Source organism: Niallia sp. Kr1, assembly GCF_050389805.1.
GTDB lineage: Bacteria > Bacillota > Bacilli > Bacillales > Cytobacillaceae > Bacillus_BD.
Genome location: NZ_CP130945.1, coordinates 177,501 through 235,171, shown reverse-complemented (window position 1 = coordinate 235,171; position 57,671 = coordinate 177,501). Strand labels below are relative to the sequence as shown.

The 57,671-nt window shown below is 38.0% G+C and carries 54 protein-coding genes, 8 tRNA genes, 2 rRNA genes, 2 pseudogenes and 3 riboswitches (2 of these 69 cut by a window edge); of the genes and pseudogenes, 14 read left to right on the top strand and 52 right to left on the bottom strand.

All coding sequences use genetic code 11. The annotated features are described in order from the left end of the window. The 5 genes from Q5760_RS01235 to Q5760_RS01215 all read left to right on the top strand — a co-directional run. Positions 1-24: the final stretch of a TetR/AcrR family transcriptional regulator gene (locus tag Q5760_RS01235; protein WP_428910479.1), read on the top strand. Its footprint begins 810 nt before the window's first position; the window shows 24 of its 834 coding nt (coding positions 811-834); its start codon lies off the left edge, out of view; it ends in the stop codon at positions 22-24. A 133-nt stretch (positions 25-157) separates the two neighbouring features. Further along, entirely contained in the window at positions 158-706 is a 549-nt protein-coding gene (locus Q5760_RS01230; protein WP_428910478.1) for a GbsR/MarR family transcriptional regulator, read from the top strand. Between the two features lie 594 nt (positions 707-1,300). Then, complete coding sequence (locus Q5760_RS01225) at positions 1,301-2,482, top strand: quaternary amine ABC transporter ATP-binding protein (RefSeq protein ID WP_428910477.1); 1,182 nt, start codon at positions 1,301-1,303, stop codon at positions 2,480-2,482. After that, a complete protein-coding gene (locus tag Q5760_RS01220; RefSeq protein ID WP_428910476.1) occupies positions 2,475-3,332 on the top strand; it encodes an ABC transporter permease in 858 nt (285 codons plus the stop codon). The genes Q5760_RS01225 and Q5760_RS01220 overlap by 8 nt, the downstream gene beginning before the upstream one ends. A 63-nt stretch (positions 3,333-3,395) precedes the next feature. Beyond that, positions 3,396-4,283 carry a glycine betaine ABC transporter substrate-binding protein gene (locus tag Q5760_RS01215; protein WP_428910475.1) on the top strand — a complete coding sequence of 296 codons (888 nt, stop codon included), beginning with the start codon at positions 3,396-3,398 and terminating at the stop codon, positions 4,281-4,283. A gap of 80 nt (positions 4,284-4,363) precedes the next feature. Here Q5760_RS01215 and Q5760_RS01210 read toward each other — a convergent pair whose 3' ends face one another. From Q5760_RS01210 to Q5760_RS01190, 5 genes are all read right to left on the bottom strand, one after another. Continuing rightward, complete coding sequence (locus Q5760_RS01210) at positions 4,364-4,903, bottom strand: hypothetical protein (protein WP_428910474.1); 540 nt, start codon at positions 4,901-4,903, stop codon at positions 4,364-4,366. A gap of 53 nt (positions 4,904-4,956) precedes the next feature. Further along, positions 4,957-5,211 (bottom strand): hypothetical protein, encoded by a 255-nt coding sequence (locus Q5760_RS01205; protein WP_428910473.1) that lies wholly within the window; start codon positions 5,209-5,211, stop codon positions 4,957-4,959. 182 nt (positions 5,212-5,393) lie between these two features. Then, positions 5,394-6,647 carry an MFS transporter gene (locus Q5760_RS01200; RefSeq protein ID WP_428910472.1) on the bottom strand — a complete coding sequence of 418 codons (1,254 nt, stop codon included), beginning with the start codon at positions 6,645-6,647 and terminating at the stop codon, positions 5,394-5,396. Between the two features lie 153 nt (positions 6,648-6,800). Continuing rightward, a complete protein-coding gene (locus Q5760_RS01195; RefSeq protein ID WP_428910471.1) occupies positions 6,801-7,769 on the bottom strand; it encodes an NAD(P)H-dependent flavin oxidoreductase in 969 nt (322 codons plus the stop codon). Between the two features lie 222 nt (positions 7,770-7,991). Continuing rightward, positions 7,992-8,264: a hypothetical protein gene (locus Q5760_RS01190; protein WP_428910470.1), complete on the bottom strand. Its 273-nt coding sequence runs from the start codon at positions 8,262-8,264 to the stop codon at positions 7,992-7,994. Positions 8,265-8,707: 443 nt separating this feature from the next. On the opposite strand from Q5760_RS01190, the pseudogene Q5760_RS01185 reads away from it, so the two are divergent. Further along, positions 8,708-8,853 (top strand): annotated as a pseudogene (locus tag Q5760_RS01185) (helix-turn-helix transcriptional regulator). Positions 8,854-9,111: 258 nt separating this feature from the next. Here the strand turns inward: Q5760_RS01185 and thiE are convergent. The 6 genes from thiE to Q5760_RS01155 all read right to left on the bottom strand — a co-directional run bounded on the left by thiE (position 9,112) and on the right by Q5760_RS01155 (position 13,786). After that, positions 9,112-9,738, bottom strand: a complete 627-nt coding sequence (thiE, locus tag Q5760_RS01180) for a thiamine phosphate synthase (RefSeq protein ID WP_428910469.1) — start codon at positions 9,736-9,738, stop codon at positions 9,112-9,114. Beyond that, entirely contained in the window at positions 9,735-10,538 is an 804-nt protein-coding gene (thiM, locus tag Q5760_RS01175; RefSeq protein ID WP_428910468.1) for a hydroxyethylthiazole kinase, read from the bottom strand. The genes thiE and thiM overlap by 4 nt, the downstream gene beginning before the upstream one ends. Beyond that, entirely contained in the window at positions 10,535-11,350 is an 816-nt protein-coding gene (gene thiD / locus Q5760_RS01170; RefSeq protein ID WP_428910467.1) for a bifunctional hydroxymethylpyrimidine kinase/phosphomethylpyrimidine kinase, read from the bottom strand. Before thiD ends, thiM begins: the two co-directional genes overlap by 4 nt. After that, on the bottom strand, positions 11,319-11,840 hold the full coding sequence (gene thiW / locus Q5760_RS01165; RefSeq protein ID WP_428910466.1) for an energy coupling factor transporter S component ThiW: 522 nt from the start codon (positions 11,838-11,840) through the stop codon (positions 11,319-11,321). The genes thiD and thiW overlap by 32 nt, the downstream gene beginning before the upstream one ends. 16 nt (positions 11,841-11,856) lie before the next feature. Further along, entirely contained in the window at positions 11,857-12,546 is a 690-nt protein-coding gene (gene tenA, locus Q5760_RS01160; protein WP_428910465.1) for a thiaminase II, read from the bottom strand. A 73-nt stretch (positions 12,547-12,619) separates the two neighbouring features. Further along, positions 12,620-12,708, bottom strand: a riboswitch (TPP riboswitch). A gap of 226 nt (positions 12,709-12,934) precedes the next feature. Then, positions 12,935-13,041: riboswitch (TPP riboswitch) on the bottom strand. A gap of 64 nt (positions 13,042-13,105) precedes the next feature. After that, complete coding sequence (locus Q5760_RS01155; protein WP_428910464.1) at positions 13,106-13,786, bottom strand: DUF554 domain-containing protein; 681 nt, start codon at positions 13,784-13,786, stop codon at positions 13,106-13,108. Positions 13,787-14,014: 228 nt separating this feature from the next. Continuing rightward, positions 14,015-14,111: riboswitch (guanidine-I (ykkC/yxkD leader) on the top strand. A 70-nt stretch (positions 14,112-14,181) separates the two neighbouring features. Here Q5760_RS01155 and Q5760_RS01150 point away from each other — a divergent pair. Together Q5760_RS01150 and Q5760_RS01145 are read left to right on the top strand one after the other, a co-directional pair. Beyond that, the gene (locus Q5760_RS01150; protein WP_428910463.1) at positions 14,182-14,523 is read left to right on the top strand and encodes a DMT family transporter; all 342 of its coding nucleotides are present in this window, start codon (positions 14,182-14,184) and stop codon (positions 14,521-14,523) included. Continuing rightward, a complete protein-coding gene (locus Q5760_RS01145; protein WP_428910462.1) occupies positions 14,523-14,837 on the top strand; it encodes a DMT family transporter in 315 nt (104 codons plus the stop codon). Before Q5760_RS01150 ends, Q5760_RS01145 begins: the two co-directional genes overlap by 1 nt. Before the next feature lie 106 nt (positions 14,838-14,943). On the opposite strand, the pseudogene Q5760_RS01140 reads toward Q5760_RS01145, so the two are convergent. The 13 genes and pseudogenes from Q5760_RS01140 to Q5760_RS01080 all read right to left on the bottom strand — a co-directional run. Then, positions 14,944-15,134: pseudogene (locus tag Q5760_RS01140) on the bottom strand (multidrug resistance efflux transporter family protein); the annotation flags it as partial. A 157-nt stretch (positions 15,135-15,291) separates the two neighbouring features. Continuing rightward, a complete protein-coding gene (locus tag Q5760_RS01135) occupies positions 15,292-16,434 on the bottom strand; it encodes a mannitol-1-phosphate 5-dehydrogenase (RefSeq protein WP_428910461.1) in 1,143 nt (380 codons plus the stop codon). 6 nt (positions 16,435-16,440) lie between these two features. Then, the gene (locus Q5760_RS01130) at positions 16,441-18,534 is read right to left on the bottom strand and encodes a BglG family transcription antiterminator (protein ID WP_428910460.1); all 2,094 of its coding nucleotides are present in this window, start codon (positions 18,532-18,534) and stop codon (positions 16,441-16,443) included. A 106-nt stretch (positions 18,535-18,640) separates the two neighbouring features. Beyond that, positions 18,641-20,551, bottom strand: coding sequence for a PTS mannitol transporter subunit IICBA (locus Q5760_RS01125; RefSeq protein ID WP_428910459.1), 1,911 nt, complete (start codon positions 20,549-20,551; stop codon positions 18,641-18,643). Positions 20,552-20,788: 237 nt separating this feature from the next. After that, entirely contained in the window at positions 20,789-21,805 is a 1,017-nt protein-coding gene (locus Q5760_RS01120) for a pirin family protein (RefSeq protein WP_428910458.1), read from the bottom strand. 306 nt (positions 21,806-22,111) lie between these two features. Then, entirely contained in the window at positions 22,112-23,104 is a 993-nt protein-coding gene (locus tag Q5760_RS01115; protein WP_428910457.1) for an LLM class flavin-dependent oxidoreductase, read from the bottom strand. Between the two features lie 386 nt (positions 23,105-23,490). Beyond that, positions 23,491-23,682 (bottom strand): YbxH family protein, encoded by a 192-nt coding sequence (locus tag Q5760_RS01110; RefSeq protein ID WP_428910456.1) that lies wholly within the window; start codon positions 23,680-23,682, stop codon positions 23,491-23,493. Positions 23,683-23,789: 107 nt separating this feature from the next. Then, complete coding sequence (locus Q5760_RS01105; protein WP_428910455.1) at positions 23,790-24,152, bottom strand: DUF1798 family protein; 363 nt, start codon at positions 24,150-24,152, stop codon at positions 23,790-23,792. A gap of 242 nt (positions 24,153-24,394) precedes the next feature. Then, positions 24,395-25,294, bottom strand: coding sequence for a DMT family transporter (locus tag Q5760_RS01100; protein ID WP_428910454.1), 900 nt, complete (start codon positions 25,292-25,294; stop codon positions 24,395-24,397). Between the two features lie 130 nt (positions 25,295-25,424). Beyond that, on the bottom strand, positions 25,425-26,837 hold the full coding sequence (locus Q5760_RS01095) for a M20 family metallopeptidase (protein ID WP_428910453.1): 1,413 nt from the start codon (positions 26,835-26,837) through the stop codon (positions 25,425-25,427). 40 nt (positions 26,838-26,877) lie between these two features. Beyond that, on the bottom strand, positions 26,878-28,101 hold the full coding sequence (locus Q5760_RS01090) for an MFS transporter (protein ID WP_428910452.1): 1,224 nt from the start codon (positions 28,099-28,101) through the stop codon (positions 26,878-26,880). A 596-nt stretch (positions 28,102-28,697) separates the two neighbouring features. Continuing rightward, complete coding sequence (locus Q5760_RS01085) at positions 28,698-29,123, bottom strand: DoxX family protein (RefSeq protein ID WP_428910451.1); 426 nt, start codon at positions 29,121-29,123, stop codon at positions 28,698-28,700. A 380-nt stretch (positions 29,124-29,503) separates the two neighbouring features. Further along, complete coding sequence (locus Q5760_RS01080; protein ID WP_428910450.1) at positions 29,504-32,284, bottom strand: UPF0182 family protein; 2,781 nt, start codon at positions 32,282-32,284, stop codon at positions 29,504-29,506. Between the two features lie 303 nt (positions 32,285-32,587). Between Q5760_RS01080 and modA the strand changes: the two genes are divergently transcribed. Next, positions 32,588-33,409 carry a molybdate ABC transporter substrate-binding protein gene (modA, locus tag Q5760_RS01075; RefSeq protein ID WP_428910449.1) on the top strand — a complete coding sequence of 274 codons (822 nt, stop codon included), beginning with the start codon at positions 32,588-32,590 and terminating at the stop codon, positions 33,407-33,409. Then, complete coding sequence (modB, locus tag Q5760_RS01070) at positions 33,390-34,070, top strand: molybdate ABC transporter permease subunit (RefSeq protein WP_428910448.1); 681 nt, start codon at positions 33,390-33,392, stop codon at positions 34,068-34,070. Before modA ends, modB begins: the two co-directional genes overlap by 20 nt. Before the next feature lie 242 nt (positions 34,071-34,312). On the opposite strand, the gene Q5760_RS01065 is transcribed toward modB, so the two are convergent. After that, the gene (locus Q5760_RS01065) at positions 34,313-35,557 is read right to left on the bottom strand and encodes an MFS transporter (protein WP_428910447.1); all 1,245 of its coding nucleotides are present in this window, start codon (positions 35,555-35,557) and stop codon (positions 34,313-34,315) included. 390 nt (positions 35,558-35,947) lie between these two features. Then, complete coding sequence (locus tag Q5760_RS01060; RefSeq protein WP_428910446.1) at positions 35,948-36,514, bottom strand: hypothetical protein; 567 nt, start codon at positions 36,512-36,514, stop codon at positions 35,948-35,950. A gap of 520 nt (positions 36,515-37,034) precedes the next feature. Between Q5760_RS01060 and Q5760_RS01055 the strand changes: the two genes are divergently transcribed. Beyond that, complete coding sequence (locus tag Q5760_RS01055; protein WP_428910445.1) at positions 37,035-37,577, top strand: NADPH-dependent FMN reductase; 543 nt, start codon at positions 37,035-37,037, stop codon at positions 37,575-37,577. Between the two features lie 71 nt (positions 37,578-37,648). Here Q5760_RS01055 and Q5760_RS01050 read toward each other — a convergent pair whose 3' ends face one another. Beyond that, positions 37,649-38,176 (bottom strand): CueP family metal-binding protein, encoded by a 528-nt coding sequence (locus Q5760_RS01050; RefSeq protein ID WP_428910444.1) that lies wholly within the window; start codon positions 38,174-38,176, stop codon positions 37,649-37,651. Between the two features lie 254 nt (positions 38,177-38,430). Continuing rightward, positions 38,431-40,053 carry a catalase gene (locus tag Q5760_RS01045; RefSeq protein ID WP_428912468.1) on the bottom strand — a complete coding sequence of 541 codons (1,623 nt, stop codon included), beginning with the start codon at positions 40,051-40,053 and terminating at the stop codon, positions 38,431-38,433. A gap of 364 nt (positions 40,054-40,417) precedes the next feature. On the opposite strand from Q5760_RS01045, the gene Q5760_RS01040 reads away from it, so the two are divergent. Then, complete coding sequence (locus tag Q5760_RS01040; protein WP_428910443.1) at positions 40,418-40,639, top strand: heavy-metal-associated domain-containing protein; 222 nt, start codon at positions 40,418-40,420, stop codon at positions 40,637-40,639. A gap of 81 nt (positions 40,640-40,720) precedes the next feature. Here the strand turns inward: Q5760_RS01040 and Q5760_RS01035 are convergent, their stop codons facing one another. After that, the gene (locus Q5760_RS01035) at positions 40,721-41,875 is read right to left on the bottom strand and encodes an AI-2E family transporter (protein WP_428910442.1); all 1,155 of its coding nucleotides are present in this window, start codon (positions 41,873-41,875) and stop codon (positions 40,721-40,723) included. Between the two features lie 248 nt (positions 41,876-42,123). Between Q5760_RS01035 and Q5760_RS01030 the strand changes: the two genes are divergently transcribed. Continuing rightward, positions 42,124-42,372, top strand: a complete 249-nt coding sequence (locus tag Q5760_RS01030; RefSeq protein ID WP_428910441.1) for a heavy-metal-associated domain-containing protein — start codon at positions 42,124-42,126, stop codon at positions 42,370-42,372. Further along, complete coding sequence (locus Q5760_RS01025) at positions 42,369-44,270, top strand: heavy metal translocating P-type ATPase (protein WP_428910440.1); 1,902 nt, start codon at positions 42,369-42,371, stop codon at positions 44,268-44,270. The genes Q5760_RS01030 and Q5760_RS01025 overlap by 4 nt, the downstream gene beginning before the upstream one ends. Positions 44,271-44,325: 55 nt before the next feature. Here Q5760_RS01025 and Q5760_RS01020 read toward each other — a convergent pair whose 3' ends face one another. The 23 genes from Q5760_RS01020 to Q5760_RS00910 form a co-directional block, all read right to left on the bottom strand. Beyond that, positions 44,326-44,454 (bottom strand): hypothetical protein, encoded by a 129-nt coding sequence (locus tag Q5760_RS01020; protein ID WP_428910439.1) that lies wholly within the window; start codon positions 44,452-44,454, stop codon positions 44,326-44,328. A 661-nt stretch (positions 44,455-45,115) separates the two neighbouring features. After that, entirely contained in the window at positions 45,116-45,994 is an 879-nt protein-coding gene (locus Q5760_RS01015) for an IS3 family transposase (RefSeq protein WP_428909369.1), read from the bottom strand. Beyond that, positions 45,991-46,290, bottom strand: a complete 300-nt coding sequence (locus Q5760_RS01010; RefSeq protein WP_428909370.1) for a transposase — start codon at positions 46,288-46,290, stop codon at positions 45,991-45,993. Before Q5760_RS01010 ends, Q5760_RS01015 begins: the two co-directional genes overlap by 4 nt. A gap of 177 nt (positions 46,291-46,467) precedes the next feature. Further along, entirely contained in the window at positions 46,468-47,655 is a 1,188-nt protein-coding gene (locus tag Q5760_RS01005; RefSeq protein WP_428910438.1) for a chromate transporter, read from the bottom strand. Positions 47,656-47,675: 20 nt separating this feature from the next. After that, complete coding sequence (locus tag Q5760_RS01000; RefSeq protein WP_428912467.1) at positions 47,676-47,984, bottom strand: PadR family transcriptional regulator; 309 nt, start codon at positions 47,982-47,984, stop codon at positions 47,676-47,678. Between the two features lie 413 nt (positions 47,985-48,397). Beyond that, on the bottom strand, positions 48,398-48,598 hold the full coding sequence (locus tag Q5760_RS00995; protein WP_428910437.1) for a hypothetical protein: 201 nt from the start codon (positions 48,596-48,598) through the stop codon (positions 48,398-48,400). Between the two features lie 82 nt (positions 48,599-48,680). Then, positions 48,681-49,514, bottom strand: coding sequence for a DUF1835 domain-containing protein (locus tag Q5760_RS00990; RefSeq protein ID WP_428910436.1), 834 nt, complete (start codon positions 49,512-49,514; stop codon positions 48,681-48,683). Between the two features lie 148 nt (positions 49,515-49,662). Next, entirely contained in the window at positions 49,663-51,009 is a 1,347-nt protein-coding gene (gene glmM, locus Q5760_RS00985; RefSeq protein WP_428910435.1) for a phosphoglucosamine mutase, read from the bottom strand. 107 nt (positions 51,010-51,116) lie between these two features. After that, complete coding sequence (locus Q5760_RS00980; protein WP_428910434.1) at positions 51,117-52,415, bottom strand: CdaR family protein; 1,299 nt, start codon at positions 52,413-52,415, stop codon at positions 51,117-51,119. Then, positions 52,408-53,235, bottom strand: a complete 828-nt coding sequence (cdaA, locus tag Q5760_RS00975) for a diadenylate cyclase CdaA (protein WP_428910433.1) — start codon at positions 53,233-53,235, stop codon at positions 52,408-52,410. The genes Q5760_RS00980 and cdaA overlap by 8 nt, the downstream gene beginning before the upstream one ends. Positions 53,236-53,443: 208 nt before the next feature. Next, complete coding sequence (locus Q5760_RS00970; protein WP_428910432.1) at positions 53,444-54,076, bottom strand: zf-HC2 domain-containing protein; 633 nt, start codon at positions 54,074-54,076, stop codon at positions 53,444-53,446. Between the two features lie 16 nt (positions 54,077-54,092). Next, a complete protein-coding gene (sigW, locus tag Q5760_RS00965; protein ID WP_428910431.1) occupies positions 54,093-54,656 on the bottom strand; it encodes an RNA polymerase sigma factor SigW in 564 nt (187 codons plus the stop codon). A gap of 215 nt (positions 54,657-54,871) precedes the next feature. Next, positions 54,872-55,768 carry an arginase gene (gene rocF, locus Q5760_RS00960; protein WP_428910430.1) on the bottom strand — a complete coding sequence of 299 codons (897 nt, stop codon included), beginning with the start codon at positions 55,766-55,768 and terminating at the stop codon, positions 54,872-54,874. Between the two features lie 434 nt (positions 55,769-56,202). Next, positions 56,203-56,275, bottom strand: a tRNA-Lys gene (locus tag Q5760_RS00955). 125 nt (positions 56,276-56,400) lie between these two features. After that, positions 56,401-56,475, bottom strand: a tRNA-Gln gene (locus Q5760_RS00950). Positions 56,476-56,542: 67 nt separating this feature from the next. Further along, positions 56,543-56,626, bottom strand: a tRNA-Tyr gene (locus Q5760_RS00945). Between the two features lie 24 nt (positions 56,627-56,650). Further along, positions 56,651-56,723: transfer RNA gene (locus tag Q5760_RS00940), tRNA-Thr, on the bottom strand. Between the two features lie 6 nt (positions 56,724-56,729). Beyond that, positions 56,730-56,805 (bottom strand) — tRNA-Val (locus Q5760_RS00935). 71 nt (positions 56,806-56,876) lie between these two features. Further along, positions 56,877-56,951 (bottom strand) — tRNA-Glu (locus tag Q5760_RS00930). Between the two features lie 16 nt (positions 56,952-56,967). Then, positions 56,968-57,040: transfer RNA gene (locus Q5760_RS00925), tRNA-Thr, on the bottom strand. 26 nt (positions 57,041-57,066) lie between these two features. Further along, positions 57,067-57,141, bottom strand: a tRNA-Asn gene (locus Q5760_RS00920). Positions 57,142-57,148: 7 nt separating this feature from the next. Next, positions 57,149-57,264, bottom strand: a 5S ribosomal RNA gene (gene rrf / locus Q5760_RS00915). 118 nt (positions 57,265-57,382) lie between these two features. Next, positions 57,383-57,671, bottom strand: a 23S ribosomal RNA gene (locus tag Q5760_RS00910) (it continues 2,649 nt past the right edge of the window).

Here is a 57,671-nt window from a genome sequence, read left to right as displayed (position 1 = left end):
CTTTCTCATTATTATCAAATTTGATTCAAGAAGATTAGGGACTACCTAAATAAATAAAGAGAATTAATGTTTCAAATATACGTTTCAAACATGCTCGCATAATTTGACAAATGATGATAAACTATTTTCAGATTAAATGTAGATGGAGGGACATCTATTGTCTGAAGAGAAAGATTCAATCAATTGGGAAAAACATGAGGATATTGTTGAAAGATTTATACAGACCATTGCTAGAAATATGAATCTGTACGGAATAAACCCCTCAATTGGAAGGCTGTACGGGGTTCTTTATTTTTCAGATCATGCCATGACACTCGATGATATGCGTGAAGCATTATCGATGAGTAAAACGAGTATGTCCACAGGTGTTCGTGCATTGTCCGATATGAAGATGGTAGAGTCGATACACAAAAAGGGGTTGCGAAAAGACCTATATCTAACAGAAGAAGACTGGTATAAATCATTTACTTCCTTATTTGGGATTCGTTGGAGAAATCAAACTGAAACCAATATCGAGGAAGCAGATGAGGCCATTGAAAAGCTTCAACAATTATTGCAAACAACAGATGATGAATCGTTAATCAATAAAATTAATCTTGATTTGGAAAAACTTCATTATGCGAGAAACTATTACGAGTGGTTGATGAATTTTATTCGGATGATTGAATCAGGAGAAATATTTAAATTTGTACCAAAAAATGAATAGCACCTAACTAGGAATCGAAAGTTTATGGATGGAGTCATTCTATCCTAAGCCAACGATTCCTTTTTTGTTGGCTGTTAAACCCATTAGTTGTTTTCCGTTTTAGCACTTCGCTTCCGCTCAATTAATCTGAGCCACCCTGACACCTCACTTCTCCGTTGTCTTTCCTGTTTCGCATCTCCTGCAGGAGTTTTCAAGCCTTTCAATTACAATCAGTAATTTAAAATTAACGTTCCCTTAAATATACCTTTATGCTGTGTTTAAATTGCCCCTTTTTACATTTCTTTCCTAGAATAACAATTCTTTACAACAAACAATCATCATTAATTTTAGTTCTAAAATCAAAGCTAGCCCATATAAATTTGATTAGAATACCTTTCTTAAAGGATCATGGAGCATGTTGGCGTAAAACGGAGGATTTCCGATGATTATCTGTACAGAATAAACTGTACGTAATTTATAAACGGTTAGTAAAGTTTGAAAAAAAATATCGATTCATGTATATTTGTGAAGTAGTTGTTTTTTTTGGTGAGTGTCTATCAAGTATAGATAACAATATTAATATATTAATAACAATTTTATGAAGAGGTGATGAATTTGCCCATAATAGAAGTGAAGGATTTAACAAAGATATTTGGTAAAAATTCGAAACAAGCAGCTAAACTTTTAGCAGAAGGAAAATCAAAAGAAGAGATTCTAAAAGAAACAGGCTGTACCGTCGGTGTAAACCATGCTTCGTTTTCAGTGGAAGCTGGAGAAATATTTGTCATCATGGGGCTTTCAGGAAGTGGTAAATCTACATTAATCCGATTGATTAACAGATTGATAGAGCCTACATATGGAAATATTTTAATAGACGGTCAAGATTTAGCAAAACTTGATAAGGCTTCTCTTCGTCAGGTAAGAAGAGAAAAGTTAAGTATGGTATTCCAACAATTCGCCTTATTCCCACATCGTACCATTCTTCAAAATGCTGAGTATGGATTAGAAATTCAAAATGTACCAAAAGCAGAGCGAGAAAAACGGGCAACAGAAGCATTAGAATTAGTTGGATTAGGTCATTATCTTCATCAAAAACCTGGACAACTATCTGGTGGTATGCAACAACGTGTTGGACTTGCGCGTGCCCTTGCTAATGACCCAAAGGTACTTTTAATGGACGAAGCATTTTCCGCCTTGGACCCGCTGATTCGTAAAGATATGCAAGATCAACTCCTCGATTTACAATCAACTATGCAAAAGACTATCGTTTTTATCACCCATGATTTAGATGAAGCATTACGTCTTGGCGATCGAATTGCAATCATGAAGGATGGAGCCATCGTTCAAATCGGGACTCCTGAAGAAATTCTTGTAAACCCAGCCAATTCTTATGTTGAGCGCTTTGTAGAGGACGTAGACCGTTCGAAAGTCTTAACAGCTCAACATATTATGAAACGACCAGAAGCCATTATTTTCGAAAAACATGGACCAAGGGTTGCACTCGAAAGAATGCGTGAGACAGGAATTTCATCGATTTTTGTGACAGATAACCAACGAAAGTTATGTGGTTATGTTACAGCTGATGATGCCTTAAAGGCAACAGATTTAAAATCCATTATTAAAACGGATATACCAACAGTAGAGAAAGACACAACCATAAATGATATTTTATCGATCATTTATGATTCACCGATACCAGTTGCCGTTGTTGAAAATGAAAAGTTAGCTGGAATCATTGTACGGGGTACAGTCATTGGAGCCCTAGCTGGAGAGAGTGAGGTGAACCTGGATGCTTAATGGTTTATTAGATTTTATACCAGAAATAAAAATCGCCGACGCAACTGAAAAAGTAACCGATTGGTTAACAGATACGTTTTCTTTTATATTCGATCCAATCAATAAATATTTTGGGGATTTCATGGAATTTATTGCCGAAGACGTATTGATGGCAATCCCTCCTGTAATTTTTATAATCTTAGTGGCCTTATTAGCATTTTTTGTAACTGGGAAAAAGTTTGGATTAGCCGCCTTTTCAATTGTTGGACTTTGGTTGATTTATAACCAAGGGCACTGGGATGATTTGATGAATACCGTCACACTGGTGTTACTTGCTAGTATCCTCTCGATTATCGTTGGGGTACCAGTTGGGATTTTAATGTCAAAAAGCAAAACAGCCAACGCCATTTTAAAGCCGGTACTTGACTTTATGCAAACCATGCCAGCTTTTGTTTACTTAATTCCAGCCGTTGCTTTCTTTGGTATTGGGATGGTACCAGGTGTGTTTGCCTCTTTAATTTTTGCTACACCTCCAACGGTCCGCTTTACCAATTTAGGGATTCGTCAAGTACCGAAAGAATTGGTAGAAGCATCAGATGCTTTCGGAAGTACCGGGGTGCAAAAACTGTTTAAAGTTGAACTTCCAATGGCAAAATCAACCATTATGGCTGGAATTAATCAAACCGTCATGTTAGCTCTCTCTATGGTTGTTATCGCGTCGATGATCGGTGCTCCAGGTCTTGGAAGGGAAGTTCTTTCCTCTCTACAACGTGCCCAAGTTGGTACAGGTTTTGTCGCAGGTCTAGGGATTGTTATATTAGCTATTATCATTGACCGCTTAACGCAAAACCTCAATAAAAAGAAAGATTAAGTTTGTTCTCTTTTCATTTCGAAAGGTTCAAATACAAATACACAAAAAGGGAGATATCTATTTATGTTTAATTGGAAACGTCTAAGCATTGTAGCAGGATTGTCATTATCCTTGTTCGTTGCAGGATGCTCATCAGATGAAAGTAATACAGAAGAGGCTACTTCTGTTGGTAACGGTCAAGAAATTCAGTTAGCCTATGTTGAATGGGATTCAGAAGTTGCTTCAACACATGTGATCGGAAAAGTGTTAGAGGATTTAGGATATGATGTAAAATTAACCCCACTTGATAATGCTGTAATGTGGGAAGCAGTTGCAAAAGGGGAAGCAGATGCAATGGTATCAGCTTGGTTACCTTTAACACATGGTGCACAACTAAAAGAGTATGGTGACAAAATGATCGACCTAGGTCCAAACTTAGAAGGTGCAAAAATTGGACTTGTCGTACCAACTTATATGGAAGATGTGAATTCCATTGAGGATTTAGCAGACCATGCAGGAAAGACAATTACTGGAATTGAACCTGGTGCAGGTGTTGTAGCAGCATCTGAGAGATCTTTGGAGGATTATCCAAATCTTAAAGACTGGGAAGTCCAAACATCCTCAAGTGGTGCGATGGCAACGGCTTTAGGTCAAGCCTATGAAAATGAAGAAGAGATTGTTGTAACTGGTTGGACTCCACACTGGAAATTCCAAAAATATGAATTAAAGTATTTAGATGATCCAAAAGGAACATTCGGTGAAGCAGAAACGATTAATACGATGGTACGTACGGATTTAAAAGAAGACATGCCTGAAGCTTATCAGATTCTTGATAACTTCAACTGGACATCGGCAGATATGGAAGAAATCATGCTTGCTATTCAAGAAGGTGAATCTCCAGAAGATGCCGCTGCTGCATGGCTTGAAGCAAACCAAGATCGTGTAGATGAGTGGACAGAAGGAATCGAATAATATTAAAAGCAAGTAGCGTGAATTCTAATTCACACTACTTGCTTTTTTTGTCTACTAAACTGGTTTTAACCTCTACACCGTCACCTTTTAACGGTATATAATCGTTTAATATTTTCATTATCTTCTCCTTCATATCTTCCTGAAGTTACAATGAGGCTAATGGTTAAAAACCTTTTTTTAAAAACTAACTCATACCCGTTGTTGTTCACTTCTCGTGAATGCCCATAAAATTTATGGTTAACGTCAATCGGGAGAATATGGAACGACTTCAATGTTTTCCAAGCAATAAAACGACTTCCATATAATATGCCCTCATCTACGATCGCAAACATATTAAAAAGATTATGAAAATAACTTAACGGGAGAAATAGCATTAAGTAGTAAGACCAAGTAATCTCCTCAATGGTGGTTCCTAAAATAAACATCACGATTAAAAATAATAGCATCACACTATAGAAAATAATGGCCCATTTATGATTGGAGTATATTGGGGGTTGAACTGCCCTTTGGGGGTCTTTCCGAACGTTTTTTAGTTCTTCCTCAGTAATCGGAAAAAAAATGCCTCTTTTCATTTTCAGTAATAACTCAATAAATTTATATAGGTTGTATATAATAGCCATGATAAATAAAAGATTCAATATGAACTTCAAAACTCTTTACCTCACCTTCTATGTTATTTCATTATCATTATCCTGTTGTTTTCCCCATAAAAATGATATTGATTTTTCCCCTTTTTCTTTGATTCATATAAAGCTATCTCTGCTTTTGTATAGAGGATTTCTGGAATCATTTCCATGTTTGGGGGCTTGAGAAGTTTCGTTACTCGCATAAACAAAATGACTTCCTTAGCAACTATTGTATTGACTGATGAAATAGTAATCGTAAATATGATCATGGCAGATACCGGTTCTAATCTAAACCGGTCCAATTATTTACACCGCCTTATACTTTTACTCCTAACGACTGCTCGATCCTTCAGGTAAATCTATCTTTATATTGCCCTAATTATTTCCATAAAAAAATAACAATTCCCTTATGAAAATAGTATCTTAGGGAATTGTCTTTAACAAACTATAATTACTATTTTGTATATTTAAACAAACATAACATTTATACATCTGGCTGATTTCTTGCTACACCCTTCTCTTTTATATTAAGTACTCCAATTAGTCCTATTATCGAGAAAATAACTGGAATAACGAACCCATAGGAGTATCCTAGTTCTAAATGACCTTGATCCGTTTGATAATAGTCTAACATCATTCCAAATATACCTGGTAGTAGGACAGCACTCAAAAATCCACCTGTATTGGCAAATCCTGATATAACACCAGATTCGATACTAGGAAAGGTTTTCCGAACCACGGCAAAGGTTAAGGTACTTGCTCCATAACAAAATCCAATTATAAAAAAGAGAACAAATAACAGACTGAGTGGTGGATTTCCTTTCAATAAAAGGAAAGTAGTCCAACACAATGAAATGACGATATGAACCACAACATAAGGTTTTTTAATGGCCTCCAATCTACTTGAGAGTCCACTCATGAGTGGAGCCCCCAAAAGAGCCCCTATCAATCCCATCATAACGAGTTGACTTGCACCTGACCGAGTTAAACCATACACATTCATCCCATAGGGCACAGCCCATGAACCAATGAATCCAACATAGGCACCCACTAAACCAAAATGACAAAAAAATAAAGCCCATGCCTGGCGATTTGAAATCAATCTTTGTAATAAATGTCCTAATTTTTCGTGTTGTACGGTTTTATCCACGTTTACCATTTTACTTTTAGGTATTTTAACTAGTACAAAATAAAGGAGAATTCCACATAAACACAAAAGTATCCCTATTGAAAAAAAGGCTCCCCTCCAACCAAGTATGGAAATCCATTGGGAAAAAGGGACAGTAGCCATTAGAAAACCCAGACTTCCAGTCATTCCAGCCAAACCAATTAAGCGAACAAATTCTTTAGCCGTAAACCATTGCCCCAAAATTAACACCATATTCACCCAAATGGTTGCATCTCCAGTTCCTGTAAGGATTCGGCCAATGAATAGAATAGATTCATGAGTACCGAGACTATAAATAATGGTACCTAACCCTGTAAGTAAAGCTCCTATAATGAGAAAAAGATTGGGTCCATATCGATCTGCCCATATTCCCATGGGAATTTGCAAACCCGTATACACCAAAAATTGAATGCTTGCTAATAATCCAATTGTAGATGCGGATACATTAAAGTCATTCATGATCTGATCTGTAATTAAACCAGGAGCTGTTCGTTGACTTGACATCAATAGATAAGTGAAAACGACAGAAGCAAAAACAATCCATCTAAATCGGCTATTTTGTTTTTCCAAAGTTTTCGACTCCTGTTGCCTTTTACTCTTATATATATGGATTTAATACAATAGTAGAAATGGTTTTTGTTCTTTTAGCTTAAAAAACGGGAACCTTCTTATTGATAAGGTCCCCGTCCTAATTGGTTATGGTTAAAGATTTATGGTTATAATCTAATTCTTCTTGATTATGCCGCCTATTCGATCATATCCATTTTCTGTTGTTCGTATCATCTCATCAAATAACTCCTGAACAGTAGGGATATCATCAATAAGACCAATAACCTGTCCTGCCCAGGCGTAACCTTTTTCTTCATTTCCGTCATAAATATAGTTGCAGTTAGCTTTTCCGCTTATGATCTCCTCTAAATCCTTGTAGGTTGCCCCTGCCTTTTCACGTTCGATAATATTCTGTGTATATTCGCTATTTAGGACTCGACCTGGGGAGCCTAATGTTTTCTTAATAATGACCGTATCGGTTTCTTTAGCTTGAAGAAGTGCTTGTTTGTATTTCTCATGTGCATGAACACACTCTTGAGTGGCAATAAAACGAGTCCCCATTTCAATTCCTTCTGCCCCTAATGCAAAAGCAGCTAATAGTCCTCTTCCATCTCCAATTCCCCCGCTTGCCAAAACAGGAATAGATACGGAGTCGACCACACGAGGAATCAGAACAATGGTACCAATATCGTCACGACCTAAATGTCCTCCCCCTTCTTGTCCGACAGCCATTACAGCGTCTGCTCCTAATTCTTCAGCCTTTTGTGCCTGTCTTACCCCTGATACAAGAACTAAAGTTTTAATGTTTTCCCCTTTTAGTCGTTCAAGAACAGGTTGTGGGTTGCCACCCGTAATGGAGATCGCGGGTACCTTTTCTACAATTGCAACTTCCAACAAATCCAGATAGTTCCCATTATATCTTTGGATCGCAAAGTTTACCCCGAAAGGTTTATCCGTAAGTTTGCGTATTTTATGTATTTCATTTCGTAGGTTTTCAGGTGTACGAAGCGTTGCCGCTGTAATTTGTCCAAGACCTCCGGCATTTGAAACTGCTGCAGCTAGCTCGGCATAAGCTAGGTAAGCCAGCCCCCCTTGAACAATTGGGTACTCTATTCCAAAGATCTCTGTTACTCTTGTCTTCAATAAAAGAACCTCCTTTTATAGTTATTGCTACTCTATGGTTTCTTCTACGAAAAGTGATAGGAATCTGCTTTTCATTCGGACTTGCTCTCTATAATTGCGTTTGTTTTTGTCCCTTTGGTTTGTTCTATCGGGCTAGAGTATAGCCTTATCCCTCAGTCGTGTCCGTTTGAACCTCTCTGGGTCTATTTCGCATATATAAAACCCTCTAACAACTAAAGTTACCTATTTCCGAAATAATACTATTGAGTAATATGTAAATATTGCTGATATTAGACCAACCCCCAAAAGGATGCTGCCGATTATGACAAAGTTATTTGCATAAGTTTCAACAACCATATTGTATTGGCTCGTATCCACCATGCCACCCATTCGATTAGACAACCAAGAATCTGCTAAAGCCGTACCCCAAGAAATACTAACAAACATTAGTACAATTCCTGCTATTGCGATTAAACTCGAGAAGATCATGAAACCCTTGAATTGTTCTTGTGACAACCTAACTCCCCCTTTTAGTCCCTAGACATAGGAATGAATTTCGTAAAATAAGCACCTAAAATTAACAAAATCATCGTAATGCCCCAATTTACGAGTACCCTAAAATGAAACCAATAACTAATAGATTTATAATTCCAATAAAATAAAAGCAAACAGGCGTTAGTAGCGTTTTAACCCCTGTTATACCGACCTTCTTTCTCTTTTGAACCAAAACCGTTATCGAAAAAATTAAGGTAATAACAAGTATGATAGACAAAAGAATCGGATAACAACCTTAAACCTCCTCCCAGGTTCACTATTTATCTGAATTGTACCATAATTAAACCCCGTTCTATCCTTATCAAAGAGATTTTTTAGAAAAGCTCCATGTTTGACAAATAAATAAAACATTTTGACAAACATACTTATAAAGACTAATTCAATATTTACCAAGAGGTGAGGGTATAAAAACAAGGTTAAAGGAACTTTGTGCTCGTGAAGGACTCAATCAAACAGAACTTGCGAAGCAAGCCAATATTTGCGACAAACCTTAAGTCTGATTGAGCGCGAAGAATTTGTTCTATCTATATTAATAGCAGTAAGGTTTTAAAGAACCATTGAGAATTTACTATTTTTCGAGGAGGTCGAATTATGCGTAATTTATGCTATTAACGTACCCAATGTCCGCAGAAATTAGAACCGGAAGAACACTGGTGTAATGTTAGTAGGGATTAAATAAAACAGACAAAATGTAACGTATGGAAATCCATGCGTTACATTTTGTCTGTTTTATTGTGATTTCAAATATTTTTCTCCACAATATCGGAACTACCAATTAATAAAGTTATACTTCCCTTTGTATTTCTTCTTAAGATTTTTCACCACGAAGCACCTTCCGAAGAGTAGATGCTGCATCAAGAGGGCTCTTAGCTTTCATTATTTCAGAAACAATCGCTACCCCAGCTATGTCTAAATCCCTAATGGCGGTCACATTATCTAATTTAATGCCGCCAATGGCAACAACGGGAATGGAAACCGATTGAATAATTTTCTCCAAACCACCTGGAGGGAGAACCTTGGCATCATCCTTTGTTGAGGTAGGAAAAACAGAACCAACTCCAATATAATTGGCTCCCCCCTTTTCCGCCGCGATGGCCTCCTCAATAGTCCTTGCAGAGATTCCAACGAGCATGGAAGGAGGTACTATTTTTCTAACTTGTTCGAGCGGTAGATCATCCTGTCCCACATGAACCCCGTCAGCATTCACCGCTAAAGCAATATCCACTCGATCATTGATGAAAAGGGGAACCTTATAACGCTGTGTCAGTTCCTTCAGTTTTACTGCTTTTTCAAAAAACACCTTTCCCTCCGTGCTTTTTTCACGCAACTGAACAGCCGTTACACCACCTTTTATTCCCTCCTCGACAATGTACAATAGCTTGTCTAGAGGAACTGACTCCTCTGTCACTAAATAAAGTTGTAGCTTTTCTCTCATCGTAGTTTCACTCCTTGATCCCAGCGATCCCCGTCCATTAAAAAGATTTCATCCATTAGCTTCACTCGGTAGGTTCCAATCCCTTCATTTTGCTTTAGTTGCTTTTTTACTCGTTCTCCGGCAAGACTCATCGTGGACATTCCAGCAACAGCAGCGGCTAGCAAATTATTTGTAATTCCTGAAAAACAACCGATTAATGAAGCCGTCATGCAGCCTGTTCCTGAAATTTTCGTTAACCAAGTATCCCCATTATGAACGCTGATTACCTTAGTGCCGTCTGATACAAAGTCTTGTTCGCCACTAATAACTACGATTGCATGAAGCTCCTTGGCAGCTACTTTAACAAGGTCCTCTTTAGAAACAGCAATATCAGCCGAGTCCACTCCTCTAGTTCGAACCTCTCCGCCAATCAACGAAAAAACCTCTGATGCATTTCCTCTAATAATGGAAGGTTTTACTTTTTCTAAAAATTTCTGTGCCCGATCTGTTCGAAAAGATGTGGCTCCTACCCCTACTGGATCAAAGATAACAGGAATTCCTTTCTGGTTTGCCGTCTGCCCTGCAAGAATGATCGCCTCATACATATCATCATTCATTGTACCAAAATTAATGACAAGCGCCTGTGCGAGCCCGACCATATCTGCAACTTCTTCAATTGCAGAGGCCATCACAGGTCTTCCCCCGATTGCCAATGTAACATTTGCACAATCATTAATTGTCACTGCGTTTGTTAAATGGTGAACGAGTGGCTGTTTTTCCTTCACTAATGTGAATAAATCTTTTATTTGCTCCTTGATCATTGATTCATAAGCCTTCCTTCTTCTGCCAATCTATATAACTCATAAAAGTGGTTTGTTGGTCCATGACCATGCCCAAGTGGAAGACTATGTTCAATCGCCAACTTAATATATTTTTTTGCAAAATCTACAGACTCTATTAAGGAATGCCCTTTGGCTAAATTAGCCGCAATGGCCGATGATAAGGTACATCCTGTTCCATGTGTGTTTTTCGTTTGAATTCTTTCACCGTACAGCCAATGAAAGGAATCTCCATCATAAAATAAGTCATTCGGATCGCCACTTAAATGACCTCCCTTTAATAATACACTCTTTGCTCCATGTTCCACTAGGATTCTACAGGCATCCATCATGTCCTCTTCTGTTTTAATCAAACGATTGATTAATACTTCCGCTTCCGGAATATTCGGCGTAATAATGGTAGCAAGTGGAATCATATTTTCCTTTAAGGACTGAATCGCTTCTTGTTGCAGGAGATGATGCCCCCCCTTGGATACCATGACAGGGTCCAGTACGATATATTTTGGACGGTATTTGTTCAGCGACTGGGCAACTGTTTCAATCGTGACAGATGAAGATAACATCCCAATTTTGACTGCATCTACTCTTATATCATCAAAAACTGCTTCCATTTGATCTTTAATGACTTCGTTATCTATGTTTTGGATGGAGCGAACTTCCTGTGTGTTTTGAGCCGTTACAGCCGTTATGACAGACATTCCGTAAACACCATTGGCTGAAAATGCCTTTAAATCTGCTTGGATTCCCGCTCCACCACCAGAATCAGATCCTGCGATTGTCAATGCTGTTCTCATGAATCATTCCTCCAAGTGCTTTATTTCGAATCATAATCTTTAATAGTCCATATCCCATCAATGCTCCGGCAATAGAGCTAATCGCAAAAGCTGGGACAAGTCCAAACAGACTCATCTTTTGACCTAATAGGAAAACCCCAATTGGATAAGTAGCCATCGCGCCAAGAATCCCCGTACCAAATACTTCACCAAAGGCGGCGAAAGATACCTTCTGTGTCTTTTTATAAAGCAAAGCCGCAAGCAGTGCTCCAATCATACTTCCAGGAAAAGCAAATAAACTTCCCGTTCCCATCATATTTCGAAGCAAAGAAGAGATGAAAGCTTGTAAGACCGCATACCACGGTCCTAAAAGCACAGCAGATAAAACATTAGCAAAATGCTGCATCGGAAAAATTTTTGCAAAACCTACTGGAATAAAAATCATAGTGCTTGTAATCGTCGTAATTGCTGCTATCAAAGCGGTAAGTGTTAACTTATTTAATTTATTCAACTTAAAAACCCTCTCCCTACAGTGGCCAATCCTGCATATGATAGTTCATATCCCAGAAGAGGTACTCGTATTTTGATGTAATTTGAAAATGTTCTTCGAGCGTAGCAAGCTCACGTTCAGGTAGTCCATCTGCCAATTCATCCATCAATCCAATTAACCACTTTGCTCCCTCACCAAAGGTTTCAGAATCATACGTTTCAATCCATTTTGCATAAGGATTAGTTGCTAGATGGTCCCCATATTGTTTTCGTAAAAGCTTCCCAATTTCCCAATAATCCCAGGCGCACGGAAGCAAGCAAGCAACAACTTCTGCAAGACTTCCGTTTTGAGCCACATTTAACATGTATCGGGTGTAGGCAATATTCACTGGTGTGGGTCTTGTTGCTTCCAACTCCTCATTCGTAATTCCAAACTCTGCCGCAAATTGTCTATGAAGATCCATTTCAAAATGGAGGGTTTCATGAAGAATTTGTGCAAATTTACCCATCGTTTCTAAATCGCGTGCTTTGGTAACACCAGTAGCAAAAAGTTTGGCATAATCTACCAAGTACACATAATCCTGCTTGATATAATAAATAAATTTTTCACGATCCAATGTTCCTTTACCAATCTCTTGTACAAAGGGATGATTATGGTTTTTTTCCCAAATCGGCTGAACATTTTCGAATAATCTGTCAGTAAATTTTTTTGTTTTTACGTTTCCCACTCTATGGACCTCCTATATTTTTCTAATAAAAAACCGCTCTCCTGTTAAGGAAAGCGGTTGGTTCTACAAAAGTAATTTACCAAACCTACTTCCCTCCGCTAGTCCTAACTAGTTCAGGTTCAAAGGGTACCTCTCAGCAAAATCGCGCCCCTAGTAGAAATTTACATATTAAATTCGTCCGCTGAATTTACGCCCAGATTTTTACCGAGCTCGCTCAATAAAAATCGCAAGCCTCATCCGGAGGCTTAACTTCATTCAGCCTTTGACCCCTCACTGAATGAGAAAGCCCTATTGGCATTCATCCACCACGTATAAAAGCAAGAAATTCTGATAAAAGAAGTTAAATTAGAAAAGCCTCCACTTGAGTGGAGGCTTGTATAAACTTGGTTAAACAACCTTACCACTTCCCTACGCTAGTTTTACCTAGTTCAGGTTCAAAGGGTTTAGAACATTCGTTCACTCTCAGTCTTTCAAAAGACTCCCCTAGTGTACATCTTCAATTAGACTCATCCTATCATGAATTCAATTTCGAATCAACTCTCTATTCTAAATATTACTTTTATAGAAATAATGAAAGACCCATAAACCAAATTGCTGGTACAAACAATGCCGGTAACATATTTAATGATTTACTGTCTTTGATTCCTAAAATGGAAAGCCCTGAGCTTAAGATTAATATTCCTCCGACAATGGATACCTCTGTCATTAATGCAGTGGTTAAAAATGGCTCTAAGTATTGAGCAAATAGATAGATGGATGTTTGCCAAATAAACAAAACTACCGCAGCAAAAGCAATCCCAAAGCCATAGGTTGCTGCCAATGCCATCGATGTCACCAAATCAAGTGTAGCATTTGTAAATAAGTATGTATGATTATTATATAGGGCACTTTCAACAGGGCCTAAAATAGATAAAGTTCCGATACAAAAGAGCAAAATTGCTGTTGACAACCCTTTACTTAAATCAGATTTTGAAAATCGATTAACTAGCTGTTGAAACTTTGCATCTACATTAATAATTGTCCCTACTAACCCCCCAACCGCTAGACTTATGATAAATAAAACAGGATATTCACTATTCGGCATATTTTGAACAACTGCATTTACCCCCAAAGCCACTGCTGCAAACCCCATTGCTGTAAATAGAGCTGATTGATATTCCGCTTTAATCCCCTTTTTTAAAAAACTCCCTATTGCACTTCCTATGATAATCGCTATTGTATTTGTGATTGTGCCAATCATCTTATCACTCCCTTACTTTTCCTATCTATTTACTCTAATAAAACTACACAATTGCTCTTATTTTTCATAACAGTCGTTTTTAAGCCTTAGAGTAATTCTCTTTTTAAAATTTTATCATAATTTTAAAAATACCTAACAGGTTTTTTGCCCTCTCATCTTCCTATTTCTTCCATCATACTAATGTTGTAAAAATGTTCAATATGTGTATAATAAAAACAACTGTATATTTTAAAAGTTTTCTAGGGTTCCGCTAATGATTAGGTCTGGTCCGAGAGAAAACTCACAGCATCATGCTGTGTCACGGAGGGATAAAAGCCCGGGAGAAACTGATCAAAACAGTTTTTCTCAGGGCTTTTTTTGTTTTTGTTATAATAAATCACTGGAGGTGCCTTTTAATGAATCGACATTGGATTAAAGTATTTGTTGCTGCCTTTTTGGAGATTTTCTGGGTCATTGGACTATCTCATTCCTATGATTTTTGGACTTGGACGGGAACAGTTATTTGTATTATTGTAAGCAACTATTTAATGATTACAGCGGCGCAAACCCTTCCTGCTGGAACGGTTTATGCGATTTTCGTAGGTTTGGGAACAGCAGGAACGGTTCTTTCCGAAATTTTCTTCTTTGGAGAACCATTTAGATGGGAAAAAATCTTTTTAATATTGGTTTTGTTAATTGGGGTTATAGGATTGAAATTAGTAACGGATGACAAAGTTGAGGAAGGAGAGGCATCTTAATGGCATGGATTGCACTTATTTTAGCTGGCTTAATGGAAACCTTTGGTGTCGCCATGATTAACCAACTATCAAAAAAGCGAAACTGGCAAACTGTTGTACTCTTAATTTTGGGCTTCGGTGTAAGCCTTACCCTATTAAGCTATTCGATGCGATTCTTGCCAATGGGCACAGCCTACGCCATCTGGACAGGAATCGGTGTCGTCGGAGGAGCCTTAGTTGGAATGATTTTTTACGGTGAATCTAAGGATTGGAAAAGATTAGTTTTTATTGCTATGGTATTGAGTTCTGCGATTGGGTTGAAATTGATCTCTTGAGTCAGAGGGTCAGGTCCCTCGACTCACTTAACTTCCGCATTTATTTAAAATTGGGACAAGGATCACCCTCTGTCCCAAAATGAATGGTTATGCTGATACTGTTTCACCGGAAATACGTCAAGAGCGGTTTCAAGTTTCTCCTTATCAGGACAATACAGAAAAGGAATCGAACCATAAAAGTATATCGGAGTGAAGCACTCCAAATCCACTACCCCCAGATGACTCCATAGAGGAATTAAGAACAAACGTAAACGCAAAAAAGAAGGCTGAACCGATTCCGATTAATATGGGTTGCACTCGCACCATCTCGACATTTCATTTTCACAAGCTTCGAACATAATTCTAGGTAATTAGAACTTATATTCCAATTATTAAAAATACTTTTGTTTCCATGCAAAACAAAAGGGAGACAGGCACCCTCGAGTTTCTGGAATGCGCCTGTCACCCTTTCTTTCTATTTCTTGAATTCTTCATATTTTTTTATAATGGTTTGTGCGATTTCGCCGTCTGGGTCTAGTTGGCAGATTTCTTTTAGTACATGTGGTACGCCGTGATCTTGAATCATTTTTTGCAATTCTACGGATTCCGGATCTTCTTTTACATCAAATAATAGACAGGCCGCTACGGCACTAGCTAAATTTTTGTAAGAAAGCCCTAATTTATCAGCTTCTACCATTGGTTTGATCAATCGATCGTTTGGTCCAAGTTTGCGGATTGGAGAACGACCTACACGCGTAACATCGTCATGTAAATGCTTATTTTGGAAACGACCTAAGATTTTTTCAATATATTTCTGATGTTCGGATTCATCTAATTGATAACGTTTTGTTAAATAAGCTCCTGTTTCTTCAATGGTTGCTTTCACTCGATCATAGATGGTGGTATCATTGAGTGTTTGATCAATCGTTTGTTTGTCATTTAAGTAACCGAAATAAGCTGTCACCGCATGCCCTGTATTCACTGTAAATAATTTCCGTTCAATATAAGGCGCTAAATCCTCAACCTTTGTCATTCCATTAACAGCTGGAATCGCTTCGGTTGTTTCAACAATCCATTCGTAGTATGGCTCAACTAAAACATCCAGCGAATTTTTATTATCTTGAATCGGTACAATACGATCCACAGCCGAGTTGAAATAATAGACCTTGCCGTTCATTTTTTCTATCTCATTTTGGTCCATTTCCTCTTGGATATAACCCTTTAAAAGGTCAGTTGCAGAGATTTGATTTTCACAAGCAATGACATATACGTTCTCATCTGTAACCTTTAATCTTGATTTCAACCCCTTTGCAATTAACGGAGCAATCCGCGGCAATACATTGGGACCAATTGCCGTAGTAATATAGGTTGCTTCTTCAATTTCCTTAATAACTTCTTCTTCTTGCTTCATATTATTTAGTCCTGAAACATTGTTGATTTCAGTTACAATCGGTTCGTCTTCTGCTGTTCGAACGTGATAAGCCCCGTCGCGATTTAATTGATCAATAATGGCATCTGCTAAGTCCACAAAGGTAACATGATAGCCTGATTGCGAAAATAAGGCTCCAATAAAACCTCTTCCAATATTCCCTGCACCAAAGTGCACAACTTTTTTCATAGTACGTCATTCCTTTTCAAATTTATTTTGTAAAAAGCTTAAGAACGCTTCCTCTAACTTTGTACGAATCATCTTTTCATTTGCTGCGGAGAAAATCATAATGTTTTCCTTGCTTTCTACGATAATCGTACTTACCATGCTTATGATTTCCAATTGAAGCTCATTTAATAGTTCTGGCGCAAGTAATAAGAGGATATTGTGGACATCCATTTCCTCCCCATTCATCCCAAGTAAACGATAAGGGGATTCTAAATGAGCAAGCCGGAATGTCAATTCCTTCACATTACCATGACGGCAATGAAAAAGAGCCATATTGGTTCCGGGTATTCCTAATCCTCCCTTGGTCTCACGCTGCTTGAGCTGTTGGAAGACCGGATCAGCAGTCTTAACTGTCCCTTTATCTTCTTCAGCTTTAACTATTTTCCAGAGAAACTCTTCATAGGTAGGTTCATTTTTTACACGATTAACGGAAAAATTACGTAGGAGTGTCCGAATCGCATTTTGGCATATGTCGATTTCCTCCATAAAACGCTGAAGCGATAGATTCTGATTCTTTTTCTGATTGTTACTTAACAAATTAAACTCAGATTGATAGGTCGTTTGCTTTGTAATTTCTTTGATATGTGTCCCTAAATAATCTCGGATGGACTGAATATCTTTTTCATGGAGGAGTGGATTGACATACACATATTCAAACTTTTCCTGTAAAGGCAACAAAACAGTCGATAGGATGATTTGATAGTCTTTCCAATTTTTATGATAAATTTCTTTTATTGAAACAACATCCGTTGACGTAATCTCAGGGATTTCATTCTTTATTCGACTAGCCAGCATTTTAGAAGTACCAATTCCTGTCGGACAAACGATTAGAGCACGGATTTGCACTTCCTCTTTTTTCAATTCCAACGCTGAGCCGAAATGTAGGACAATATAGGCAATCTCATCATCAGAAAAAACAAGATTCTGAAAAACTTGTGCCACACTTGTTCTAACGGCCATAAACAATATCGGATACTTATCGTGTATCTCCTCTTTCAAAGGGTTAAACGATGGCGTTCCTAAATTCATGCGATAAATGGTTGGTTCCATATGCGCCATAAGACCCTGAAACAAAGAAAAGTCACCAGACAAATCAACATTGAGTTGTTTTGAAACATCCTGAATCATTTTCCTTACCGATCGACTAATCAAAACGCGATCATAGTACGTATTCTCAGGTTCAACTAGTTTTGAACCTCTTAATATCGTTGCAAGATAGGTAATCTCCACATCGTTCAACTTGATGGAATAGATACGATGTAATTCGTCCCTTATATGTATTAAAATCGAATATTCATCCCAATTTTTCATTTGGTTCTTTTCAATGGTTTGCTCTGAAAGATGAAATTCCCTTTCGGTTCGTTGCATTGACAAGCAAATATGAATGATAAATGCAATGTAATCAGCATCTGCTAGTTTTAATTGGATTTGATTGATGTAGGGATAAACCAACTTGTCGATTGCTCTTAAATAGTCTTTATTCAAGTAATATAAAATTTTGTCATCTCCAGCCTGATTATTAGCAAGGAGAAATAAATTCTCGATTAATTCATCGTTAAAATAAATCAAATAATAATTGACTAACGCTTTTCTTTTCGACTCTTCCAATCCTGTTAGTTCAACTCCAACTCCTTTTTTTCGCTCTAGAACCACTCCATATTTTTGCAGCCAGAGCGTCAATTCATCTAGGTCCGTTCCTAGTGTTGTTACCGATACCCCCAGGTCTTTGGCCAGTGGCGCCAATTTAATCGGTTGGCTAGCATCAAATAATGTAACAAATGCGAGTAATCTTCTTTCTTCCGCCGAAAGATCCACTGGACTGATATGAATTAGTTCTTGAATAAGGCGATAAATATTTTGGTTTGCCCCCCTAATCATTAATCCACTTGTATTTTCGATTAACAAATCAAATTGCTCGAGTGTTTTTTCAATGCTTTTTAAATCTCTTTGAACCGTTCTTGTGCTCACTCGTAAATATTCGGCTAGAGAAGAAACTGAGTGTCTGCCACTGTTTTTTACAATTAATTCGACGATTACCTTTTCACGCGCTGTCATAATCATGGCTATCATCTCTTTCAATCAATTTAACAGACTTTGGAAAATAGGAAGAAGAAAGATGCGTACAACATCTTTCTTCCATTAAACTAGTAAGGCACCTTACACCGTGCTATTTATTCAAAGAGGATCCGATAATGTCTAGGATTTCATCCACTGTTTTGGCTGTAGCCATTTTTTCAACATTCTCCATCTCAGAGCATGTGACAGCAATCGCAGAAAGGATTTCTAGATGTCCTCCTTCTTTACCAGCGATTCCAAAAATCAATCGTGTCTTCCCGCCATCAAAATCGACTCCATCCGGAACTTGAATAATGGCGACACCTGATTTTAGAACACTTTTCTTGGCTTCTTCGGTACCATGTGGAATCGCTACATCATTCCCCATATAAGTGGTAGTCATTTGATCTCTTTCGATCATTGCCTCAATATAAGACTCCTCTACATAGCCTCCATCGACTAAAACTCTTCCTGCAAAACGAATCGCTTCTTCTTTTGAAGAGAAGTTTTGATTTAAGAAGATATTTTCCCTTTTTAAAACATCTTGATTGTCTTGAGTTGGAGTATTTTCTTCTTTTGTTTCTTTTTCAACGACAACATCTTCTGTTTTTAATCGATGAATCAACTCATCATATTTAGGACTAGATAAGAAGTTATCAACTGAAATATGATATGCACCTGGCACTTGCTGTTTTGCCCGTGGTGTTAGTTCTTCTTGTGTAATGACAAGCTTTGCATCACTAGGAAGATTACTAATGGCCGTATTGGTTACTTTAATATTTAATCCGGCTTCTTTTACTTTCTTTCTTAAAAGGGATGCTCCCATAGCACTTGAACCCATCCCTGCGTCACAGGCAAAAATAACTAAATCGACGTTTTTAGGATCAAAGTTCTCGTTTGTCATGTTATCATTTGCTACTAATGCACCGGCAACACTGCTTTTCTTACCTTTCATTTCTTGCATCTTTTGTGAGGCTTCTTCTAAATCGCCATCTTTTGATTTACTTGTTTTTAAGATAAGTGAAGCTACAACGAATGAAACAATAGCCGCTACTAAAACTCCGGCAATATTAGCAAAGTAATTCCCAGCAGGTGTTACTAGCATGATGGCAATAAAGCTTCCAGGTGAAGCAGGTGATACCAATCCACCGCCAAGTACAGATAATGTAAATACGCCACTAATTCCACCAAGAATAACAGCAATGAATAATAATGGATTCATTAATACATACGGGAAGTAAATTTCATGAATCCCACCGAAGAAGTGAATAATCCCTGCCCCTGGTGCAGTTCTTCTTGCCGTACCTTTTCCAAAGAAGCAGTATGCAAGTAAAAGACCAATCCCAGGTCCTGGGTTTGCTTCTAGTAAAAACAGAATTGATTCGCCTGTTTGCTTAGCTTGTTCAATTCCAATAGGTGATAATACACCGTGGTTAATCGCATTATTTAAGAATAGAATTTTAGCTGGTTCGATTAAAATACTGGTTAGTGGAAGAACTCCAACATCTAACATCCATTCTACACCAGTAACAAGCCAGCCTGTAAGAACACTTACTCCAGGACCGATGAGTAAATAAGAAAGAATCGCAAGAATACCACCTAAGATCCCAGAAGAAAAGTTGTTGACTAGCATTTCAAAACCTGTTTTAATTTTTCCCTCGATTGCTTGGTCAAATTTCTTAATAACCCAACCACCGATTGGACCCATGATCATGGATCCTAGGAACATCGGAATATCCGCTCCGACAATGACCCCCATTGTCGCAATCGCACCTACGACACCTCCACGAGTATCGTAAATGAGTTTACCACCTGTATAACCAATTAGAAGTGGTAATAAATATTTAACCATTGGATCTACTAATGTAGCTAATTCTTCATTTGGAAACCATCCGGCTTCAATAAATAGAGCTGTAATTAAACCCCATGCAATAAAAGCCCCAATATTCGGCATAACCATTGAGCTTAAAAAGTTACCAAACTTTTGAACGCCAACTTTTACACCTTTTTCTTGTTGAGCCATTTTGACCCACTTCCTTTCGAAATCATAGATCTTATGCATTTATCATAAAATATGAAACGCTTACAAACAATGAATAGTAGAGCTAACTTTGTCACCTTTCATTGTGTCAAAACTTTTCTAGCTAACAAAAATGGGTCCAACATCCTTAATGTTTTCGGGTATGTAGACTTTTATTCATAATCAAAAAATGGCGACAAGAACCTTCCAATTTCTGGAGAGTGCCTGTCGCCTATTATTTTACCGTTTTTCAATTCTTCCATCTGAATGGTGTGCAAATCTACCTGAATCACGCTCATTTACATGGTCAGGTCTGCCCCATTTCCAGCCCCCGAAACGCGTTCTCTGGTATTCATCGAAAGCATCGCGAATTTCCTGTTCTGTATTCATAACAAAGGGTCCGTATTGTGCAATTGGTTCTCCGATCGGTTCTCCCTCAAGTACGAGAATATATGACTCTTTTGTTCCATTGATCATTTCGATTTCTTGATCTCCAACCAACTTCACACGGTGATGGGATTCAACAAATGTTCCATCTATTTTAATATCTTTACCCTCGTAAAAGTACATATTTCTATTCAATGTAGTGGAAACAGCGGGCAGTGTAAAAGTTGTATTCGGCTCCATTGTAATAAGATAAATTCCAACATGGTGACTATGGTCGTTTGCCCATGAGGCTTTTGTTGGTTCTAAACTATTTTTCCCCTGTAAATTGCCTGCGATTAATCTTACGGTCGTTTTCGCACCATTTGACTGAACAGATTGGATCACCGGGATGTCTTCAGCCCAAAGCATCTTATATTCTGGTTCAGAAAATTTATTTTTCGCCTCAAGATTTAACCAAATTTGGAAAAGCTCAAGCGGGTTTCCACGATCCTGATAAACAAGTGGGAACATTTCGCTATGCATGGTGCCTTTTCCTGTTGTCAGCCATTGCACATCTCCATTTCCGTAACGTCCAGCACCACCAGTCGAATCAAAGTGGTCAACAAACCCCTCTAGCACGACCGTAACAGTTTCAAATCCACGGTGAGGATGTGCTGGAAATCCTGGTACCGTTTCTCCGTGATACATCCGGAAACCATCCTTTAAGGTAAAGTCTTGTCCAAGATTTCTTCCCTCCATAGAAACATTTGGAGCCTGCTTTTCATTTCCTTGAGGATAAGCATCTTTATGATGCATGGTAATGAGAAATGGGTCCTCCGTCTGCCATTGAAAACCTAGTTGTTGTATTCCAAGAATTTTACCGCTTGCCATTTCTTTTCCTCCTTTTATAATGAATGAATTTCATTTACATTCCCGTACTGCCATTTGTCGTATATAAAGCCTTTTCTACTTGTCTCCGTATCTACTCTTCCCTTGTTCCATATCTATATGTTATCACCGCTTTTATCTCGAATTCAAGGTATATGTTTAGTACAGAGGAATCATTCCCCTAACTTAAAACAATAAATTTAATTTAAAAGATTAAACGACAAAAAATCCATTTTTAAAAAATCAAAATGGACCAAAATGGATTCATGTCTGAGATTCTGTTTTAAGAGTAACTTTTATATCTTTTAATTAAAGTAATTCTCGTGCCAACAATCGATAAACATTTAGACGTTTTTCTTGAGAGTGAGGAATACTACAAATCATGGCTTCATCAAACCCATAGTATTCTTGCTCTTCTTGTAGCCTTGTTGCGACTTCTTTAACATCTCCTACTAAATGGATTTTACGATTTTCTTGAATCATCATCCGATCCATCTCTGTTAATGGATAATCACGAGCTTCTTCAGGTGTCAAAACGACGCTGAGTTGACCTCTTCTAAACAACAATCGCCAAATATCTTGAGGTCTTGCTTCAAATTCTGCTTCTTCTTTTGTTTCAGCCGTTGTCACCATATAAGAAACGTTAATTTGTGGTTTTTCCATGAAAGCAGAAGGTTGGAAACATTGTTTATATGCATTTAGAATATCTCTTGTCATTTCCCCATTGAAAAACTGCGCAAATGAATAACCTACTCCTCTTCGCCCCGCTTGAATCGCACTGTTACCAGTTGAACCTAACATCCACGCTTGGGGTAAAACCACTCGATTCGGTGTTGCAGCTGTTTTATTGTATAAAGGATCTTCAGGGGTCTCATCATTAATCAACTGTAACGTAGTATCAAATTTTTCATACATATTGTTGTACATGGGCTGGCGTCCCTCTGATAAGGCATAAATCGCATAGTTATCTCCTCCAGGTGCACGACCAACACCAAAATCAATTCGACCTGGTGATAATGCACTTAGCGTTTTGAAAACTTCAGCTAGTTTTAATGGAGAATAATGCATCATCATCACTCCACCAGTACCAAGGCGAATATTTTTTGTCTTAGCAGCCAAATGAGCTGCCGTTACCTCGGGAGCAGAACTTGCATAATGCCTTGATCCATGGTGTTCTGCCATCCACATACGATGATATCCTAGCTCATCCCCCAAAATTGCCAATTCTTCTGCTTTTTTCAAAGCAGCTGCTGATTGGTTTCCTTTCGTAATCGGAGCCTGGTCTAATATACTTAATCTCATCCTGTCCAACATCCTTTCTATCCGTTTCACCCATATCCCGTTAGTAAACATCAATTCTTTTCGTGCCTCTTAAAGGGGTTGTTACCCGACACTAAACAAATAACGGTAGATCGTATTTTCCCCTAGTTAAAGGATTCCTTAGATTAGTATCCAATTGAATGGCTACTATCCCTCTTATTAATAATAACGGAATTTTCTTTCAGGGTACAAAAATATACTTTTAATATCCATATTCGGGGAAGTGGACTGAATGGTTTGAAGCTGTATGAACGATTTCTTTCATACAGCTGAAGTTGGAGAATAGCTTACCTTAAAGAAACTATACCAAAGATGGCGCAGTTCGGACTGGTTTCCTTTTATTGCGAACCCCCGTATCCTAAGCTAGTCTAAATTCCTCTCTCCTCACAATACTGATCGACTATTTCCTGTATTTGATTTAATTCTGGATTTTCTCCTAAAAAGGAAAAATGGACTTCCTCAAGAAATTCTCCATTTTTATAGACATGAACGGCTCCATTTTGCTCAATCACACTGAACTCCGGTTCAAAACGATATCCGTTTCGTTCAATGGCTCCCATTGACAACAACTCCTCGTATCATCGTAAAATCTGACATAAAAAAAGGACAACAACTGTCCCTTCTAGTCTTTTCCTTTATCCAATTTTGATACACAATAGAGCATTCTCTAGCAACTCTCAATTTCCATTAATACTGTCTTTAGCACATATTCTACAGAATGCAAAGTATGGATAAACCGTGTCTTGCTTGTTGTTGGAAAAAAGGCCTGAACCGTGAGTATTTCTAGCTGCTCTTTTATAGACTTTATTTGTTTTTCATTCAAATTTCTTGGGGTGCAAGATTTCATCCATTGCATTACTTCTTGCTCCCAAACGTTCAGTGTTTCCTTTACACGATTAGAAAAAGGCAAAACATCACGATAAAAGTCCCCTTCTATTCTTGCTTCTTTCGCTTCCTCAAAGTTATGTAATATTTCTTTGCAAAAGGTGAGTAATTCTTCTGTCAAATGCTTCAACTGCTCATTTTTCATTATTTCATCTCCTTTCTCGTAAGCATGCTTATATTTTCAATCATATTGTTCTTTAAAAGATTCATTTGATCATGTTAGATACCCATCCAATAAAATAATGGTTCCACCTTTTTAAATGATTATTATTCTATGGAAAATATCATGCTAAATTCTAAATATAAAAAGAACGGTAGCAAATATCTACCAGTTCTTTCGAATCTTAAAATAGTAAAGTATATCGCCAATCCAGGAAAAGGATAAGTTCAAGTCACAATCGATACAGGCTTCTTTTTTTTCCGTTTAATTAAGCCATTCACTACCAATACACCCAAAATTGAAATCATTCCACCTAGCAAGGCTAGACTACTAGGGACTTCCTGTAGCCAAAGCCATGAAACAATAATGGCTATAATGGGTTCAATATATAAAATACTAGAGATCGAACTTGCCTTTCCTAATGAAAGTGCAATCGTCCATGTAACATATCCAATTGCAGACGGAAATATTCCAAGAAAAATAACAGATAGATTCGCTTCTAGCGTTGCCTGTTGAATCGTGTCTATAATGCCAGGCATATAAAAGAAAAATGGCAAGGTCCCTGCCCAAGTTACATACGCTGTCACTTCAATCGGCGAGTAACGTTTAAATAATGGTTTTTGAAAGACAAAATAGATGGAAGTGGCAATGGCTGCCATAATTAATAAGAGGGCTCCAGTCGAAATTTCAAATGAAGAGCCTGACGAACCAACTGTAATTAAAGCAATGCCGACAAATCCAATGAATAGCCCTACCCAACCATTTCGGTCTAACCTTTCTTTTGAAAAAATAACAGCGATAATGGCTGTAAATATAGGAGATGAGCCAATTAGCAACCCAGCCGTTCCAGCTGAAATGGTTACTTCGCCGTAACCAACGCCAAGATGATAGACACTTATCCCAATCCATCCGAGAATCAATATTTTGAGAAGGTCCTGTCTTTTAGGTAGTTTAAATTTGACCCCTGGCCACATGGCATAAAGGATAAAAGCTGCTGAAGCAATGACATGCCGAAGTAGCATTAAATGACCGGGTGAATATCCTCCATGAAGACTAGCACGAATCGCCGTAAAAGCCGTTCCCCATACAATTACAGTGATAAAAGCCATTATATAAGCTCTCGACATTTAAAATCTCTCCTTTTCCACAACACCCTTAAACTACTACGAATACCTTAAAAGTTCAATAAATATCATTCAGAGATAAAAATAAGTGACAGGCATCTTCCAGAAATGGAAGATGCCTGTCACCCGTTCTTTATTGAGGTGGATTTACATCCTCTGGGATTAATGAAATATACGTTTCGCCTTCAAGGCGTTCTTGCCATTCTGCTCTTGCCTTTTCAATGATTTCTTGATTTTCCATTGCTTCAATGGCTGTGCAGGCCATCACTTTTCCCGCTTGAAGCATTCCTTTATTGGCAATCGGCATAGTGCCTTGAGAAACAACTTGCCAAGTGTGAAGTGGAGTACCAAGAGCAAAACATGCTGTAATGCATTGCATGGTTGGAACAACCCAACTTACATCCCCAACATCCGTTGAAGCAGTTAATAATACCTCATCTCCAAGAGGTGGTATGATGTCGGCTATATCTTTACTTTTCAGTTTCTTAGCTGATTCTCGATCCAAACCAGCCATTTCAGCATCAATATCTTCTTGTGAAAGCGTGGAACGAATTTCCTTCGCATACTGTAAGTCAAATTCGTCATACGCTGGAACACCAACCGCCTTTAAATTTTTATACATGGTGTCTGCTAAGATTGAATTCGGAATCAAATTCGATGCCGCCCCTTCAAACACAACCTCCATTGAAGTTTCAGTCATCAGTGCTGCACCTTGGGCAATCTTATAGACACGCTCGTATAGTTCTTTTACTTGCTGTTTCTTTGGAGCACGAATCAGATAGACTACTTCTGCATGAGGCTGTACAACGTTTGGTGAGGTACCACCGGTATCGGTAATAGCATAATGAACTCTTGCTTCCGGAATCATGTGTTCTCTTAAATAATTCACACCTACATTCATCAATTCTACTGCGTCTAAAGCACTTCGTCCTAAATGTGGAGCTTGTGCTGCATGCGCGCTCTTTCCCTTAAATTTAAAAGTGGCTGAGTAGTTCGCTAAAGTACTGATATTCCAAATACCAGGTTTTGTGAATGGATGCCAAGAAAATGCAACATCAACATCATCAAACAATCCGGCACGAGCCATAAATGCCTTTCCAGATCCACTCTCCTCAGCTGGACAACCATAATAACGGACCGTCCCCTTTAAACCCGTTTGCACCATATAATCTTTAATAGCAACTGCTGCTGCAAAAGATCCCGAACCTAAAAGGTTGTGACCGCACCCATGACCGTGACCACCTTCAATAACAGGCTTGGGTTCTGTAAGACCTCTTTGCTGACTTAATCCAGATAATGCATCAAACTCTCCTAATATCGCTACAATCGGTTTTCCATCTCCATAACTTCCGATAAATCCCGTTTGTAATCCAGCAACTTTTCTCTCCACTTGAAATCCCTCAGATTCCAAGGCGCTGCATATTAATTCGGATGATTGATGTTCTTCGAAGTAAATTTCTGGACTTTCCCAAATACAATTACTCAATTCAATGATTTTATCTTTCTTTTCCTCAATTAAGTTCGATATCACTTTATGTAATTCCATTCAACAGTCCCCCCAAAAACTTTTGATGTGTCTTTGTAAACTAGGCACTTGCTTTTTCCAGAAGGTCTTCTTTTTTATCACGAATGGTTAATATAGCTACAATACAAATAACCGAAAATACAATAAGCATCCAAAAGGCTGCATTAAAGGAACCATTAAATGCATCAACAATAAACCCAATTGCCATTGGCGTGATAAAGCCAGCCAACTGCCCTCCCGTATTGGCAATTCCCATAGCTGTTCCAGTTACCGAAGATGGTAATTGCTTAAGGATAATCGATGGCAATAATGTAACAACAAAAGCGATAAAGAGATTGACAATCGTTTGATACACAATAAACATGGTCACACTGGTTGCCGTAAACATAAGGAATAACAAAATTCCAATAAGGGCACAAGAAATGCCCCCTGCCAATCGATCTCGACCGTTTGATAGCTTGTCAATAATATAACCGCCTAAGTATATTCCTGCTAACATGGTGATTCCTGGGATTGTCTGAACCCAACCAATTGATATTAAATCTAGACCTCTATTTTGGACTAAATAAGTTGGAATCCACGTAGCAAGTCCCCAGTTAACAGCATAAATACAAAAATAGGCAACAACTAAATTCCAGACCATAGGTGTTCTAAATAATGAACCAAAAATCCCCTTTTCACCCGAAACGTTCGTTTGACCTGTTCGAACAGTTGTATTACTTTCAGGAAGTTTAATGTAGAACCAATAAAGAACGGCAATGATCGCTCCAGCGGCTCCCATGATAATAAATGTAGTACGCCAGCCTATCGTCGTTAAGAGAGCCGCAGATAAGATGGGAATAATAAGGGCAACAATTCCACTTGAAGAAAGCATAACTGACATCGCTCGACCACGTTCTTCTTTTGGAAAAGAAAGAGAGATAATTTTCGAGCTTGATGGCTGAAATCCCCCTTCTCCAATCCCGAATAAAAACCGGATCACAACCATTGAGGCAAGAGACCAAGCGGCACCGGTCAATCCTGTAAAAATCGACCAAAGAATAACGGAAGCTATGAGGACTTTCCGAGGTCCAAACCGATCAGCCAGCCACCCTCCAGGCATTTGCATAATCGCATAGCCCGCAAAAAAGCTACTCAGTAATAGACCTGTAGAGGATGGACTTAATTGCAGATCCTCCGTTATGGACAAAACAGCATAGTTCATAATATATCGATCTAAATTTCCTAAAGCCCAACCTAAAAATAGTAAAGCTAGGACCAAATTTCGATTGCGTTTTGAATTCATATGTATAAATCCTCCTGTTGCTTTTAAATTTAATGTTTAGATGTGAAACAAAACGCACACTAGAACAAGGAAAAAATCCAAACTAGCACTTGCATTTATAGACATCCTATTGCAAATCCAATCAATTTCCTAAGGTCGTCAAGCTAATTCTATCGTCTTCAAAATGATTTGGTGATATGCTTATTCTGCCAAAAGTATTTTTTTTATATTCGTTTACTACATTTTGCCCTTAGAAAGATGATTTTCCTACTAAATTAGAATAAATTTTAATGATACAATTGTAAATAAAAAAATGAGCACCGCCAAAACACTGTGCTCATTTTTTAACTAAAAACAATCGATGATTTTATATATTTATATTTACATTACAAAAATACTTAAGTGTCCAAGAGGTTTCATCCCTAAACTTGTCCCATTTGCAAGGATGGTACTTTGGGCTACTTCACGACGAAAGGCTTCTTATTCCTCTAATCGCGCCCAAACCGAAAGGATTCATTTCATTATCGATTGAAAAAACAGCTTTAAAATAGTAAAAAACCTCTCCCTTATTAATGAATACGGAGAGGTTACTATTAAAGTTGTTATTAATGAGGAGCTTATGCAGCTTTCATCACGTCATTTGAATCTTTTTGAAAAATCAGGTGACCTAGTGACCACAATTTACTTCCATTGATAGCTAGGTATACAGCCATGGCTAATAAAACGACGTCTAATTCGTATCCGGCCATTTGTCCATTTCCTAAGAAACCTAGTGGAAGCTTCACTGTTACAGTTGCCCCAATCATGATAATACCAATTAAAATAGAGACAATCTTCGTTGCAAAGCCTATGATTAATGCAATTCCACCTACTAATTCGATAATAGCCACTACATAAGCTAAAAATCCTGGTAGCCCAATACTACTAAACCATGCTACTTGATTTTCAATCCCACCCTGAAATTTAACAAATCCATGAATAAAAAAAGTGATTCCTAATACTACTCGTAAAATAAGTGCTCCAATCTCGTGTTTAATAACCATGCTTCCATCATTCTCCTTCTAAATATATATTTTGCATTTTTATAAAATCGTTTAAAGTCCCAAACAAACAATCCCTTACAACCAACTCGTTATTCGAACAAAACGTATTTATAATTTTAATTTATTTATCTTCAATTAACTGTATTTTAAGATGCATTTCCTTTAGTCATTCATTTATAACCTCTCCTTAATCGATTCTTTCACAAAATAGATTTAGTTAATATATTTTTATTTAAATTATCTCTAATTAAGGATAATTTTACTTAGTTTATCTCTTTCTGTCAATGCTTTTTTGTTTATTTTTCAAGTGAATCTTATAGCTCGCTCCCTATTTAATAATAAAAATGAGCACTGGGCTATCCAGTGCTCATCTTTAAGAATTATTGATTAGCTTGTTGTAATCGTGCTTCGATTTCAGTCATTAATTTACCTGCTTCTTCCCAGTTCCCATTTGAAAGGGCATCCTGATACGCTCCAAAAAGCTCAGAGAACTCCTGCAATAATTGGTCAGAATCAGTTGGGATTCCTGGTGTAGGCGGTCCCTCCTCCACTGTTTCTCCAGAACCCTCTGATGTACCTTCTTGTTGCGGTACTTCAGGCTGTAAGTCACCTGCATCGATATCCCCGCTGGCTAGTTCTAAGATACGATCTAATGCCTTATCAAATGTTGCCTCCATGACAATATGATCCTGATAAGCAACAACCACCTGTTTGACTTCCGGTAATGAGGTTTCATTAGCTGACTCGATATAGATTGGTTCCACATAAAGCATAGTGTCTTCAATCGGTATAGACAAGAGGTTTCCTCGAATCACTTGAGAACCACCCTGTGACCATAGATTTAACTCTTGAGAGATCACACTGTCTTGATTGATCCGGTTTTCAATTTGCTGCGGACCATAGACATTTTCTTGTTTTGGAAAACGGTAGACGAACTTTTCTCCATAATGTTCGCCGTCATTTCGTACACCAATCCAACCAATCATGTTCTGTCGATTTCTTGGTGTATATGGCATCATTAAAATGAACTCTTCCTTCTCATATTCCGGAAGTTTCATCGTTACATAGTAAGGTTCCATTTCAATATCTTCATTAAAATAATGCTCGGTTGGAAACTCCCAACGATCTTCTCGATTATAAAAAATCTCTAAGTTTGTCATATGGTACGTACCATATTTGTTTGCTTGAATCGAAAATAATCTTTCTGGGTAACGGAAATGGTTTTCCACATCTTCTGGAACTTCTGTTGTAAAAAGTTCAGGGAAGATATTTTGATACGTTTTAAGTAATGGATCATTAGGTTCAGTTATAAAGAAATCAACTTCTCCAGTGTAAGCATCAATCATAACCTTTGCTGCATTTTTAATGTAGTTATAATTGCCCTGATAATTTTCTGCATATGGGTAGCCCTGTTCTACTAAATAGGCATCAATGATCCAAGCTAGCGTCCCATCATCTCGGACAATAATATATGGATCCTCATCATACTCAAAAAATGGAGCAATTCGATTTACACGGTCCATTATATTACGTGTATCTAAAAGCTGACTTTCACTCGAAAGTTGGTCGGACACAAACATTCTGAAGGACCCTTCATTAATTGCAAATAAGAAACGGTTCCACCCACTTAATCCAATCCCCTTATCAGCTTTATAACGGTTCGTCACATTTTCTTCACCGGCTGGATAGTCAAATTCATCCACAGCTGAGTTAACAATGACATTCGGATAATCCAATTCTCCAAAATAAATCTGAGGTCGCTCTACGTTTACTTTTCCTTCTGGAGGAAGATTTTTCACAATATATTGCGGTTGCCCTTGAGAAGTAACTTCATTGACTTGGCTCATCGCAATTCCATATCCATGTGTATAACGTAATGTCCGGTTAACCCAGGTTTGGGCTTGATCTGGCAAGTCCTGTGTATTCAATTCCCGTGCGCCTAGAAATACTTGCTGGTACTCCCCATCAATTTCATATCGATCCACATCAATATCATTAAATTGATAATAGGTACGGAACGTCTGCAATTGATTGTAAATATCAAGTAATGGGCGGGCATCATTAATTCGTACGTTATTAATCGTTAGTTCATTATTTTTTAGCATTTCTGTACTTAACGAATCTTGATTCCCTGGATGCTCGGTTATATGAATATTTTCAAGTTCATAAGCTTGTCGAGTAAAATTCAAATTATGTTCTAAATACGGTTTTTCCCGTTGAAACTCATTTGGCTCTACGACATAGTTCTGGACAATCGCAGACGCTGCTTGTCCTAGTATGATAACCGCAAAATAAACGATAATCGGTTTCAACACGGACTGAATATTTCCTTTTCTCAGAGCTAAAATAATCCAAATCGCACCAATAACCGCTACTGCAGCTAGGATATAGGCAACAGGGATATTAACGATTCGATCGGTGTAGCTTAAGCCGTGTACGACACTGTCCTGAAAAATATTCACTTGATTCGTAAGAAGCGTTCGAAAAGGTGTTAGTAAATGAGAACCGGCAAGTAATACACCAATGACGGCAATCGTAAAACCAAGATGAATTTGCGCTGACCGATTCATTCGATACATGTGAAAAACAGAGTAGGCAACGCCCACAGCGACAAGGATAAAGAATCCTAATCCTAGTAAAATATTAATAATCATTTCTAAAAATGGGAGAACAAACATGTAGAAGGAAATATCTCGGTTAAAAATCGGATCACTTTCTCCAAAAGTCTCATAGTTTAAAACTTTTAAAAGTGGTTCCCAGCCCACGCCTTGGATAATCGTACTACCGATAAATCCTACAAAAACAGCAATGGCAATAATCAATAAATTTACAGCGGTTTTCTTTTCATAGAGAAATGGGGGAAGCTGATTCTGATCAAAGTGGCTAAGATAGCTCTTACGTATCCAGAATAAAGTCAGCCACGTTACTAACCCATAAATAACAAATCCAGCTGTACCAAGCATAAACTTACTTCTTAGGATAGTTGTGAATACGCTCCCAAAATCAAGTGAATCCATCCAGATATATTCTGTGATCCATTGGAATGTAGCCGCACCCATGACGAAAAGAAGTAGTAAAATTCCAATTAGAGCACCCGTCCAACCACCAAACTTTTTTACCTTTTTCATTTGCTTACGGTTTGTGTATACCTTAAAATCCATACGCCCTCCTTTATCGGTTCCTTTTGAAAATAAATTACTAGTCTTTTAGACTAATGCAGAAAGGTCCGATTTTATGTAATGTTTTCTGTTACTTATATTTTAACAATAATGCATCTATAAGTCATTCCAAGTGGTTTTAGATAAGGTTCAATATTTTCCATGATACATAGACAGTAGAGATTAATAGTTAATAGATTGCCTTAACATACCAAAAATAATAATCATATCCTAACCCCTAATCACTACAGTTATAATAAGATATAATTGGTTATAATTAACGATAGCTAAAGGTTGAGGTGAAACATGAAAAAGCAGTTTAAGTTCGTTCATATTCTCTTATTTTTCCTTTTAATCGCTGCTGCGTGTTCTAATAACCAAGGAACAACAGACCTAGATTCAAACAACAGGGAATCAGCAACTACAAATAAGGAAAAGGTTGAATTAACCATTTCAGCAGCAGCTAGTTTGAAAGAAACACTGGATGTCATTCAACAATCCTATCAAGTGGAACATCCCGAGGTCTCGTTGAAAATCAACTTTGGAGGTTCCGGATCGCTACAACACCAAATCTCTCAAGGAGCACCAGTTGATCTATTTTTCTCAGCAGCAGAGGATAAATTTGATTTATTGGTTGAGAAAGGAAATATTGCAAAAGAGGAAGCAGTCGATCTTCTTGGAAATGAACTCGTGTTAGTTGTCCCCAAAGGAGATCAATCCATTAAAGGTTTCGAGGATCTTTCAAAAGCAGAGGTTGGTAAAATTTCAATTGGAACACCAGAGACTGTTCCTGCGGGTAAATACGCAAAAGAGGCTCTTGAAAACATGGATATTTGGGGGAATGTTGAGTCAAAAGGAGTCGTCTATGCGAAAGATGTTCGTCAAGTATTGTCCTATGTAGAAACTGGAAATGTTGACGCTGGCATTGTGTACAAAACAGATGCATTGGTTTCAGATAGAGTAGACATCATAGCAACAGCTGATCCGGCATCACACACGCCTATTATTTATCCTGTTGGAATCATTAAAGACTCTAAAAATTACGAAGCGGCAAAAGAGTTTATTACCTATTTACAAAGCGAAAATGCACTGAAAGTGTTTGAAGAATATGGATTTATTATTAAGTAAGATCTTAGCCGAAGAGTTTTTAAGCCCAATTTGGATATCTATAAAAATCGCTACTCTATCCGGCGTTGTTGTTATTATAATCGGAACATTGACTGGACGACTTTTAGCAAGGACATCGTTTAAAGGAAAAGCCATTTTAGAAACGATTCTTATGCTTCCAATGGTGCTTCCTCCGACGGTAGTTGGATTCTTTCTAATTGTTATCTTCGGTAAGAATAGCATAATGGGACAGGCTATCGAATGGATATTTACACAACCCATTATCTTCACTTGGTCGGCTGCTGTCATCGCTGCAATCGTTGTCGCGTTTCCACTTATGTTTCAGTCCGCAAAATCAGGATTTCAAGGGGTAGACCGTGACATTGAAGATTCCGCAAGAGTAGATGGAGCAAGTGAGTGGAGGGTTTTCTTATTTATCTCGATACCTCTAGCCTCGAAGGCACTTATTACTGGAAGTATTTTAAGCTTGGCTCGAGCATTGGGGGAATTTGGAGCTACATTAATGTTTGCAGGGAACATTCCTGGAGAAACACAGACCATACCTATAGCGATTTATATAGCCATTGACTCTGGTAATATGACAATGGCATGGCTATGGGTGATTTCCATCGTTGTCATCTCCTTCCTGATGCTACTGGCTATACGGGTAAAACAAGAATGACATGAAACTCTATAGGAACGGGTCTAATCAAAAGAATTATATTTAATAAAACGAAACTAGGCGCTGTTCTTAAATTTAAGGGAAGTGCCTACTATTTTGAAAGAATTGTTACTTCTCTATTTTTAATAACCTTTCGCGCAACTTCGCCTTAAGATAATACGAACAATCTAGTTTTACTATTTTCCATTTTTTAGAAAAGGGGCTGAATCCAATTTGGACTCAGCCTTAGAGTTTGGACGATATTAGGATTCTTTTACTACGGGTTTTCCCGCTTCAATTAAAACTTTATTGCGCCCTAGGAAAATTGCAAGGACCGTAATAAATATCCCCGTTCCAACTAACATCCATTCTATTCTAATGAAATCTGCTATTGGACCAAAGATAAGCATACCTAGTGGCATCATCGAGGTTGAGATCATCCCCATAACGCCAAAAACTCTACCTAAATACTCTTCCTCTACTTTCTCTTGTAACAGAACGGTTGCTGGAGTATTTAAAATAGGCATAGCAACACCGAATAAGGCCATAAAAGCCAAGTAAATCCAAAAGTTTGGTACTACACCAAGTGCAAATGTACAGATTCCCATAATCACACTGGCAAACCCCAATGTTTTTATCCTATTTTGGAAACCTCCCCACGAAGCGATGATTCCTCCACCTATCATCATCCCAACAGAAAAGGCAATTTCGGTTGCAGAAAGTCTCCACACATCATCACCAAAACTACGTGTCACTTGCAGCGGAGTTAAAAAGGATGCGGGTGCCATTAATACAAAGAAGATCGCCAGGAATATGAAAAAGACCTTTAAAAACTTGTGATTATTTACATATTTTACGCCCAATTTAAAGTCATTCAAATAACTTACGGTTTGCTTTTCTCGCGCCTTCTTATGCACCGCTACTTTAACAAAGAAGAGCAATGTCACGATTCCAATAGCTGCTGTAATCACATCAATAAAAAAGATTGTTTCAATTGTCGCAAAACCTAATAAAGCCGCACTCACCATAGGTGACAAAAACATAATAATGGCTTGAATACTTCCATTTACTCCATTAACCTTTGTCAATTTATCTTGTGGAACAATTTGTGGTAAAATCGCACCGACAGCAGGCATTTGAACTCCAGTTCCGAAAGCACGAATCCCCGCCATCACAAATAATAGCCAAATGGGATCATATCCCATTAAAAAGAGAATAGCCAGAATTAGCGTAGCCGAAGCAATAAGTCCATCAGCTAAAACAATTAATATTTTCCGGTTGTAACGGTCAGCCCATACCCCTGCAACTGGTGACAATATGAAAGTTGGAATAAAGCCACAAAGGATAAACAACGTCATCATTAAACCGGATTCTGTCGTTAACGTAATATGCCACATAATCGCATATTGAACAAGGGACGATCCAAAAAGTGTAATGGTTTGACTGCTTAAAAAGAGAATAATATTCCTTAACCAATTCTCCTTGAGATTACTTTCAATTGTATTCATAAATGAACAACCCATTTCTATTCAAATTTTTCTGTTTTTCCTACACTCATGAACATCACATGGATCGAAGCCTCCTATATATAAAGACAGCAAAAAAAGAGGGAACCCTTGCCCCTCTTTTAAATAACCGTATATTATAGGTTTCCTTAAAAATAGACAGACCAATCCCGTTGCTCTGAACGTAGGCAGAGCCTTTAAACGTATTCAATTAACGGATGAAAGCTGGGAAACGTAGTCTCATTGATGCTGTCACAAGGATAACCTCCATTTCATTAATTCCATTTATTTTATCATACTTTTAACATATGTGAAGAAGGCTTTTACTTATATAGAACCATTATGGACATTATTTTAATTTAAAAAATCCGTTTTTTACCTTAAGAAATAATATCACATTTTTACCGGGATTAAACATACCGAAACCTGTTCGGTTTCATTGTGATATTTTCTAAGTTTTCCTTCATACACAAACTGACATTTAGGCATCTTCTGTAAATCATTTGGTGCGATAAGGGCTGGTGATTTTTCAATATCTAGGACATTACATTCTTTTAAAAGAGTCGCGACAAACTGGGAACAGAAGAAGGCCTTACTTCTCTGAATCGGTTTATTAAAGAGAAATCCTAATAATCCAAATAAATTATAACGATATTCTTCCCTTTGTGTTTTTAATTCTTCTATATAATCGTTCATCTTTTGCAATTGTTCTTCATTTACTTTAAGAGAATAGATCGCACAATCAGCTTGTTTAAATAGACCTTTCCTTATATCCTCTTTTACGAATCCACCGATAAATGGATTCCACTCTACTTTCCTTCCAAAGCTATATACTTCAGTTAACATGGAGTCGAAAGAAATGGACGCATGATTATAGGGTTTTTTCGTATATAGTTTTATCAGTCTGGTAAATAAAGTGCCCGTATCTGTTAAAAGAATATACACATTCCTACCGGTCATAAACATCCCCCTCTTCCTCTTTGGCTTTCTCTATGATCAATATACCTTGAAAGTTTAAAGAAAAGTTTAAGAGATTTCTTAAGAAATTCTTAATTTTTGGCTCTGTTAAGCTTGATTGCTAATGTTTGTTCCAGGCACTTTGCTTACCGAGGTAGTTTTCGTGCCTCCCACTACAATCAACATTAACCTTTTACACAGCCTCATTTTCAAAAAGTAATTGTGTTGATTTCCACCTTTATCATACAAAAGGAAAAAGATAAGATGAACCAACCAGAGCCTAGCTGCTCCTACGACTTAAGTTGTATTTTAAACTGAATAACCGAAGCCCTATCTCAGATGTCTTATTCAGAATTCTAATTATTTGATTCAAAACTATCAAACATCTATAATTTCTTTGAAGAACGAGGGAATTAAAATGGAGTATCGACACCTAATGAGAATTTTTGTAGCCCTATCTTAACTACCATTACATAATGAATGTAAAATCCTCGTCAACATATCCTATTAGGAGGTTCGCAAAATGAAAGTAGTAGCCATTGTAGGTAGTATTCGGAAGGATTCTTTTAACTTAAAACTGGCAAAGCATGTTCAAAAACGTTATGCTGATCAAATTGAACTTGAGATTTTAGACTTGTCACCTCTGCCAATGTACAACCAAGATAACGAACTAAATCCACCACAAATTGTTCAAGATTTTAAAGCGAAAGTCAAAGAAGCCCATGCGGTTCTTTGGGTAACACCAGAGTACAATGCCTCTATTCCGGGTGTGTTAGGAAATGCAATTGATTGGTTAAGCCGTGTAGACAAGGTAATGATTGGCAAACCATCCTTTATTATGGGGGCTTCAATGGGGGTTTTAGGAACTGTAAAAGCACAAATGCATTTGCGTGATATCCTATTTGCGAGTGGTTTAAATTCTCCCGTCTTAGGAGGAAATGAAGTATACGTTGGTGCAGCTCATGAAAAATTTGACGCCGACGGAAATTTAACAGACGAATCAACAGTTGCCTTTATAGATGGCGTTATTGCTAACTTCCAAGAATGGGTTAAACAATACATTTAATTGAGTAAAAGTAAAAGGATTGGCTGCACCCCAATCCTTTTACAAAAATTCTCTTAAGTTTAAGCACTCTACTATGTTAACTGCATCGTTGTAATACAAGTATCATCGTTTTCAAAAGTGGATAACTCCGCTTCTACCTTTTTACCCTCATATTCGAGTTCTACATGATACTCCTTGTCCCGCGGTAACCATAAATCAATGAAACCATTAGACTGAGTTTTTAATTGCTGGTCTACTACGACATTTCCTTCCTTGTCCTCGATATAAACCTCAAACTCTTCATTAACCAATTCACCTTGACAACCTGTCAAGTTATGAATTTGTCAAGGATGGGTTTGTTCGATATAAGGAGCAATCGATACAAAAAATTCATCTTCTGGCAAATCATAAGAAACCTGATTTCCATCACGATTTGTTGCGATGAGCTCATGTGATGTTATTGATGCAGATTGATCTTTAATGTTACGTAAGCTATAATCGCTCACTAACTCCTTAATTTCCTTTCCTTCATTTTCTTTAAATGCGTTATCTTCATTTCCATTGCAAGCAACCAATACAAAAGAGGCTACTACCACGCCGATCAAACTTTTTAATTTCACCTACGTTTTCCCTCCAATCCTTTTAACCATTCTACAAATCCATCATCTAATCTAGTAATCTATTATTAAGTAAACATTCCAAAAACATTCCTATCACGATCATAATATCGAACTCGATCAAAGTAAATAGTCTAGTAAAAATTACTATTTATCTTCAACACTCTAACAAAATCTGTAACTAAAAAATAAACTTAACACAAAACAAACAAGGTATTCCTAAAGTGATCAGCACTTCAGGAATACCATATTCTTATTTAATATGGATCAGCCTCATGGCTTTTCTTTACTGCATCCTTTGTTGCATCATTTGCAGCTAAAGAGCCTTGCCCAAACTTTGATTTACCTGACTCTCGACCTGGAACCTTATTCTCCGTTTTTAATTCTTTCATCACCTTTTCGATCCCTTCCTTCACACGGCGACCATAATCTTCATCTGCCTGTGTGAAGTGGTTAACCATGGCGTCCTGAATCCTTTTGTCACAAACAGCAAGCGCTTCGGAAAGATTTTTAATCAATTCATCCCGCTCCCAATCCTCGAAGCTACGGTATGTATGACCAGCCTGACCATAGTTATTAGGTCGATCAATGGGTGCACTCATAACTGCTCCATTATACACCGGTTGATGCGGCACACGATTTTCTTTTCCCTCTTCTTGATATCCACCTAGCATTGATGGCTCATAATTTATATGTGGATTTTCCCCAGACTCTTTTGGATCACGGAAATCCATTTGACCACGTTGCTGATTGGTACGAACGGGCGCTTTCGGAGCATTTACAGGTAATTGTAAGTAGTTTGCTCCAACTCGATAGCGCTGCGTATCAGAATACGAAAAAGTACGACCTTGCAGCATTTTATCATCAGAGAAATCCATTCCATCGACAAGAACACCCGTACCAAATGCCGCTTGTTCTATTTCTGCATGAAAATCCACTGGATTTCGATCAAGCACCATTCGACCTACCGGAAGCCACGGAAACTTATCCTCTGGCCAAAGCTTCGTATCATCAAGGGGATCAAAATCAAGCTCTGAATGGTAATCATCTTCCATGATTTGGACAAAGAGCTCCCATTCCGGATAGTCCCCTCGCTCAATCGCCTCATATAAATCTTGAGTTGCATGTCCAACATTATTTGCCTGGATCTCGTTTGCTTCTTCTTGTGTTAAGTTACGAATTCCTTGCTTTGGCTCCCAGTGATACTTAACTAACACAGCCTCACCCTTGTTATTTACCCATTTATAAGTGTATACTCCGGAACCCTGCATATGACGATATGTTGCCGGAATTCCCCATGGTGAAAAAAGGAATGTAATCATATGGGTTGCCTCTGGAGTACGGGAAACAAAGTCAAACATTCGCTGTGGATGGGATACATTCGATGCTGGATCTGGTTTAAATGCGTGAATCATGTCAGGAAATTTCATCGCATCACGGATAAAAAATATTTTTAGATTATTCCCTACTAAATCCCAGTTTCCATCTTCCGTATACATCTTTACAGCAAAACCGCGTGGATCGCGTGCAGTTTCTGGTGAATCTTTTGCCCCTGCAACGGTTGAGAAACGAACCATTAAGGGTGTTCTCTTCCCAGCACCGGAAAATACTTTTGCACGGGTATACTTTTCTACTGGCTCATTCCCCACTTTTCCATATGTTTCAAAATATCCAAATGCCCCTGATCCCCGTGCATGAACCACTCGCTCCGGGATCTCCTCACGATCAAAATGGGAAATCTTTTCAATAAAATGGTAATTTTCAAGCGTAGCTGGTCCACGATTCCCAACGGTACGGATATTTTGGTTATCCAATACTGGATGACCTTGGCGCGTTGTTAATGTTTCTCGGTTTACCTCTTGTTCATTCGACTCATTCATACCTGTATTTTCTGCCAAGTGAAGCCCTCCTTAAAATAGATACCTCTTTCTTTTCCCCTATATTGGAAAATTCATACGACATTAAGACTTCCTTCGTTTTAGTTTTGCTATATTAAAGGTTCTTGTTGATTGTAGTGGAAGACACGAAGATTCCTGCGGGAGAAGCGAACAGGCAGACACCTTTAGTCAAGAAGGATCAAGGTAGTTTGAGATCGCTCAGAGAAAGCGAAGTGCCTGAAATGAAAATCCACAAACAAGTTTGACAGAGTCTTCGAATAACACTCGAACTTGACCTACGTCAATTATTTTATATACATCCCTTGCTAAAATAAAACTATAATTAAACAAGGGAGGAAACAAAAAAATGGCAAAAGCAACTTTCCAATTAGAACCTTTAACTTGTCCATCCTGTATTAAAAAAATTGAAACCACTCTTAATAAAACAGCAGGCGTTGAAAGCGCAAAGGTATTATTTAACTCAAGCAAAGTGAAGGCAGAATTTGATGATAATCAGGTAAATGCTAATCAATTAGAAGAAAAGATTAAAAAACTAGGTTATCCTGTATTATCATCAAAAACTTCTTAAAAAAAGGATGCAGCTACTCATATAAATCCAGTAGCTGCATCCTTTTTTACCATTGGCTTAAACAAGGACATTCGATTTTCATTATTTAGGTTGTTCGATTTTCGTATCCTCATAAAGTTGACTTCGAATTTTAAAATACTCGAACAAATGAGTAGTAATAACTTTCAGGATTGCATACCCTGGGACTGCTAAAAGAATACCTACAACTCCGAATAAATTTCCTGCGATGATGATAATAAAAATAATCGTAATGGGATGAATATGTAGATTTCTTCCCATTATTTGAGGCGAGATGAGCTTCCCTTCAATTAATTGCACAATCGTCCAAACAATAATCAATTTTAGCAACATATAAGGTGATGTCACAATGGCTATAATCAATGCCGGTGTAATCGCAATTGCTGGACCAAGGTAAGGAACTATACTTGTAAAGCCGGCGATCAACGCCAGTACAGGCGCATAATCAAGACCGATAATAAGAAATCCTATTAACATGAGTAGACCAATACAAAGGCTGACAACAATTTGCCCTCTAATATAAGAACTAATTTGCTTATTCATTTCCCTTAATACCGTAAATGTATGACTACGCATAAGTGTTGGTAAAAATTTAAGAATATAATCGGGAAGTTTTTTACCGTCCTTCAACAAATAAAACAAGATAAATGGAACTGTTATGATCGCCATGATCGTCTTCGAAACAGATCCAATGATATTCCCAATACCTGTAAAAGTCGAATTTAGTATGGTAGTCGCCTGATTTGAAACTTGAATCGCTAAATCTGAAACATTGAAATTTAATGTTTGCTGTACTTCATTGAGAAACTGACTTCCAATGACTTGTTCGATCATCCTCTCAATATCAATAACCAAGTGTGGAAAGCTAACAATTAACCTCATAATTTGATCACGCAACAATGGAATCACGGAAACAATCAGAATCGTAAGAATGCCAATGATCAATAAGTAAAGAACAATAATACTGTATATTCTTTTAACACCTTTTCTTTCAAAGTAGTCAACGATAGGTACAAATAGATAATAGAAAATCGCTGATAACACAATCGGTAATACGACCGTTTGGAAAAAAACAACAATAGGGGTAAAAATAAAAGAAACCTTTTTAAAGACAAGTATATTCAAACCTATTAATAATAATATGATGAGGAAGATAACAAAACGATTGTTCAATATAAACTTCTTGAAAATATCTATTTTAGATGGATTGAAATTCAATGAAGCACCTTCTTTTTCAGTAAGCAATAATATTTATGTGAAATCATTATATCATATTAACTATTTTTACTAGAAATGGTTGCAGCTACCACTTTTTTTTGCAGGGGCTGTATCTTTTTTCTTTTCCTTGAAATTGTATTAGAAAAAAGAAGTCAAACTTGATGAGAGTCAATTTTTCAAAACGAAAAGCCCCTTATGATAAGAGTATAAAGAAGACGATAAAACAACAAAGGAAAGGAGCGAACACAATGGAAAAATCTGTTTTTCAAGTAGGACCATTTGAATGTGCTGGGTGTGCAAAAAAACTAGAAAATCAGTTAAAAGATACAGCTGGTGTGATTTCTGTTAAAGTGTTTCCGCATTTATGTAAAATTCGAACAGAATTTGATGAAAAAAAGATATCCATTAAACAATTAGAAGAATTTCTAAGAAAATGGGGCTATCCGATTCAAACTCAAGCTCATACTTTATCAAATAAAGGGAGGAAAATTTCATGATTGCACACATTCATAAACATAAAAATCAACTTACACTTACTTCTTTTCTATTAATTATTGCAGGGTTTGTTGCTGGAGGACTTGGATATGGCGATTTCAAAAATATCGCTCTGGTCATTGCCACCATTCTTGCAGGAGTACCGATTATTATTAAAGCCCTTCAATCCCTACGTATGAAAGCTTTTAGTATTGAACTATTAGTAACGATTGCCGTAATTGGAGCTCTTTATATTGGCGAGTATACCGAGTCATCGGTTGTTACATTCTTATTCCTATTTGGAGATTATTTAGAAGCACGTACATTAGCAAAAACTCGTTCATCATTAAAACAATTAGTGGATATGGCACCACAAGAAGCGACTGTTATCCGGGATGGCAACGAAATGACTATTCCAGTGGAAGACGTAGTTGAAGGGGATCGCGTCATTATCCGATCTGGTGGAAAGGTTCCAGTTGATGGAAGCATTATTTCCGGTCAGGCTTCATTAAATGAGGCGGCTGTTACAGGTGAATCTGTACCATCCATGAAAAAGGTAGAAGATAAAGTATTTAGTGGAACGATTGTTGATAATGGATTCATTGAAATAATCGCAGAAAAAGTTGGGGACGATACAACTTTTGCGAAAATCATTGAGTTGGTTGAGGAAGCACAGGAATCTAAATCAAAAACAGAGAAGTTTCTTAACAAGTTTTCCAATATCTATACTCCAGGTGTTGTGGTTCTTTCAATCCTTGTTTATCTCTTTACAAGAGATCTTCACCTTGCGATTACCTTTCTAGTTATCGCTTGCCCAGGTGCCTTGGTTATTGGTGCTCCGGTGTCAAACGTTTCTGGGATTGGGAACGGAGCCAAAAACGGTGTCCTAGTTAAAGGCGGAGAAGTGATGGATAAACTCTCCAAGGTGGATACACTTGTTTTTGATAAAACAGGAACCTTAACAAAAGGGAAACCAGAGGTAACCGATATTAAAACATTTCAAGCTATTGCTGAAAACGAATTATTAACATTAGTGGCACAAGCTGAAACCATATCAGAGCACCACTTAGGACAAACGATTGTTAAGGAAGCAAAGGCTAGAAAAATAGAGTTAACGAAGGATCCAATTGATGGCGAGGTAATCAAAGGAAACGGCATTAAGGCATTGATTGAAGGTCGTCGTTTAGTGATTGGTAACCGCAAGTTAATGAAGAGTGAAAATATTGTACTATCGGAAGAAGTTGCAAACTATGCAGTTGGTCGTGAAAAGGCAGGAAACACGGCTATTTTCGCTGCAGTAGACGGAAAAGTAGCTGGGATTTTCTCAATCGCTGATCAGATTCGTGAAGATGCCCAAAGAGCATTAGCACAAATGAGGGAGAATGGCATTAAGAAAATTGTGATGTTGACCGGCGATAACCGCCATACAGCTCAGTTAGTTTCGAAACAATTAGGGATTGATGAATTCCATGCAGAATTATTACCAGAAAACAAAGTAGAACATGTGAAAAAATTAAAAGAAGAAGGTCGTATTGTCGCGATGGCTGGGGATGGAATCAATGATGCGCCTGCGATTGCAACTGCCGATATTGGATTAGCAATGGGAGAAGGCGGAACCGACATCTCAATGGAAACTGCCGACGTCGTTCTTATGGCAGATAAGTTAATGCAATTCTCACATGCTTACTCCTTAGCAAAAGCAACGATCCGCAATATGAAACAAAACACTTATCTCGCCGTTGGAACTGTATTCATCTTACTTCTCGGGGTATTAAATGGATCTGTTCACTTAGCATCAGGTATGTTCATCCATGAAGCCAGCGTACTCTTAGTTATCTTGAATGCAATGAGATTGATCCGATTTAATCGTAAAAATACTAAATTAGAAGCGAAGTTACAACCGGAAACGGTCCAAGCATAACTTTTTTCTTAACTACAAATGTTAGATTTATAGAAAAAGAGAGTCACATAATCGATTATGAAGACTCTCTTTTTCTATAATTCGTATTCGTCAATTGATAGAATAAGTAAGAAATATAATGGTTTAACTGGAATCGATCATCAATAACAAAATCCACCATCGTTAATTTACTATCTTTTGACATTTATTTCTCACCTCCTAATCTTGTTATCTTTAGCTTTCCCAAACTATTATTCTTTTATACATATATCTTTAGCTATATTTCTATAAATGAAACTTATCTGTGTATCGGCCCCGCCTTCGCCAAATACCATGATGACCACGCGTGCCACCCTCCTATATGCATTATATTTGCAAACGCTTACAGAACTCAAGGGTTTCTATACCAAAAATTTCGACAGTTTTCCCTATGCGTGCAGGTTTTATCAATTAAAACTTTACTTCAATTCTGAAAACATTTTTTTCAGTTAAGAGAGGATAAAGGCACCTTTCGGACAGCATCACCGCTTAAAGCTAGGTTTGTGTCCGTTAGGCTGTGCACATGCTTCTGTCAAGTAGACAGTACCAAAGTGTCCTATATCTTTGCCTCAAGCACTATACTATCAATACGTTGAGCTTAAGCCATATCCACCACCCTTGCCAGTCATTTGGGTTCGTGGTGTAAGTAAAGTGGCGAATTGGAGAAAATAAAGCTATAAAAGCTCTCCAATCGCGCACACAGCGTACCACGAACCAGCTCTTCTAAGCTCTCTCTGGTCGGGGCCCGATACCCAACACAGCGAATCACTAAGAAGAGGTATTCCAGGCAAGGGCAAGCAGCTCCGCTGTGGTTCCCTGCGTGTCTCTTAGCTTGCATATTGTTTGATATATTTTACAGGACTCGTTTGTAATTTTGTATTAATTCGGCTATGATTAAAGTAATGGATATATTCGGATGCCGCATTTTGGACTTCGAATGCAGTTTCTGCATCTTCAAAAAAGCATTTTACTTCACATTTGAAGTGGCTAAAGAAGTTCTCAATGGGTGCGTTGTCCCAGCAATTGCCTTTGCGGGACATAGATGGGGTGAGGCCCATCTTTTTGACACGCATTTGGTATCCAGCGTTTGTGAATTGTACGCCTTGATCACTATGTAGAATGGCGCCTTTCACAAACGCTTTTTCTTTTAAACGATCTAACGCTTCGTAAACCAGCTCTAAATCTTGGCGATGACTAATTGCATACGCCACGATCTCGTCATGAAATAAATCTTTAATCGCACATAAATAGATATGTTTATTTGGTCCTTGTTCTACTGGTAAGTAGGTAATGTCAATCGTAAACTTCATTCCCGGTTTGTTTGCGTGAAAGTTTCGATTTAATATATTGGGGACTTTAATATTGACCTCATTACTCTTGATATAACGCCTTTGGCGAATTTTACAACGAATACCATATTTCCTCATAATTTTAGAAACACGTATCTCTCCAACCTCAATGCCATATTCTTCTTTTAATGCCATTTTCATTCTGTTTCTACCTAACGTTCCGCGGTGCTTATGGTGTAGTTTAATGATATAGTTGTACAGCTCTTCATCCCTTTGTGCTTGCACACTACCTCCACCACGTTTTTTCCATTTGTAATAACCAGAACGAGATACGTTAGTTAATTGAACTAATAGCGTAACGGGATAATCTTTTGAGTTTGCTTCGATAAAGGCAAATTCTACTTCTTTCTGCTTCACATCCTTTCCAGCTCTAACAGCTTTTTTAAGTATTCGATCTGTAAGGCCTGTCTTTCGATGATCTCATTTTTTGTTTCCTCTTCATTTCGTTTTTGCTTACCTATGCTCTTCATCCCTCTTGTATCTTTTAATGCCTCATATCCTCCTTCGCGCACTTTATTTACCCAACGATTCGCTACACGAGGGGCGCTGATGTTATATTCTTTTATCAAGTCTCGGATTGAATGCCCCTCGAAATATTTTTCAACTACTGTTTTCTTTAATTCGTAACTGTATCTTTTTTGTTGTCTTGCCATATTCATCTCCCACCAATATCTATCTTTTTCTACTATAAGGTTATCAAATGAATAGGACACTTTCTAAGATTGTCTACTTTATAGATACAATATCACTGCCTCGATCGGACAAGTTCCATCTAACTCATGGAAATGCTATCCGAATCATACCCCATTGCGGAGTTTCTCAATTTCTACTTATAGAAAAGTCATAATTGTTCCACCAATTGCCCCAGTCACCACGATGATCCAAGGAGGTAGCTTCCAATACGCTAACATACTAAACAGGATCGCTGCAAAAGCAAAGTCAATAGGAGCTAATATCGAACTGGTCCAAATAGGTTGATAAAAGGCTGAAATTAAGATTCCAACAACTGCTGCATTCATCCCCATTAAAGCCCCTTTTATTTTAGGATTGCGACGCAATGAATCCCAAAATGGCAACGTCCCTAAAATAAGCAGGAAAGCAGGCAAGAAAATAGCAATTGTTGCAAGGATTCCTCCTTGCCATCCATTCATCACTGCACCAAGATAAGCAGCAAAGGTAAATAGAGGACCTGGTACCGCTTGTGTCGCACCGTAACCTGCTAAAAATGCCTCCTCACTCAACCATCCAGTTGGAACAAATTCACGTTCAAGCAATGGTAAAACGACATGACCACCACCAAAAACTAAAGAACCTGAACGATAAAAGCTATCAAACATAGCAATCCAACTTAAAGAGGTGATTTCCCTTAATATTGGCAAAATGATCAGTAATCCAAAAAACAAAGATAGACATATAACGGCAAATCTACGGGATATTGGAAACTGTATCCTTGATTCGTCACTTTCCGTATGTTGTTTGTAAATAATAAATCCGATAATGCCTGAAATAACGATGACCCCAACTTGTGTGAATGCGGTTTGCCATAAGAGCGAGACAGCTAATGCAAACAAGGCGATAGCCTTTCGTTTTAAATCAGGGGTTAGTTTCTGTGACATTCCTAAAATGGCATGGGCAACAACGGCTACGGCTACGATTTTTAGTCCATGGATCCAACCCACTTCACCAATATTAAGTCCTTGCAGGATTAAAGCAAATGCGATAAGCGCAAGAACGGAAGGTAATGTAAAACCAAGAAAAGATACAATACCGCCTAGTACACCTCCCCGCATCACCCCGATTCCAATTCCTACTTGACTACTTGCCGGACCCGGTAAGAATTGGCATAATGCCACTAAATCAGCGTAGCTTTTTTCATCCATCCATTTTCTTCTTTGTATGTACTCATTGTGAAAGTAGCCTAGATGCGCTACCGGCCCTCCAAACGAGGTTAATCCGAGCCTAGTCGATACAAGGAGAATCTCTAATAGAGTTCTAAAATCATGTTTCTTTTGTTTCACTATTTTCACCTTCTCTTCTATTAATCTTTAATTTCCCTAAATAGCTCATATGCCTTTTTCCTCGCTTCAGCAAGCACCATACTGCCCTTATCCGTAGTCGTATAATACTTTCTTATTTTGCCATCTACATTTCTATTTTCTCGTACTAAAAGTCCATCCTCCTCCATATGGTGAAGGATAGGGTATAGAGTACCAGCACTCATATCGTATCCATGCTCTTTAAGTTCATCAAGCATCCATGCGCCAAAAATCGGATTTTCTTTCGCATGGTGTAAAATATGGATTTGAATAAAACCAAGAAACAACTTTCGCAAAACCTTGTCTTCCAAAACCGTCACCTCAATCAAATTCACCCGTCGAATTTGCGTCCGGATTTTTCTCGAGCCTCGAGAAATTTCCTTTAAAAAATCCGAGACATCCGCCGGAGACTTTAACTTCATTCAGCTTAGGGGTTGAACCCCCACTTAATGGATAAAAGCTTGCATTCATCTCGTCACTTATAATCGTTAGCGTTCTGTACCTGTCGCAAGCTTTCGATACAAAGACATTTGCTGAAGGAAGTTAAATATCGAAACTCAATATCGATTTTCGATATTGTAATCGTATACTAGTTTTTAATCATGTTCAATACATCTAACCAATCATTTACCTAACTTTTACATTGTAGCAATAGGATTATTCAAAGTCCTTCGAATAATCCTGTGTTCGTTCTTCCATATCTTTGATTCTATTTATTAAACTCTTATTTAGATGAATCATTATGTATTTTTTTCAATTTGGTCACATTCCCAATAAAGCCTATAAACCCAGCAACCATAAGGAGTATGGGAACCATCAAAGATTGAATAGTCGCTGGTACCTTCATCACGAATCGATATCCTCCATAAAGGCATATAATCAAGTATGCAATTAATTGAATGATTACTTTTGTTTTCATACTCACATTTCCATCTCCTGTAAAAGTAATAGTATAATAGTTTGACATTATTTAATAACAATAGGTCAAGTAAAAACTTGGACACAGATTAACGGTTCAATCGAACACGATAAAAACGCATTGCTTCAAGGCTGCCTTCTGATTCAAAAACTTTTTTTCCAATCAAGGATTTAAGTCGATATTCCAGAAACGCATCCCCTACATATTGGTCTAAATAACCAAGTACCTCTCCGATTAATCTCGCAGATTTCATAAAATCGTTTGTTTTCTGCTTACCTTTTAACTTTTTAGCCCTTTTCACAATCACTTCATCATAATATTCTTCAGGAACACTCTGTACCGTTCCATTGCGCCAAATTCGTAAAGTTGCTTGACTATCTGCAAGAGAAAGCCAATCCTTTTCTAGATCTTCTCGATCATGATCTGTGAACAATTTCCCTTGACTCTGTTCATAGATGATTTTGAGCTTTTCAGGGAGGATTTCACCGGTATGAAGTAGAGAATATTTAACACTTTTAACCCGAAAAAGCTTCTCATGCTCTATTGTCGTGTTAATCAAGCTGATATCCACATTTTTTTCCTTTAAAAGATAAACAACAAATTGTAATCCTGTCTGCTCATGCGCATTTTCAAAAGCCCAAATCGTAACATGTTCACCTTCTGGAATCGCATTTATTTGTTTGAGCACTCTTTCAAATTTATTTGTATAGTCGGTATAGTCACTATCATATTCGTTACTCATATTCCTCTTTATCCACTCAAATCTAGATTGCATGCCCTCTTCCTCATGTAATTGCCTGATTGGACCAATAGAGAAAATATCCCAAAATGATATGACTCTATCCTTTCTATCAAGGCCCATTTCCCTTAAGGCAAATTTTAAGCTACCTGATGCTGATTCACCGAATATAATATGAATCATATGCCATCAATCCCCCTACATATCCGCAAATGTACCCCCTAATATCCTATCTATTCACCTTAAGATAAATGGTCGATTATTCTAAAATTTCCTATTAAAAAAATGCATAAAGGAAGTTTCCTCTATGCATTTTAACTTTTGTATCTTATTATTCTAATCCCATTTCTGCTCTTACAACATCTGCAATCCGATTTACGTAAGATTCACAAAGCTCTTCTGTTGAGGCTTCTGCCATGACACGAACCAATGGCTCTGTTCCCGAAGGACGAACCAAGATTCGACCATCCCCATTCATTTCCTTTTCCACTTCTGAAATGACTGCACTTACCTTTTCGTTATCAGTTACATGATGCTTATCTTTCACACGAATATTGACTAGTTTTTGTGGGAATTTTTTCATTTCACTGGCAAGTTCTGATAACGACTTTTTCGTTACTTTCATAATGTTAATGAGTTGAACACCTGTTAAAAGACCATCGCCTGTTGTATTGTAATCAAGGAAAATAATATGCCCTGACTGCTCTCCGCCAAGATTATAGCCATTCTTTCTCATTTCTTCAACGACGTAACGGTCACCTACTGCAGTTGGAATGCTACGGATACCTTGTGCTTCCAACGCTTTATAGAAACCAAGATTACTCATAACCGTCGATACAACAGTTCCTTGTTTTAATTGTCCGTTTTCTCTCATATACTTGGCACAAATATACATGATTTGGTCACCATCAACAATCTCACCATTTTCATCAATGGCAATGAGTCTGTCGCCGTCTCCATCAAAGGCAAGACCCACATCAGCATTCTTTTCCTTTAGAAACTGCGCTAAGGCTTCTGGATGGGTTGATCCAACTCCATCGTTTATATTAAGTCCATTTGGTGAGGCACCCATTGTAGACAAATCAGCTTCAAGATCTGCGAACAAATAGGTTGCAAGAGATGATGTTGCACCATGTGCACAATCTAATGCAACATGAATTCCTGAAAAGTCTTCATCAGCCGTTTGTTTGAGGTGCTGCAAATATTTTTGACTACCTTCAAAATAATCATTTACTTGTCCTAGATCAGCACCTACTGGGCGTGGTAGATTATCCTCTTCTAAATCCATCAACGTTTCAATTTCTAATTCCTGGTCATCTGATAATTTAAATCCATCTGGACCGAAAAATTTAATTCCATTATCTGCAACTGGATTATGCGATGCTGAAATCATCACTCCCGCTTGGGCACCTGTTGCCTTTGTTAAGTAAGCCACTCCTGGAGTTGAAATTACGCCTAAACGCATGACTTCCGCTCCAATCGAAAGCAAGCCAGCAACTAGTGCTCCTTCTAGCATATGACCCGAAACACGAGTGTCACGACCAATTAACACTTTTGGACGTTCTTGATCTTTTGTTAATACATACCCGCCAAAACGACCTAGTTTAAAAGCTAGTTCTGGAGTTAATTCACTATTTGCTACACCACGAACTCCATCTGTTCCAAAATATTTACCCATTATATATTGATCGCTCCTTCATGGATTTCCCTGTCTTATAATTGATAGATCAAACCTCTGATCCCAATCAGTTTACATGCATCTCTTCATTTTTATTATTTGATATATTAAATGCTTGTTCCTTCTTTTTCAGCTATGGAAATACTTACTTCTTTGTCAGCTAATTCCCAACTTGCCGCTTCGGGACCATTAACCTTTAATTCCAAGTCATGGTCACCTGGCGTTAAATTCGCTAGATTCACAAACACTTGAAAGTCTGCCTGTTTTATCTTAACAAGATCAGCATGCGTCCCTATCACAGTTAAGTTGGTTCTTCCACTTGAAGGTTGTCGAATAGTTGCTGTATACTCATCTGATAAACCCTCTAATTGAATAGGGATGCCTGTAAATACCTTTGTTTCGGTTTCGCTTTCAGCTTCCTCTTCCCCAGTTGTATTTGTTTCCTCCGCAACTTCACTAACTTGTATAGTTGCCACTACCTGCTCGGGAGATACTCCCTTAATTCCTTCAGAAATAATAACAGGAAGAGTCATCTCAGTGCTTTCTGTTATTTTACTAAGGTCTACTTCCACTCTTACGTTTTCAACCTTCCCCAGCGCCTCTTGGTTGCCTGAGATGGTTGCTTCTTTTTTGTCTAATGTGATGGAATCAATGACAACCCCTTGCGGCGGAGAGCCTTTTTCTACAATTTCAATTGGGACTGTTTTACTTACCTTTTCAATCGGTATCGATACCTTCACAGATTCTTGTGATAGTGTCACATTTAACTTGTTTAGATCTTTATCCAAGACCGTTATCGGCGCTGTTTTATTTACGATGTCATTGGTATCCTCAGAAAGTTCAACAATTGCTTTCACATACGTGATTTTTTCCATCACATCTTTTCCACCGGTGATCGTTACTTTCCTTGGATCAATGACAGCTTCACCGAATTCATATCCATCAGCAACTCTCTTTCGATCGTATTCAATATCAATCGTGTATTCCTTCGTTACCTTTTCCTGTACATTGACTTCAATATAAGTAGGATTAATGGTCGCTGTTATACTAGGAGACAAATCTCTTACCTGCAACAGAACCCGTTGCTTACCTATTTTTGCCTTTGTTAAATCGACAAATACTTCAAAGTCCTTCTGGGTTGTGGCTGCTCTAACATTTGGTGTCGGACCTTCTAATGTTACCTCAACGGTTTCAGGAACACCCGTAACAACGAGATTCTCTGTATCATAATAACTTTTCACAGGAATCCCAGCGATAATAGCCGCATCTGAATCCCCTGGTACATTCACATCATTTGAACCCATATTTTCATCATAGACGGAACCAAATAGTAGAAATGCCAGGACTAAGGCGACTAATTTCATAAAAATACGATTATCAATGAGTTTATCAAGCCACTTATCCATGTCTTTTTCCCCTCCAATTCCAACGAGCTGAAGAAGCCTGTTTTACTGTAGGAGATACAATTAATTCATTTGATAGCATTTCTCTAAATGTATCCTTACTTAAATCTCTATGTAAATTGCCATTTTTCGTTAGTGATATGCTCCCTGTTTCTTCAGAGACTACTACAGTCAAACTGTCCGTAACTTCACTAATTCCAATCGCTGCACGGTGCCTAGTCCCGAGTTCTTTCGATATAAATGGACTCTCTGATAGAGGTAAGTAACAGGCTGCCGCTGCAACCCGGTCTTTTTGGATGATCACAGCCCCATCGTGCAATGGCGTATTTGGGATAAAAATGTTAATTAACAGTTCTGATGATACTTTTGAATCCAAATCAATTCCTGTTTCAATATAATCTCCCATCCCTGTCTCTCGTTCAATTGAAATCAGGGCACCGATTCTTCTTTTGGCCATATAGTCTACCGCTTTTATAATTGATTCGACGAGCTCCTCCTGAAGCTCCTCTTCACGTAATCCACTTCTTGAAAAGAACTTTCCTCTTCCTAATTGTTCAAGTGCCCTACGTAATTCAGGTTGGAATATAATAATAATCGCCAAGAATCCCCAAATGAGTATTTGATCAGTAATCCAGAATAACGTCTGGAAATGAAAGAATTCACTGATCAGACGGACAATTAAAATTACAAATATTCCCTTTAAAAGTTGAACCGCCTTCGTCCCTCTAACAATCATAATAATTTTATATATGACGTACCAAACGAGGAGAATGTCAACTGCATTCGCTAAATAAGTCATCAATGGGAGATCTGATAAGCTCATTGTTCTTCCTCCATCCAGTTTAATAAGCGTTGGTACAAATAATTGGTTTAGAAACACAAACTTCCCTTTTATTCAAGTAATTGGGCACCACTCCATTATACCATAATTGCCATATATGCTGCTTGTTGAAACCTATTTTTGTATCTTTCATTAATATTCATTCCTTAGGAAGAAAAAAACCTCTGCACCTGCAGAGATCATGACTATCTTATTCTAAAGCTTTATGATCGTCTTCAAAAATATTTAATACATCTTCCCCAGTCTTTTGAATATGAAACCATACCCATTCAAACACTTGATTAATTTCCTTAATCTCTCCTGTAACTTTCCCTGCAGACGCCATATACGGCTCTCCATTTATGACCGTTACATTTCCCTTAACATGACCTTCAATCTGTAGGTCTCCATTCCGAACAATGACGTCACCGTCAACCACTTCTCCTTCAGGAACGATCACAGTGTTATTTTGAACAATGAGGTTTGATTGCTTTGATACGGAAAATTGCTGATCAGCATTCCAAGCTGTTGTTAAACTGCCAGCCATTAATACGATAAAAAGAGAAGCAGCTGTTAAGAGGGGATGATTCATAAACCATCGCTGAATGCTCACTTTTTTCTTTTCCCTCGGAAGATTTGCCATTAATTTCTCTGTAAAACCAGTTGGTGCCTCTATATGTGATGTACTTTGTACAAGAGCAATGGTCTTTCTTAATTGATGAAAATGATTAAAGCAATCCTGACAGGAATGTAGATGCTCACGCAATTCTTTTTCATGCGGGGGAGAAATCTCCTCATCTAAGTACTCATGCATATACGTTATAATTTTCGTTGGGCATTTCATTGTTTTCACCTTCTTATCACATATGTTGGAGTCTTTTGCGAAGAGCTTCCCTTCCACGATGTATTCGAGTCTTAACGGTCCCAAGCGGCATTTCTAGAATCTCACTTATTTCATTTAAAGATAATTCCTCAATGTATTTGAGTACAATCACTGAGCGGTATTTCTCTGGAAGTTTCATAATTTCTTTTTGAATGGTATCTTGTAATTCTAAACTTTCAACATCATCCTCTGGCAAACGAGTACTTGAAGGAATTTGTGAATACATAGTTAAGCCCTCAGTACCTGCCACCTCTGCATCTAAGTAATAATCCGGTTTCTTTTTTCGGATTCGGTCAATACAAAGGTTGGTTGTAATTCGAAAAAGCCAAGTTGAAAATTTATAATCACTATTATAGCTTCTTATATTAACATACGCACGAACAAAAGCCTCTTGTGCGATGTCCTCGGCTTCATGTCGGTTCCCAAGGATACGATAAGAAATTTGAAATACTTTATCTTTATACATTTCAACGATTTCTCCGAACGCATTCTGGTCACCTTTTATCACTTGCTTTATTCTCTTTTTAATAAGAGCATCCATTTCATAACCTCCGCTTCATGCGGCTACTCGATATACGTATCGATCCCCGAAAAGGTTTCACAAATTTATATTAAAATATCAATAAAATTTAATCCTTCTATGTACATTTTTCACAAAAAATGGGTGAAACATGGGGACGGTTCTCCTGTTTCATAACCATCTATTCTCATACAAAAAATAAGCAGTAACCATCGATATAAGTTACCGCATTATAATTATAATAGTTTTTCCCCAAATAATGAACCCATTAATGCAACTGCAGCCAAAGCAGTTTTATTTTTTTCATCAAGGATTGGATTCACTTCAACAAATTCTGCCGACGTGATTAGATTGGCCTCAGCTAACATTTCCATGGCTAAATGACTTTCACGATAACTGACACCGCCATTAACTGGAGTACCGACACCTGGGGCATCACTGGGATCTAATCCATCTAAGTCAAACGATAAATGAACGCCATCCGTTTTAGTTTTTAAATAAAGAATTGTTTCTTCGATCACCTTTGTCATACCTAATCGATCAATTTCATGCATGGTGAAGACTTTAATCTTTTTTTCTTTAATGAGTCTTTTCTCCCCTTCATCTAATGCTCTTGCCCCAATTATCACAGTATTCTCTGCTTCGACCTTTGGAGTAATACCCCCTACATTTGTTAAAAATTTATGCCCCAAACCAAGACTTGCCGCCAGTGGCATACCGTGAATATTACCCGAAGGTGAAGTTTCAACCGTATTTAAATCCCCATGTGCATCAAACCATATTATCCCTAAGTTTCGATAATGCTTTGCCAATCCCGCTAATGTACCAATTGCAATGCTATGGTCGCCTCCTAGTATTAAAGGAAAAGAACCTTCTTCTACGATCTTTGATACCTTTGTGGCTAAAATTTCATTTTTCTGGACCACTAGATTTAAGTTTTTTAAGTTTGTATTAGGATCAATGACCACTCCCGGTCTTCCAATTGAGATATCTCCCCAATCCTTGATCTCATCAAAAAGCCCTTCTAACTTCTCATAGATTCCCGCATATCGTATGGCACTAGGACCCATATCCACACCCCGGCGCATTTGTCCAAGATCCATCGGCATCCCAATAATCGATAATTTCTTCACGATTCATTTCCCCTTTGTGCCTGAACATTTTATATATTCTAATATCTAATTATATTATAAAACGACATTTGGTAGAATGGGCTATGGATGTATTGAGAATTATTATTTCTCCAGTTGTTTTTGTGGTTTTGGAGGAGGTACTTGGGGATTTTTGTAGTGATATTACTATTTTGAATATGAAGTCATTTTGCCTTGGCTATTATTCGTTTTAGTCTTCATAGGTCTGATGAATACCATTCAACTCGGCAATGGTACCTCTTTTTTGTCTTCATAAGCCTAATGAAGACCTTTTTTCCTAAGAAAAGCTACTTATTTGGCCTTCATTGCCTTGATGAAGTATTTTTGCAGGGAATAGCACTAATTTTAATCTTCATAATAAAAAATGCACAGGAAATTTTGTAATCAAAATTTCCTGTGCATTTTTGTTTTCCGTATGAGCCATGCAGGATTCGAACCTGCGACCCTCTGATTAAAAGTCAGATGCTCTACCGACTGAGCTAATGGCTCTAAAAAAAACTTTTTGTCCTAAATTTAGCTAGTGGTCCTGTGCTTCAAAAGCCTTTTGCTTTTGTCGCAAAACGAATCCCCTTCGGGACGATTCGTTTCTCTACCAACTGAGCTAATGGTTCTAATGGCTGGGCTAGCAGGATTCGAACCTACGAATGACGGAGTCAAAGTCCGTTGCCTTACCGCTTGGCTATAGCCCAATATCTATTTTTTAAAAATAAAAAGGACAGTTATTATCATGTCCCATTTTTTGTTTTATATTCATAATGGTGGAGGGGGACGGATTCGAACCGCCGAACCCAAGGGAGCGGATTTACAGTCCGCCGCGTTTAGCCACTTCGCTACCCCTCCATACAGGTAAGTATAAATAAAACATGCCGGCCAGAGGACTCGAACCCCCAACCTACTGATTACAAGTCAGTTGCTCTACCAATTGAGCTAGGCCGGCATAATATGGTGGAGGATGACGGGCTCGAACCGCCGACCCTCTGCTTGTAAGGCAGATGCTCTCCCAGCTGAGCTAATCCTCCGACATACAGGATGTGCTAGTGAATACGTTGCGACAGGTTGTCGTGCACCTAGCAGACCTTACTTATAAAAATGGTGACCCGTACGGGATTCGAACCCGTGTTACCGCCGTGAAAGGGCGGTGTCTTAACCGCTTGACCAACGGGCCGATAAATTAAATAGAAAGCTTCCAATCGGATTCGAACCGATGACCTCTTCCTTACCATGGAAGTGCTCTACCTGCTGAGCTATGGAAGCAGAAAAGATCTTACTTTACACAAAAATGGCTCCGCAGGTAGGATTCGAACCTACGACCGATCGGTTAACAGCCGATTGCTCTACCACTGAGCTACTGCGGAATAATTAGCTTGGCGACGTCCTACTCTCACAGGGGCAATGCCCCAACTACCATCGGCGCTGAGAAGCTTAACTTCCGTGTTCGGGATGGGAACGGGTGTGACCTTCTCGCTATCGTCACCAAACTATAAGACATTTTATATTATAATGCCTTTTATTATTTTTTCAAGAGGTAATTTTAAAAAATTATTCTCTCAAAACTAGATAATGCTGAAGAAAGAAATATTGAGTAATGCCTTGTTTTTGGTTAAGTCCTCGACCGATTAGTATTTGTCAGCTCCACATGTCACCATGCTTCCACCTCAAACCTATCAACCTGATCATCTTTCAGGGGTCTTACTAGTTTAACACTATGGGAAATCTCATCTTGAGGGGGGCTTCATGCTTAGATGCTTTCAGCACTTATCCCTTCCGCACATAGCTACCCAGCGATGCTCTTGGCAGAACAACTGGTACACCAGCGGTGCGTCCATCCCGGTCCTCTCGTACTAAGGACAGCTCCTCTCAAATTTCCTACGCCCACGACGGATAG

What these genes read in the sequence shown, in the direction of transcription:
- Q5760_RS00980 (WP_428910434.1), bottom strand. Translation starts at nt 52,415, where the DNA reads ATGGATAAGTGGCTTGATAAACTCATTGATAATCGTATTTTTATGAAA.
- Q5760_RS01220 (WP_428910476.1), top strand. Translation starts at nt 2,475, where the DNA reads ATGCTTAATGGTTTATTAGATTTTATACCAGAAATAAAAATCGCCGAC.
- Q5760_RS00970 (WP_428910432.1), bottom strand. Translation starts at nt 54,076, where the DNA reads ATGAAATGCCCAACGAAAATTATAACGTATATGCATGAGTACTTAGAT.
- Q5760_RS01125 (WP_428910459.1), bottom strand. Translation starts at nt 20,551, where the DNA reads ATGGCTCAACAAGAAAAAGGTGTAAAAGTTGGCGTTCAAAAGTTTGGT.
- Q5760_RS01110 (WP_428910456.1), bottom strand. Translation starts at nt 23,682, where the DNA reads ATGGGAGCCATTGAACGAAACGGATATCGTTTTGAACCGGAGTTCAGT.
- thiD (WP_428910467.1), bottom strand. Translation starts at nt 11,350, where the DNA reads ATGAGAACAGCATTGACAATCGCAGGATCTGATTCTGGTGGTGGAGCG.
- Q5760_RS01040 (WP_428910443.1), top strand. Translation starts at nt 40,418, where the DNA reads ATGGCAAAAGCAACTTTCCAATTAGAACCTTTAACTTGTCCATCCTGT.
- Q5760_RS01115 (WP_428910457.1), bottom strand. Translation starts at nt 23,104, where the DNA reads ATGAGATTAAGTATATTAGACCAGGCTCCGATTACGAAAGGAAACCAA.
- Q5760_RS01010 (WP_428909370.1), bottom strand. Translation starts at nt 46,290, where the DNA reads ATGGCAAGACAACAAAAAAGATACAGTTACGAATTAAAGAAAACAGTA.
- Q5760_RS01100 (WP_428910454.1), bottom strand. Translation starts at nt 25,294, where the DNA reads ATGTCGAGAGCTTATATAATGGCTTTTATCACTGTAATTGTATGGGGA.
- Q5760_RS01210 (WP_428910474.1), bottom strand. Translation starts at nt 4,903, where the DNA reads ATGGCTATTATATACAACCTATATAAATTTATTGAGTTATTACTGAAA.
- sigW (WP_428910431.1), bottom strand. Translation starts at nt 54,656, where the DNA reads ATGGATGCTCTTATTAAAAAGAGAATAAAGCAAGTGATAAAAGGTGAC.
- Q5760_RS01045 (WP_428912468.1), bottom strand. Translation starts at nt 40,053, where the DNA reads ATGAATGAGTCGAATGAACAAGAGGTAAACCGAGAAACATTAACAACG.
- Q5760_RS01105 (WP_428910455.1), bottom strand. Translation starts at nt 24,152, where the DNA reads ATGAAAAATGAGCAGTTGAAGCATTTGACAGAAGAATTACTCACCTTT.
- Q5760_RS01030 (WP_428910441.1), top strand. Translation starts at nt 42,124, where the DNA reads ATGGAAAAATCTGTTTTTCAAGTAGGACCATTTGAATGTGCTGGGTGT.
- Q5760_RS01025 (WP_428910440.1), top strand. Translation starts at nt 42,369, where the DNA reads ATGATTGCACACATTCATAAACATAAAAATCAACTTACACTTACTTCT.
- thiE (WP_428910469.1), bottom strand. Translation starts at nt 9,738, where the DNA reads ATGAGAGAAAAGCTACAACTTTATTTAGTGACAGAGGAGTCAGTTCCT.
- modA (WP_428910449.1), top strand. Translation starts at nt 32,588, where the DNA reads ATGAAAAAGCAGTTTAAGTTCGTTCATATTCTCTTATTTTTCCTTTTA.
- Q5760_RS01085 (WP_428910451.1), bottom strand. Translation starts at nt 29,123, where the DNA reads ATGGTTATTAAACACGAGATTGGAGCACTTATTTTACGAGTAGTATTA.
- Q5760_RS01145 (WP_428910462.1), top strand. Translation starts at nt 14,523, where the DNA reads ATGGCATGGATTGCACTTATTTTAGCTGGCTTAATGGAAACCTTTGGT.
- Q5760_RS01135 (WP_428910461.1), bottom strand. Translation starts at nt 16,434, where the DNA reads ATGAAAAAAGTTGTGCACTTTGGTGCAGGGAATATTGGAAGAGGTTTT.
- Q5760_RS01155 (WP_428910464.1), bottom strand. Translation starts at nt 13,786, where the DNA reads ATGATTGGCACAATCACAAATACAATAGCGATTATCATAGGAAGTGCA.
- thiM (WP_428910468.1), bottom strand. Translation starts at nt 10,538, where the DNA reads ATGATCAAGGAGCAAATAAAAGATTTATTCACATTAGTGAAGGAAAAA.
- Q5760_RS01080 (WP_428910450.1), bottom strand. Translation starts at nt 32,284, where the DNA reads ATGGATTTTAAGGTATACACAAACCGTAAGCAAATGAAAAAGGTAAAA.
- modB (WP_428910448.1), top strand. Translation starts at nt 33,390, where the DNA reads ATGGATTTATTATTAAGTAAGATCTTAGCCGAAGAGTTTTTAAGCCCA.
- Q5760_RS01065 (WP_428910447.1), bottom strand. Translation starts at nt 35,557, where the DNA reads ATGAATACAATTGAAAGTAATCTCAAGGAGAATTGGTTAAGGAATATT.
- Q5760_RS01150 (WP_428910463.1), top strand. Translation starts at nt 14,182, where the DNA reads ATGAATCGACATTGGATTAAAGTATTTGTTGCTGCCTTTTTGGAGATT.
- cdaA (WP_428910433.1), bottom strand. Translation starts at nt 53,235, where the DNA reads ATGAGCTTATCAGATCTCCCATTGATGACTTATTTAGCGAATGCAGTT.
- Q5760_RS01120 (WP_428910458.1), bottom strand. Translation starts at nt 21,805, where the DNA reads ATGGCAAGCGGTAAAATTCTTGGAATACAACAACTAGGTTTTCAATGG.
- Q5760_RS01130 (WP_428910460.1), bottom strand. Translation starts at nt 18,534, where the DNA reads ATGATTATGACAGCGCGTGAAAAGGTAATCGTCGAATTAATTGTAAAA.
- Q5760_RS01020 (WP_428910439.1), bottom strand. Translation starts at nt 44,454, where the DNA reads ATGTCAAAAGATAGTAAATTAACGATGGTGGATTTTGTTATTGATGAT.
- Q5760_RS01215 (WP_428910475.1), top strand. Translation starts at nt 3,396, where the DNA reads ATGTTTAATTGGAAACGTCTAAGCATTGTAGCAGGATTGTCATTATCC.
- Q5760_RS00990 (WP_428910436.1), bottom strand. Translation starts at nt 49,514, where the DNA reads ATGATTCATATTATATTCGGTGAATCAGCATCAGGTAGCTTAAAATTT.
- Q5760_RS01055 (WP_428910445.1), top strand. Translation starts at nt 37,035, where the DNA reads ATGAAAGTAGTAGCCATTGTAGGTAGTATTCGGAAGGATTCTTTTAAC.
- Q5760_RS01060 (WP_428910446.1), bottom strand. Translation starts at nt 36,514, where the DNA reads ATGACCGGTAGGAATGTGTATATTCTTTTAACAGATACGGGCACTTTA.
- Q5760_RS01095 (WP_428910453.1), bottom strand. Translation starts at nt 26,837, where the DNA reads ATGGAATTACATAAAGTGATATCGAACTTAATTGAGGAAAAGAAAGAT.
- glmM (WP_428910435.1), bottom strand. Translation starts at nt 51,009, where the DNA reads ATGGGTAAATATTTTGGAACAGATGGAGTTCGTGGTGTAGCAAATAGT.
- Q5760_RS01090 (WP_428910452.1), bottom strand. Translation starts at nt 28,101, where the DNA reads ATGAATTCAAAACGCAATCGAAATTTGGTCCTAGCTTTACTATTTTTA.